Below are 56806 nucleotides of genomic sequence, written 5' to 3' on the forward strand. Positions count from 1 at the left end.
ACGATGACGGCGATGCGAAAGCCGACCGCCACACCGCCGTCGCGTGAGGCCAGCCATGCAAGGAAGCCGTCGGCGAACTCCTGCACCGTCAACTGCGAGCGCCCGGCGGCGATGACCGCGGACAGGTAGCCCCGCATGGCCTCGACATGCGCGGGGTCGCCACCCTTGGCTTCGAGGCTTGCGATCACGGCCGACGCCTTCTCGAAGATGCGATCGCGCTCCTCCACCAGCTCCAGCCGCTCCTGGCGCAGCGCTTCGGCCTCGGCGCCCTCGGCGGTGCGGACCTCGAGGCTCGTATCGATCACAGCCTGGGTGGCCGCCCGCGCCTCGTCCTGCCAGGCCGCGGCGAGCGGGGCCAGCTCATCGGCGGTGAGCGGGACGAGCCGCAGCTCCAGCTCGTCGAGTGCGATGGCCGGATCATCGAGGCCCGAGGGATAGGCCGGCGCCGCAGCCTGCGCGTCGGCGCCCGCCGCCGGCCCCGCGCTCTCGTCCTGGGCTAAGCCTACGCCGGCCCACAGGGCACCCAGCATGACCAAGACCCCGAGGCCGGCGCCGATCGGCGTGGCTTTACTTAGGACACAAGGCTGCATCATCTCCTCTCCCGGTTCGCGGAATGTTGCGCCGCAAGGCAACTCACGACCGTTAGGGCGAGTGTGCGCGGCGACTTCGGGGGCGCTACAGGAGCCGTCACCGGTGACGTGACCAATGGCGCCACCCAACCGGCGGGCGCGCACGCCGCCTGTCCGGTCATGGAGTGCGTGGACGGGGCGGCCGCATTGAAAGCGATCCGCCGACGAGGGGCAATGCACTCTGCGCCCAATTTGGGCGAGCCCACCGAGTCCCTGCACCCACAGACGGCCTCCGTTCGGGGCCTTGGGCGACATCGGACGGTCCTGGACCTGATGACCAAGACTGCGACCCGCCGACAGCGCGCACCGGCACCCGCTCCAGGTCCCCGCGAACGGCCGCCGCAGGGCGAGCCGCGGCTCGCCTGGGGCCTCATCATGCGCAGGCTGGATGCGGCGCAAGTCGTGTGCTCAGGATGTGCCGTTCGGAGGTCACGGTGACCGTGCGAGGTTGCGCCGCCCCAGGGCTGACCGCACCGCTAAACACACCGAGAGGCTGTATTCATCCGCGAGCCGTTGCCGATACGGCCCATTCTGGGCAGCCTGGACCTTGCCGCAGCCGAGGGGTGTCCCAAACCTTCCCGTAACGGTACGCTGGGGCGCCAAGCGCGCTGCGATCAAGCAATGGCGGGATGCTCCTGCCGCAACGCCAGGAGACCCGCATGGCCGAAACCCCGACGACCAGGCGCCCCCTCGGCGCCGTCTTCGTGCTCTCCGTGCTCATCTGCGGGGCCATCGGCCTGTGGGGCGTGCTGGCGCCGGACGCGCTCGCGGGCGCCGCGAACGCGCTGACCGGCTTCGCGCTGACGACGCTGGACTGGGTCTTCCTGATGCTCTGCACCAGCTTCGTGGTGCTGGGCGGCGCGCTGGCCCTCGGTCCCTACGGCAAGATCAAGCTCGGCGCCGACGACGACGAGCCCGAGTTTTCGACCGTGTCCTGGATTGCCATGCTGTTCGCAGGCGGCATGGGCGCGGGGCTGCTGTTCTGGGGGCCAGCGGAGCCCCTGTACCACTTCACCGACCCGCCGGGGCTCGAAGGCGGCACGCCGGAGGCGGCGCGTCTGTCCATGGTGCTCACCAACCTGCACTGGGGCCTGCACGCGTGGTCCATCTACGCCGTCTGCGCCCTGGTGATCGCCTATTTCATCTTCCGGCGTAATGCGCCCGGGCTCATTTCCACGCCTATTCGCTATGCCTTTCGCGGGCGGCTAGTCGGGCCGATCGCCACGGCAGCAGACACCCTGGGCGTGGTGGCCGTGATCCTGGGTCTCGCCGGCTCGCTCGCGATGGGTACGCTTCAGGTGCGCGCCGGCCTCGGCGAGGTGGCCGGCGTGCCCCAGGCGGACTGGGTCAGCATCGTCATCGTCTGCGTGCTGGCGGTGTGTTTTTTCATCTCCGCCAGCACCGGCCTCGGCCAGGGCATCAAGGTGCTCTCGAACATCAACATGGCCATCGCCGTGGCCATCATGCTGTTCGTGCTCTTCGTCGGCCCCACCCGGTTCATCCTGGAGACCTTCACCACCACCCTCGGCGACTATCTGAACAACCTGCCGGCCATGTCCTTCCGGCTCTATCCCTTCGAGGGCCTGACCGACTGGACCGCGGGCTGGACCCTGACTTATCTGATCTGGTGGCTCGCCTGGGGGCCCTTTGTGGGGGTGTTCATCGCGCGCATCAGCCGCGGGCGCACCATCCGCGAGTTCATGCTCGGCGTGGTGCTCATCCCGTCGCTGTTCTCCATGCTCTGGTTCGCCACCTTCGGCGGCGCCGGCTTCTTCGTGGAGCTGCAGGGCTCGGGCGGGCTGGCGGACCTGGTGTTCGACGACGTGGCCAAGGCGCTGTTCGCGCTGTTCGATTACTTCCCGCTGGCGCAGGTGCTGAGCTGGGCAGCGCTGCTGCTGATCTTCGTCTTCCTGGTCACCAGCGCCGACAGCGGCACCTTCGTGGTCAGCATGATGACCGGCAAGGGCACGCTGGACCCGTCCATCGGCCTCAAGCTCACCTGGGCGCTGATCATCCTGGCCATCACCATCGGCACCCTGCTCTCGGGCAGCGTGGAGGTGGCGAAGACGCTCGCCGTAAGCGGCGCTATCCCCTTCTCGTTGGTGCTGCTGTTGCAGATCGCGGCCTTCCTGCGCACCCTGCGCGATGAGGAAGGGGCCACGGCAACGGCCAGGCAAGTCCAGTCATGATGCCGCGCCTTCGGAATCGCCTTCGCCCCCTCGCCCTGCTCGCCGTCCTGGCCCTCGGCGGCTGCGGCGAGATCGACCGCCCGCTGGTGGTGGGCACCAAGGACTTCGCGGAGCAGCAGGTGACCGCCCAACTGCTGGCACAGACCCTGCGCGCCCACGACATCCCGGCGGAGGTGGACGACACCGCCCGCAACAGCCTGGGGGCCATCGGCGCCCTCTGGGTCGGCGAGATCGACATCTACGTGGACTACACCGGCTCCATTCTTGCGCTGGGCGGTCACCCGCCGGTGCACGAAGACCCCACGTCCTTCGTCGCCGCCGAGGAGGCGCTCGCACCCTTCGAGTTCAGCATCGGGCCGCTGCTCGGCTTCAGCAACGACTATGTGGTGCTGGCGCGGCCCGGCTCCCGGGCCGCCGCGGCGCCGGCACGCCTGAGCGCGCTGGCCGCTTCGGGCCAGGCACTGCGCATGGGCATGACCGAGGAGTTCCGGGCGCGGCCGGTGGACGGCTTCGAGCCACTGAGCCGCCGCTACGGGCTGCGCGCCGAGCCGGCCCTGCTGGTGCCGAGCTCGGCGGAGGGCAAGGACCGGCTCTACGCCAGCCTGCTCGACGGCGACATCGACCTCGCCGTGGGCTTCAGCACCGACCCTCAGATCGCCGAGTTCGGCCTGGTGCGCATCGACGACGACCGCGACTTCTTCCCGGCCTATGCCGCGGCCCCGATCACCCGCAAGGGACTGCTGGCGCGCCGCCCGGATCTCGCTCCGGCGCTGGCGAGCCTGGAGGACCGGGTGTCCACCGAGGCCATGCGCGAGATGCTGGCGGAGGTGACCACGCTCGGCGCGGACCCCTTCGCCGTGGTCGCCCGCTTCCTGGACCCGACCCTGCCGCCGGCCACCGACGGCACCCTGGCACGGCCCTTCGGCATCGCCGTGGGGCGGCTCGATGCCGTCGCCGGGCAGGCCGCGGACGTGGTGCTCGCGCTGCGCAAGGCCTTCCCCGGCCGGCGCATCGAGGTGCGCCGGGTCACAGACCCGCTCGCGCCCCTGCTGGCTGGGGATGTGCGCTATGCGCTGGTGACCGGGCCCGCGCTCTTCACCCTCGACACGGCCCGCGGGAAGCCCCAGCGCGGCGAGGCGGACGCCCTGGTGCCGGTGGGCTTCGATACGCTGCATCTGCTCACCCGGCCCGATGCCGACGGCGCGGTCTGGGGCCCCGAGGCACGCATCGGCGTCGGCCCCGCCGACGGCATCACCGCACGGACGGCCATCTTCGTCGAGTCCGGCGTCGAGCCCGCCCGCGCGGCCCTGGTGCCGACGGATGCCGAGGGCCTCGCCGCCTTCCGCGCCCAGGGGGTCCAAGTGCGCGACGGCGAGCTGGACGGCCTGCTCGTCATGGCCGAGACCGGCCATCCGCTCATCGGCGAGCTCTTGGCCGAGGGCCTGCGCCTCGCCGCCGTGGACAGCTGGGAGGTCCAGGGCAACCGCCTCGCCTTCCCCTTCCTGCAGCCGGTGACCATTCCCGCCGGCACCTACCCGGGGCAGTCCGCACCGCTCGCCAGCGTCGGCAGCCAGGTGGTGCTCGCCGCGGGCCGCTCGGACCCCACCGACGCCGTGGGCGTGGTGGGGCCCGGCTCCGCCGCCATCGGCCAGAACCTGCCCGTGGCCGCCGGCACCGTGGCACGCCTCCGCGACGCACTGGACGTCAGCGTGCGCCTGGACCCGAGCCTGCCGACCTCCATGATCGCCTTCGAGCCGCCGGCGGAGCGCCGCGAGGGCATCGGCCTGTCGCCGGCGGTGTCGCTGGTCAACCTGGGCGCCATCGTCGCACTCGTGCTGATCATCCGGCTCTATCTCGCGCCGCCGCGGACCCGGCCCGGCGCCCCGGAACAGGGGCGTTGACGCCGCCGGCGCCCGCCGCGAGCCGCAGCCGGCCGGGCGCGGCGGAGCACCACATGTGCAACCCCCAGGGTTGCCCGCCCACGCGATCCTCAGCCTCGCCGAGGGTGGCTTGCCGGCCCGTCGGCCCCGTGCTAGAACCTCGGAGAACACAGCGCAACACACGAGGTGCAACATGCCGAGAGGTACTGTGTCCGTCCGTTTGGACGAGACTACGCTGCAACGCTTGGCGGCCATTGCAAAAGCGACCGGCCGCTCCCGCGGTGCGCTGATGTCGCATGCCATCGAGCGCTATGCCGAGTCCGAGGCATGGCAGGTCGCGGCCATCCAGGAAGCGATGGATGAGCTCTCGCGTGGCGAGGCGGGACTGGTGGACCACGGCGATGTCGCTGCCGCACTGGACACCTGGGGCGGGCCGGACGAGATCGATCCTGCCGAATGAGAATCCGTTGGCATCGGCTCGCCCGGCGGGATCTGCGAGATCTTCGCGCCTACATCGCGCGGGACAATCCAACGGCCGCGGCGCGGATCGCGCAACGCATACGCATATCCATCGAACGCCTTGCCGACAATCCCAGCCTGGGCCGACCGGGTCGGGTCCTCGACACCCGCGAGCTCATGGTCACAGGCACCCCATACCTCGTCCCATACACAGTCTCCGACAACGAGATCGTGATACTGCGCGTTCTTCACGGCGCGCAGCAGTGGCCGCAACGTTGACGGCCCCGCCCATTCCGGGCACTGCGGACGTGCAGCATGCGAGCCGGGCGCTCAAGCTATGCGGTCGCCGGTGGACCCGGAATGTGATCGAGACGCCATCACAGCCGCAAACACCCAAGGGGACCGGACGGCGCGACGTGGCCCCGATCATCGGAGCGCCGACCGTCGTTGACCCTTCACCAAAGGGAACACCGCAATGCACCAGATCACGCGGCCGCTCTTCGGCGCCCTTTGCGTGCTGCTCGTCTGTGCGACACCCGCCGCCGCACAGACGGAAGCACCCTCTCAACCCGAGAGTCCGATCAGTGCCCCGCACAACCCGGCGACGGACAATGCCATCGCCAAGCGCCTGCGGACGATCCTTGACGAGCTGGACGGCTACGATGGCGTTGAGCTGACGGTCGAGTCGGGTGTCGTCACCCTCACCGGCGAGACGCGGGACAACACATCGCTTGCACGTCTCGCGCAGATCGTCACCCGGATCGACGGAGTTGCAGCCATCAATAACCGGCTGACCACCGCGACCGGGCTCGAAGAGCGGCTCCTGCCCTCACTCGACCGCTTCATACAGCGCGCCGCGCAGACGCTCGCTGCGCTGCCACTGATTGGCGTGGCGCTGGCCAGCCTGCTTGCCATCTATCTGCTCGGCCGGCTGACAGGGGCACTACCGATTTGGGCACGCATCGCACCCAACACCTTTATCGCCGGCATCTACCGGCAGCTCGTGCGGCTTGTCTTCCTGATTGCCGGGCTGGTTGTCGCGCTCGACATGCTCGACGCCACGGCGCTGCTCGGCTCGATCCTTGGCGCCGCGGGTGTCATCGGTCTCGCCATCGGCTTTGCCGTGCGGGATACGGTCGAGAACTTCATCGCGTCCATCATGCTGTCCATCCGCCAGCCATTCCGCCCCTTCGACCTGGTCGAGATCGAGGGGGATGTGGGCAAGGTCGTGCGCTTGACCTCGCGCGCCACGATTCTGCTCTCCCTCGACGGCAACATGATCCGCGTACCAAACGCGACCGTCTTCAAGTCGCGCATCGTCAACTTCACCAGCAACCCCGAGCGCCGCTTCACCTTCTCCATCGACATCGACCCGACTGCCGACATGGCCCGACTCCGCGACCGCGCACAGGAGCAGCTGGCTACCCTGCCTTTCGTGCTCGATGACCCCGCCAGCGACGTCTGGATCGACGAAAAGGATGGCAGTGATGTCGAGCTGTGTTTTGCCGCCTGGATCGACCAGACCGAAACCAGCTTCGCCCGCGCCCGCGGCGAGGCAATCCGCATCCTGCGCGCGATGGTGCAGGACGAGGGCGCCCTGCGCCCACCACCGATCAGCCGCGTCTACACTATGGACGATCCCCAGGCCGCCATGCATCGCAACCGCGTCGCCGCCCACGATCTTGCCCCCGAGTCCATCGCCGATCTCAGTATCACGGACACCGGCGCGCTGGACCGCCTGGCGCAGGCCGACCGGGAGAATGCCGATGCGCGTGATCTGCTCGGCCGCGGTCAAGCGCGGGAGTAAAGCGTCGCTGGCTCAGGATAGACAGTAAAGGTCAGCGTATTCACCGGCGCCACCGGCGTGGCCGCAAGCCGACCCAGGTCAGCAACGCCAGCGTCAGCATGCCGATCGAGACGACGAACATGCGGTCAATGCCGTGGGTAAACACACCGCGGGGGTCTCACATCGCACACCGCGATGTTACGTCTGAGACCTGATCCCCGCGGTCTTTTCATCCGAGGGATATTGGCGATGCTGTAAGCGGCGCCCAGCACCAGCATGGGCGGCACCAATGTCCAAGTACCGATGTCCGGGCCGAGCAAGCCCGCAAACAGCAACAGGGCCAGCGCGAGCAGCGCGGTTCCGCCGGCGTGGACTGAGCGACAAGAAAGCGGCCGGATGGCCGCTTTTTCGCTGGTGGACGATCCACTACACTGTCCGGCATCACGAGATTTCCGACCCAACAGCCTCGCCCACTGTGCCCCCAGCGCAGCCACGACATGAACATCTCTGCCGAACAGATCACCGCGCAGCTCCACGCCGCCGATCAAGGGCCGGTCTTCATCACCGACCAAGGCCGCGCGAGCTATGTGCTGCTGTCGATAGACGACTACCGCAGACTCTGCGGGACAGATCGCAATATTGCCGATCTACTCGCCATGCCCGGCGTCGAAGACATCGATTTCGAGCCGCCGCAGTTGCAAGACGTCGCCCGGGCAGCCGATCTGTCCTGATGTTTCTGCTCGACACCAACGTCGTGTCGGAGCTGCGCAAGGTCCGATCTGGCAAGGCCGATGCCGGCGTAGCGCGTTGGGCCGAGCCGGTCCAAACGAGCGACCTGTTCCTATCGGTCATCAGCCTTCAGGAACTGGCGATCGGCATCCTGCTCATCGAGCGGCGGGACGCGTCACAGGGGCGCCTCCTGCGGGCCTGGTTCGACCAGCATGAAGCCTCTGGGGATAGGTCTTGCAATCACGCATCTGAAGCCTCCTGCACCGCAGGTGCAGGTCTCACATCGCACACCACGACGTTTCGTGTGAGACCTGCCCCGGAAGTGTGCCGCATCGCACACCGCGATGTTACGTGTGAGACTTGACCCCCACGGTCTCCTTACGTGTGAGACTTCCCCCCCACGGTCTCCGGTCTCTGCTATCGCTCGCGATCATACACGCGCAGTGCTACTACGGTGCGCTCGCGCTCGAACCGTGCCCCCGCCTCGACCAGCGCGCGCCTGACGCATCGCGAAACGCTATTTTTCGAGGTTCCCTTTAAACTGTTGACGTACGCATCACCCTGAAACCATTGCCTATACTGCCCATGCAAAAGGACGATGCCCGTAATGAGAAGAAGCAGAGCGCTCGGCGTCGGCACTCCGGCGCTCCCAAAGACCGGCGTCTGCGAGCCGGTAAACCTGCCTGATTCTACAAAATAGAGTTCACTCACAAACCATTCAGCGTCGTCGGTTTCAATTCCAAGAATTCTAAACGCATTGATGCCGCCTACGCCAACACCGAATGCAGAGAGCCCAGTGGTAAAGTCAAACCAAACGCCGCCGGTCAAGTCAATACCTGTGTCGAATGCGCTCCCTACGTTATCGAAAAGCCATAGATCGTACAGTGTATCCTCAATAACTGGCAACTTAACTCCCATAAAGTTCGGGTCGCCGTCGCCCGTGCGAAAGTCGTACCCAACCGCTATCGGTGGATCCACACGCACCCCGGCCCCCTCTGCGACGTCGAAATCGAAGAGCTTCGCATTGGCGCCATCACTTGCGACATTATGAGGAAACTTAACGGTACCAACGGAATCTGGAGGTATGCGAGATATTCTCTCGGGATCCTGCGGAGCTGTGCCGTATACGAAGCCGCGCTCTCGCGCGAGATTTTCGTACTCTTTCAAAAACTCAAACGGGCTGTTCTTGGCTTTTGCCTGGACATCAGTTAAGTCTAGCACCAACTTTGAGATGTCATCGATATTCCTTACGTCGTCTGCGACCTCTATTATCGATTCGGCCTGTTTCGCCTCACTGGCAAAAGACTTGATCGCATCCCAAGCCACGTTTTCTACAGCAGTCCAGAAGTTCTTCGCAACGCTTTCCGATGGTTCGCCAGGGAACGCAGCATCGGCAAGCTCAGCTACGATGAATGCTGCGACGTCAATTTCGCGCTTCAAATTCCTGGCCGTCTCGATCTTAGACACCGGGATAACCGCGTTCGAATTAAGCGCACCAATGATTTCATTTCGCGCAAGCACGAAATCGTCAATAAACCCATCCATCATTAGGGCAAAGCCTTCTGCCATGCCAAGATACAACTGCGAAGTCAGCATGTGTTCGCTAGTCATAATGTTGAGGAGTTCTTGTCCCACAGACTCCGGCGACACAGTCCCACCACGCACCAAAGCAGCCAAGCTGGTATTTACTAGGCCCTGCAGGGCGGCGTTCGCATATGTTCCAAGGGCATTAGTGGCGACCTTCTCCGCAACGACGGTCTGGACTTCATACGGTGTTGCCTTCAAGACCTCATCGAGAGCCTTGGAGCTAGCGAGATACTGCGAGGAGACAGAAGCGTTTGCTTGTACTTCTGCTCCGCTCTTCAAGGCAAGGCCTGTTTGATCGATGGCATTCTGGTATCCAACCGGAACCGAAAACGTTCGCTGGTCACCATCAAACGAAACAAGAACTTCACTTCCTAGACCGATCCGCGGAGACATGTTTACCGCGAGTTCAAATGATTCCTCGGGTGATAGGGCGCGATTGTAGATACGCACGTCATCTATCAATGCATCTCCAGACCGATATGGAGAGTCGTAACCACCGCGGGCCGAACTGTACCTGTAAGCTCCTATTAGCATATCCCAGGATGGCTCGATAGGCGATAGAGAGCTTGCTGGCGACCGTTCTCTGAGGACACCATCGAGGTAGAGTAGCGATTCTGCGGCTGAGCGATCCCATACCGCAGTTACATTATGCCATTTAGAAAGATCTTTCACCGTGAAAGGGGCCGCTGTTCGGGTCATGGTGCTTTCAGTGTAAGCGCCGGCCTGAACGTTCCAGAAAATTTCCTCGGTTGCGTTGTTGATCCCCAAGTGTGCGCCTTCTCGAAAGTCTCCGCCTTGAATCACGAGTAGCGGAGTGAAATACGATGTGTCGCCGTCAGAGTTAGTAGAGGCATGCTCTGAGGAAAAAGTATCCAGTCGGAAGTTTGCGGAAAAGGTAAAGCTGTCCGTGTTGGGATAGTACCCGGAAGATATCTTGCCATAGTTCTGGTCCGTGGCACGTAAAACGAATCCGGACGCAGCGTTGTTCGGGACTGAATATCTGAGGTCTTGGTTTCCGTGTGAGACTGACCCGTTGCCATAAGTGGGACTGGGGCCTGCACCCGCAGCCTCTGGTGCCGAATTGTTGATTTGGCCTGCGTCGATAAATCCATAATCATCGAATGCGTATTGGTAAAGAAGGCCGTCAATCGGTATTGTCGCGGAGTAAGCCGATGGGGCACTCAAGGTAATGAAAAACGCAAGCGCATTAATAGGGAAAAGCTTGGTCATTGCCGTAAATGCCTCTTCGCTGATAGTCAAGTGTCGGGAAAGCTTAGCGCAGCACAGTCCAGCATTGCGCACCATGCTCGCGGACGGCAGATGGAGCACCCACTTTGGGAGCTTATTCCGGGACAGACCACGACTAATTCAACGGACGATCGCGACCAAGGCGACCCGCCAGCGCCAACGACGCTCCCCGGCTGCTCGCATCAGCCGCCGCTACCAAGACTATCCGCCGCATGCTGATCAGGCAACCCCCGAGGGTCAGCAGCGCGGGGCGGGGTTTCCGCGCGCGGGGCGGGGTCACGGGGCGCGGCAGGTCTCACACGTAACATCGTGGTGTGTGATGTGGGGCCTGTGATGTGAGACCCCCTTGATGACCCCCGTGACCTGAACCCCGTGACCCCCGGCTCCAGGACGGCGACGCCGACCTGCTCCCGCTCGACCGGATCCCCGACACGGCCGTCGGCGTCGGCCTGCTGCCCTACCCGCCCGGCATCCCCACCGTCATGCCTGGCGAGCGCCTGGGCGCCGCCGACGGATCCTGGATCAGCTAACTGCGCGCCCTGGTGGGCCTTCGGCCGGGCATTCCCGGGCTTCGAGAAGGTGGTCTAGGGGGCCGAGGTCGAGGATGGGCACTGCTATGCCTGGTGTCTGCGCTGATGACAGGGACGGGGACGGGCCGGGGTCACTGCCGTTGACTGAAGGACCGAACCTTGCGGGATACTCGCAGGCTTTAGCCGGCGCACCACAGAGAGCGCCGCCCCGGGGTGCGCAGGCTTTAGCCGGCGAGTGGCCTCTGCGCTGCCGGCTAGGCTTAAGTCAATAGCATGGACGGGCCAGAGTGTGGTCAATGCGCCGTCCTGACGTCGGTCTTGGCAAAGTCATTGCCCTTGAACAGGAGGGGTGCGCGCTCGCGGATCGCCAGCGCGTAGGAGAAGCAGTCTCCGAAGTTGAGGCCGGCCGGATGCCGCCACTTGCCGAAGCGGCGATAGGCGTCGGCGGCGGCATCGGCGAGGTCTGCGTCGAGCGGGACGGTCGCGACCTGCTCCATGGCGAGAAATTCCTTGGCGCGCTCGACGCCGATATCGCCGAGGTGGCTCTGCATCACCACCAAGAGCTCGGTACGATTGGGTGCACACAGACCAATGGCCGCTGCGGCCTTTAACCTGCCCAACAACGACGGCGCCTCGACCTCGCCCAGCAGGATGGCGGTCAGCGCACTGGTGTCGACGGCAAGATCAATCGAAGTGGCCATCGGCGTTGTAGCCGAGGATGGCATCATCGTCGCGACGCTCGATCAACGGCAGGGAACACACCTCTCGACGCAACCAGTCAAGCGTCGCATCCGGATCCGGCCTGGCGGACGCATCCGCCCGCCCATCCAAAGCGGCGCCAAGCCGGACGATGGCCTATTGGGTCATCGACAGACGATGCTCGGCCGCCGTCTCCTTGAGCCGCAGATAGAGGTCTTCGGGGACGTTTCGCAGGACCAACGTGGGCATTTCAGGCCTGTCGGGCATCATCAGCTGGCAAAACGCTGGCGCAGGAGTCCGGGCCAGGCAATAGGAGCAGGCGGCGCGATCGCCCAAGTGCCGTCGACCAGCGGATCAGCCGCAGCGGGCTCGACGATGCGGCCATGGCGATGATGACCAGCCTGGACCCCGCCGAGGTCGCCCAGCTCCCCAACGACCACTAAGCAGGCCCAAGCGCTATGTCAGGTGCGAGAAGGCTTGCGAACAGCAACAGGTCCAGCGCGCACAGCGCGGTTCCGCCGCTGATCAGCACCCGCGGCGCAAACCGGCTCGCGAACATCCCCACCGCGATGCTGAAAGGAAGACGACCGCGATCAGCGCGTTGGCCCCCCGGGACAACCGTGCAGAGCACGGCGGCAAGCACCATGCCACCAGTGCCCAGCAGCATGCAGCGCTTGCGGCCGTAGAGGTCGCCGGGCATCGCGCCGACGAGGATGAAGGCGTAAGCATCAGTGCCGAAATGCTCGTCATCAGGCCGATCTGGGCCTGGGTGGCGTCGAGCTCGTTCTGGATCGCCGGCACCAGCAGCGTCAGCATTCCCGAATGCAGGGCCACCGTCAGCACGGCGAGTACGCAGGCAAAGAGGACCCACCAGCGGCGGGGATCGCGCGCGCCAGTAGCATAGTTCGTCTGCGGTGTTGTGGACATTGGATGATCTCGCTTGTTGTGATCGACAGAAACCCCGGAACGGTTCAGCTCCGCGTGATCCAGGCCCCATCAGTACCTCGCTCACAGAAACGCGAAGCAGAGCCAAAGGATGCTGGTCGGCGCGAGAGCCGCCAAGAACAGGGCCTGCGGCGCCACGACGTCATCGAAGTGCTTCTTGAGCAACGATTGGCCCGCTGGATTGGGTGCGTTGGCAATCACGGTCAGGCCGCCGCCGGTGACAGCGCCCGCCACCACCGCGTACTTCAAGCTGTCGGTGAACCCAGGCACCAAGGTGCTGAGATAGGTGATCGCCGCGTTGTCGTTAAACGCCGAGAGCAGGGTCGCACCTAGCATCAGCGGAACCTCGCTCAGGCTCCCGAGGACGGGCGCAATCCACCAACCCTGTAAGCCGCCGTGGATGACCAACCCGGCCAGGAAGAACCCGACCAACAGCGGTGTTTGCAGATCGATGCGATTTTGATGCTGTGCGGTGACCTGCGCGAAGCCGAGAAAGAACAAAAGCCCGAGGCTGAACAGGGCGCCATGATGGGCGTTAATGATGGTCCAGGCCATGAAGAGGAGATGAACGAGCGTGATCCAGACGGGCACGGCATCTTCACGCTGGTCCCAATCGGGGTCGCGAAACTCGCTACGCTCCGCCTCGGACAGCAGCAAAGGTCGGAATCGGCGTTTTTGGTAGCGGGTGATCTCCTCGAAGCGCTTGTCGAGCGCTTCCTTAGGCGGTTGCTGGGGCGCAGATCGTAGAATTTCTGCGACAGCAGCAGTGCCGAGACCGTCATCGCCGCGGGCTCCGTGATGATCGAACCGAGCAGCGGGCCGACTGTCAGCACGATCATCCAAACGGCCGCCAGAGTGCCGCCGAGAAGGCGGCCGATGCGCGTCATGATCTGCTCGCCCAGCCTTAGGATCGGCCGGGTGGCGGCCAGCACCATCATGACGCCCACAAAGGCCGCCTCGGTCAGATCAACGCCATGATCGATATACTGCACCAGGGTTGCCCAGTCGTAGAACAGCGTGATTGCCAGCATCAGCGGAATGATTCAGAGCCCGAAAACGACCCCTACCTCGCCGAGAAAGTGGTAGACACCGGCCAACAGATCGCCGGTTGCTTCGCGCGCCTCACCGAGGCGGATTCTTTCCTGGTGTGCCTGGCGCCGGGCCTGACTCATGGCCGTAAACCGGCTCGCCATAAACGTGTGGATGACGGCGTACAGGAAGATGAGCGTGGCGCCCAGATTAAATGGCGCTTGCTTGGATCCGGTGGAGCAGTCGCGCTGAGATCCCGTCAAGCTCAGCATCCTGGTAGCTGTTCAAGGCCGGGCGAAAGGCCGTCTGTACCTCAGTAGGCATAGCGGACCAAGCCGAGCCGCTCCAGACGCCGAGCAGCAACAAGACAAGCGCAAGGCCGAAAACGCAGCGCGTGTTGATGGGGTTCATTCGTCTGCGTGTGGCTGATGTCGGTACCTGGGCTCGTTCAACTGTCGGCCGGGCGCTCGCGCCCGGGAGACAGCGAGTGATCGGGGCCTCGCAACATGCCTGCAATGGCCTATTTGGAGACGTGAAGTGAAAACGCGGTTTTCGCTTCGCTCCGTCTCTCGAACGCCAAGGCGCTTGAGACATAGCAGGACATCCTGTCGCGCAAAAGCAACTCGCTTTATTCGAGCTGCCCGTATCGGGCGTTATCGCCGCAGGGAGGCGCCAATCGATTGACGCTCCCCTGGAGCACCTCAAGTCGATCCGTAAGGCTATCCGCGTCGAGCGCAAAACGCACAGGCCGGGCGCCCAATTTGGGTGCAGGAATGCCAGTTCAGAGCCCGGCGTCGGCGCGCAGCCAGGCATCTGCGGCCGGCTCGGTCCATGGTTCATCAAGAAAGCGATCACGCCCATTTTGGGTGCCGAGTCGTTTGACCTGAGTCTACGCGGTTGTGATCATGCCTAAAGTTCCAAACCCCTACCCGAGAGCCACCATCGTACCTGTGGCGACGCCAAGCTCGCGCTGATCTGCGTGTAGGGCTGGGTCGGCAGTCCAAGGCGTCCTTCGTTCTGCAACGCTCCTGCAATGGTTCTGCAATAGTTCTGCAATGGCTCTGCAATGGTTCTGAAAAGGAGGGTCGTATGAATTTCCAGCTCAGCCTTCGCAAGCAATGGCCTTTCTGGGTCAGTGGTGTCTTCGTTGGTATCGCCGAGGTGATGCATTACGTTGCCTTCGGCAAGCCGATCCACCTCACGACCGGCCTGGTACAGATGACCTCCGCCTTGGAGCAGACGCTTGCACCGGGGCTGGATTGGTGGTCGCGCGCCTACCGGCCCGATGTTCATTGGGGCATCATCGGCATCGTCCTCGGCGCCTGGCTGGTGACCCGAATGGAGCGGGAGTCGCGCAGCTGGCGGCGGTATCCCCGAGCCAATCTGTGGCTGGCCTTCTGGGGTGGCCTGGTGTTCAGCCTGGGGACGCGATTGGCCGATGGCTGCACCACCCACCACTTCCTTGGCGGTATCTCGTCGATGTCGGTTGCATCCCTGATCTTTGTGGTGTCGATCCTGCCCGCCGGCTTCCTGACCTTCTACTGGATAACGAAGCTCGGCGTCGGCAACGCGTTCAAAGGGCAAGAGAACCGCGGGACCGCCCGGTACGGCTACGAGCACGGCGGTAAGATGTGGCTGGACGGGATTGCCTGGGACATGAGTAAAGACTACAAGCCGGGCAGGAATTGGCTGCAGATCGGGATCGTGGTGTTTGCGCTCCTATTCTTTGCCAACGCCATCGTCGGCTCCTTTCTGCACGACCCGCTTGAGGGTCAAGTGGGATGGCAGCACGCGATCGTCAACTTCGGCTGGGGTGCGGCCATTTGGCTCATCTTGGTCGGAATCGTCGCCGGGATCGGCATGGCAAAGACCGGCTTCGGCACAGAATGCGCCATGATGACCCCTGAGATTTCTATGGGATTAAAGCATGACCGGAAGCGCGGCTGCAGCCTGTTTGAGGGTCAGTGGCGGATCTCCGGGGCGACCCGGTATATGTTCGGGTCGATGTCGCCGTTCACCGCCATCTTCATCGAGTTCGTCATTCTCTGGGTGGCGATCATGATCGGCTGGCAGCTTTTCGGCAGGGAGCTGCCCTTTCAGAACACCGCCACTTGGGTCATGGTTCTGGGTGCCCTGATGCAGGGGTTCGGCTCAGTGGCAATGATCGGCTGCGAGATCCGAACCTACATGCGGCTCGGCCTCGGGTACGCCACCGCAATGGCCGCATTCCCTGGGTTCCTGTTGGGCTATCTCCCCTATACGCTGTTTGCGGAGTGGTGGGAGGATCTGGCCAGCGCGACCGTGATTACCGATGTCAAGTCTGTCCCCGAGCTCTTTGGCCAGGATCCCGCCACGCAATTGTTCGCGGCCCTGGTGTATGGCGCTCTGCTGTTCAGTCTTATCGTCTGGAGCGTCAGGAGAGGTATGCGTCTGACGGGAACTTCATTCAAAGCGCTGGCTACGACCCCGAATGACGAGCTCGCGATCGAGTTCTTCAAGCGAAACTTCCCCGAAGACGAGCGCTCCTACGCCGAGCATGTGAAGCAGCGAGATGTCGCCGTCTGAGGCGCGGCGACGCGATGGCTGGCACAGCGGTGCTTCGGCGGGTGGTGGACTGCAATGTGCTCGGCGACTGTCGGCGGCGGGGGTAAGACAACTCGCGTTGCAGATGGCCCCCGTTTCACCCCACCGTCAATGCGGTCGCGCTCCCGCCCGAAAGCTGTCCGCCCCGGAGGCTCCAGATGCCTAATCCAACCGATCAGCAGGCCCAGACGGCAACGGCCATTACCGAGCTGACCGCAGCCCTGCGGCACTTCGAGGCGCGCTATGAGGCCGCCCGTCGCGCCGAGCGAAGGCTGCGCGTCGGGCTCGTCGTCGCCGTTCTGGTGATGCTCGGCGGCGGCATATACCTCGCCCAGAGCGCCACAACGGACTTTGTGGCGCGGATCGCGCCGCCGAGGGTCGCGCAGACCGATCCCGAAGCCGCTCTGGCGCGACGCAATCGCCTGCTTGCGAATCTGGAGCCTGCCGAGCGCGCGCGGCTCGAGCAATTCGAAACGCAGGCGGCACTGGTGCGGGAATACGTGCAAGTGTCGCCCGACTTCGACAGCGGCGCGACTGTGGCCCTGGTGCTGTCCAGCATGAGCCGCTCCGTCGAAGTCATGCCGGCGCTGTACCGTGTCGTTGCAGCGATGGCAGACGACATCCGCGTCATGAACACCCGGCTGGCGGCGATGGACCGGAAGATGGACGCGCTGCCGGTACTGGCCACCGAAGTCCAGGGGATGCGCGGCCAGATGGCGATCATGGCCGCCGGCGTGGATTCGACCATGGGGCGCGCCGGACGCATGCTGCCCTGGAACTGGTGAACGATTCGGCGTCGGCGCAATCGGCGCTGCCCATTTTGGGCGACGTTGGCGAGCGACGTGCGGCCCAGACGCCCAGAATTCGAGGTTTTGACGCCACCCTTCTCAGCATGCCCCAGCATCCCATGACCGTCGACTCGCCCGAGCGGGTCTGCAGCCCTCCTCGCAGCACTGGCTGGCGGCGCAGGGTCACCGTCATGTCCCTGCTGGCTCTGGCGCTTGCCGGCTGCGAGGCGCCGACGCCGCCCCCAATCGAGCCCACCGAGGTCTCCCGCCCGGCTCAGATGCAGGTTGTGAGCGCGGCGGAGCTGAGCAGCGACCTGCGCTTCCCGGGCCGGGTGCGGGCGGTGCAGCGGGTGGAGCTGGCCTTCAACGTGCCGGGGCAGATCGTCGAGCTGCCGGTGGCCGAGGGTGAAGCGGTCAAGGCCGGCGCCCTGCTGGCGCGGCTGGACCCGGCCGCCTATCAGACGGCGCTGGACGTGGCGCAAGCGGAGCTGGATGCCGCCACCGCCGAGTACGAGCGGGTGCGCCGGCTCTGGGAGCGGAGCCAGGCGGTTGCACGGGCGGAGGTCGACCGCAAGCGCACCGCCATGGAGGTGGCGCGCTCGCGCTTCGCGGCGGCACAGAAGGATTTGGCCGATACCCGGCTCACGGCGCCCTTCGCCGGCATCGTCGCCCGGCGGCTTGCCGACAATTTCCAGAACGTGCAGGCCAAGGAGCCGGTGGTGAGCCTGCAGAATCCGGATGCCCTGGAGATCGTCATCCACGTGCCGGAACGTGTGGTGCGGGGCGAGCCGAGGCGCGCCGCGGGGTTTGCGGTGTTCGACGACCTGCCGGAGCGTCGCCTGCCGGTGACCCTCAAGTCCTTCGCCACCGAGGCGGACCCGCAGACCCAGACCTACGAGGTGGTGCTTGGCCTGACACCGCCGCCGGACCTGCGGGTGCTGCCGGGCATGGGCGTGGCGGTGCTGCCGGATACCGTCGCAGCCCTGACTGACGGCGAGGGCGAGGACGTTGCCGACGGCGCGGCACCCGTGCTCGTCCCCGTCGCCGCTGTCGTCGCCGCCGCGGACGGTACGCCGACGGTCTGGGTGGTGGACCCGGAAAGCGGCAAGGTCAGCCGCCGCACCATCGAGACCGGCGCCCTTCAGGGTGCGGACGTGACCGTGCTGAGCGGCCTCGCGCCCGGCGAGCGCATCGTCACCGCCGGCGTGCACAGCCTGCGCGAGGGCATGCGCGTGCACCCGCTCGCCGCCGAGCGTTGATTCGGTCCCGGCCACCATGAACCTCGCCGCCGCGACGCTCGACAAACGCACCATCGCCTGGCTCGGCTGCCTCCTGCTGCTCGTCGGCGGCTGGATCAGCTACCAACAGCTCGGCCGCTTCGAGGACCCGGAGTTCGTCATCCGCGAGGCGGTGATCACCACGCCCTATCCCGGCGCGCTCCCCACGCAGGTGGCCAAGGAGGTCACCGACGTCATCGAGGGCGCCATGCAGCAGCTCCAGGAGGTCAAGGAGATCGCCTCGGTCTCGGGCATGGGGTTGTCGCGGGTGAAGGTCGAAATCGACCTGCCCTTCGCGCGCAGCCGCGACCAGCTGGAGCAGGTCTGGGACAAGCTCCGGCGCAAGGTCGCGGACGCCGAACGGGAGCTGCCGCCCGGCGCCGGCCCGCCGATGGTCAACGACGACTTCGGCGATGTCTACGCGCTCTTCTTCGCCGTCACCGGCGACGGCTACTCGCTGGAGCAGGTCCGCGACTACGTGGAGGTGCTGGAGCGCGAGCTGGTGCTGGTGCCGGGCGTGGCCCGGGTCGCGACCCTGGGCGCGCCGCAGGACGCCATCTATGTCGAGATCGCCGCGTCCAGGGCCGCGCAGCTCGGCATCACCCGCGAGCAGATCGACGAGGCCCTGCGCCGGCAGAACCTGATCTCCGCGGCCGGCGACCTGACGGCGGGCCCGCAGCGCATCCGCATCGCGCCGACGGGCCACGTGGACTCGGTGGCGGCCATCGGCAACATCGTGCTCGGCGCCGGCGGCGGCGAGCAGGTGATCTTCCTGAAGGACGTGGCCGACATCAGCCGGGGCCTCGTCGAGCCGCCGCGGGTGCTGGTGCGCTACGACGGTCGGCCGGCCATCGGGCTCGGCGTGTCCAACGTCGCCGGCGGCAACGTGGTGGAAATGGGCGATGCGGTGCGCGCGCGGCTCGCGGCGCTGGAGTCCCAGCGGCCGGTGGGCATGGCGCTCAACGTCGTCTCCTACCAATCCGACTCGGTGCGGGCGGCGGTGGACGGCTTCGTCTGGAACCTGATCGCCGCCGTGGTCATCGTCGTCGGCGTGCTGGTGCTCTTCATGGGGCTGCGCAGCGCGCTGGTGGTCGGCATCGTGCTGGTGCTCACGGTGGCCGGGACGCTGATCGCGATGGTTCTCGACGGCATCGCCATGCAGCGCATTTCGCTGGGCGCGCTGATCATTGCGCTCGGCATGCTGGTGGACAACGCCATCGTCGTCACGGATGGGATTCTGGTTCGCCTGCAACGGGGCGAGAACCGGCGCCGGGCGGCCATCGACGTGGTCCAGGCGACACAGTGGCCGCTGCTGGGCGGCACGGCCGTCGGCATCCTCGCCTTCAGCGCCATTGGGCTCTCGCCGACGGACATGGGCGAGTACGCGGGCTCGCTGTTCTGGGTCATCCTGTACTCCATGCTGCTGAGCTGGGTGCTGGCGGTGAGTATCACGCCGTTGCTCTGCGTCGTCCTGCTCAAGGTTAAGCCGGCGACGGACGCCGACGGCGCCCGGCAGCCGGTACTGGACCGCTACCGGGCCGTGCTGCGCACGCTGCTGACGCATCGGCTCGGCACCGGGCTCGCGCTGCTGGCGCTGTTGGCGGCGGGAGTGGTCGGCTTCGGCTTTGTCACGCCCGGCTTCATGCCCGAGTCGGCGCGCCCGCAGTTCGTTGTCGACATCTACCTGCCCCAGGGCACGGACATCGCCGTCACGGCGGCGGAGCTCGCCGACATCGAGCAGACCGTCCGCGCCAAGCCCGGCGTCACCCATGCCACGAGCTTCATCGGCCAGGGCGGCCTGCGCTTCATGCTGACTTACTCACCGGAGGAGCCGAACAGCGCCTACGGGCAGCTCCTGGTGGACGTGGACGACTTCCGGCGCATCGACCCGCTGGTGGCGGAGCTTCAGGAGCGACTGACCGCCGCGCACCCGGACGCCGCCATCAAGGTCTGGAAATTCATGCTGGGGCGCGGCGGCGGCAAGAAGATCGAGGCCGCCTTCCGCGGGCCGGACCCGGCCGTGCTGCGCCGGCTCGCCGACGAGGCCAAGGCCATCATGGCCGCGGACCCGGGCGCGGTGGCGGTGCAGGACGACTGGCGCGAGAAGGTGCCCGTGCTGCGTCCGGACGTGGACCCGGTGGCCGCGCAGCGCGCGGGCGTCGATGTCACCCGGGTCAGCGCCGCGCTGAACCGCGCCTTCAGCGGCGAGCGCGTCGGCGACTACCGCGAGGGCGACACCCTGGTGCCCATCATCGCCCGGGCGCCCCAGGCGGAGCGGGACACCGCGGCGGCGCTGGACAACGTCCAGGTCTACAGCCCCACCGCCGGGCGCTATGTGCCGGTGGGCCAGTTGGTGACGGGCACCGAGCTGCAATGGGTGGACGCCATCATCCGCCGCGAGGACCGCTTCCCGACCATCAAGGCCCAGGCCGACCCGCAGCCCGGCGCGCTGTCCGGGCCGGTGCTGGAGCGCATCAAGCCCAAGGTCGAGGCCATCGCGCTGCCGCCCGGCTATGCGCTGGAATGGCACGGCGAGGACAAGGCCTCCCGCGAGGCCAATGCCGGGCTCGCGATCTCCGCCCCCTACGGCTTCGCGGCCATGGTCCTTGCGGTGGTGGTCATGTTCAACGCGGCGCGCCAGCCGCTGGTGATCTGGCTCACGGTGCCGCTCGCGATCGTCGGCGTGGCCATCGGGCTGCTCCTGTTCCAGGTGCCCTTCGAGTTCATGGCCATCCTGGGTTTCCTGAGCCTGATCGGCATGCTGGTGAAAAACGCCATCGTGCTCGTGGACCAGGCCGACGCCGAGCGCGGGGCCGGCAAGCCCGGCCTGGCACCGGTGCTGGACGCCGCCGCCAGCCGCGCCCGGCCGGTGGTGCTGGGGGCGCTGACCACTATCCTCGGCGTCGCGCCGCTCCTGTTCGACCCCTTCTTCAAGAGCATGGCGGTGACCATCATGTTCGGCCTCGCCTTCGCGACGCTGCTGACACTCATCGTCGTGCCCCTGCTCTATGCCGTGCTGTTCCGGATCCGAGACCATGCGCCTGCCTGACTGCCCCGCCGCAGCCCTGCCCTCCGCCGACCGGCCTTCCCGCTCTGCCGTGCGCACCGACACGCACCCGGTCGCGCCGTCGGCCAAGCCCGCCTTGCCGCGCCGGCCACGGGCCGCCGCGGTCGGGCTCGTGACGCTCGGCCTCGTGCTGCTCACCGGCTGCGCCGCAGCGCCGCAGCGCCTTGAGCCCCTGCCGGCGGCGCTGGCGGCCGACGCGAGCCTCCCCGGCATCGTCGGCGGGCGCTACTGGGGCGACGAGCGCCCGGCGGAGCTGGACGCCTGGCTCGCCCAGCCCGAGGCGACGCTGCGCGAGCGCTATGGCGGCGTCATGGGCCGCCCGCACAATTATCTGGTGATCTCCGGCGGTGGCGGCGACGGGGCCTACGGCGCCGGCCTGCTCACGGGCTGGACCGAGACGGGCACCCGGCCCGAATTCCAGATCGTCACCGGCATCAGCACCGGTGCGCTCATCGCCCCCTTCGCCTTCCTCGGCCCCGAGTACGACCCGGTGCTGCGCGAGGTCTACACCCAATTCTCCACGGACGACCTGATGGAGCCCCGCGGCCCGCTGGAGATCCTCCGCGGCGACGCCGTCTCCAGCACCCGCCCGCTGCGCCAGAAGATCGCTGAGTACCTGAATGACGACGTGCTCGCCAAGATCGCCGCCGAGGGCCGCAAGGGCCGCAGCCTGCTGGTGGGCACCACCAACCTGGACGCCGGCCGGCCGGTGGTCTGGGACATCACGCGCCTGGCCGCCAGCGACGCCCCGAACGCACCGGCGCTGATCCACGACGTGATCCTGGCCTCCGCGTCCATCCCGGGCGTCTTCCCGTCGGTGCTGATCGAAGTGGAGGCCGACGGGCGCCGCTATGACGAGCTGCATGTGGACGGCGGCGTCACTGCGCAGCTCTTCTTCTCGCCGGCCGGTGCAGACTGGCAGCGCATCGCCGAGCGCCTCGACGCCCGCGGCGAGCCGCGGCTCTATGTCATCCGCAACGCCAAGCTGCGCCCACGCTGGCAGACCGTGAAACCCCGGCTCGTGCCCATCATGAGCCGCAGCATCGACACACTGATCGGCACCCAGAGCATCGGCAACCTCGCCGAGCTCTACATCGTCGCCCGCGAGCAGGGCCTCGACTATCGGCTTGCCTACATCCCCCAGAGCTTCTACGCCGTCGCCGACGAGCCCTTCGACAGGGCGTACATGAACCAGCTGTTCCGGCTCGGCCGCGAGCGTGCACTCGCCGGCCAGGCCTGGGTGACCATCGATGAGGTCAACTGATCCCGCCGATTGACACTGCGCGACGCCGCGCAGGGATTGCGGAGGGGCTCATGCCGACTGTTACCGTTTCCGACAACTGTCAGGCGGTCATCCCCGCCGCCATCCGCCGCCGGCTCGGCGTGGTGCCGGGCAGCAGGCTGGACGTCGAGCTTGAAGGCGACAATCGTGGTGCCCGAGCTGCACTGACGGCGTCGTCAGGCCATCCCGACCCTGACACAATCAGGGCGGGAAGCCCTGGCTGCGCAGGACGCGCCCGCGCATGGACGGGGGCGTGACCGAAGCCAGCGCGTGCGGCGGACAAGCCCGATGACCCCGGAGGCGGTCCGGCCTGCTGCGCCGGATGCGGCGCATCAGCCCAAGGGCTCCACGCTCAAGGCGCGGGCCTGCGCTGCCGTCAGATGCCGCCACGGCAGCGGCAGCAGGCCCGGCACAAGCTCGCGATAGCGCCGATAGCGCTCACCGTGGAAGGCGATCAGCTTGCGCTCTTCCAGGCGACTGCCGACCACGAAGTAGCCCGTCAGCAGGACGGCCGAGGTGAGAAACGACGGGTCCATGTCGCGGGTCCAGATCAGCACCAGGCTCAGGCTGTACCACGGATGCCGGACCCAGCGATGCAGCGGCGAGATCGCGAAGCCCTCCCGGTCGGCGACCGCCCCGATCCGCTCCCGCCACTGCCTGAGGCCGAGAAAGGCCGCGCCGTCGTACCAACGCAGCGACCACAGCACCCCGGCGATGGCCGCGAGCGCCAGCCCGTTGGCGATCCAGGCGCCGACGCCGGTCCAGGCGATCAGCACCGGACCCGGTCCCGTCAGGGTGAGCCACAGCGGCGGCAGCACCAGAAGCACCGCCAGCGCATTGAAACCGAGCCGGTACAGCGGCATCCAGTCCGGACGCCGGGCCGCCGTCCAGCGCTTGACCGCCAGCGATGCCAGCAGCGAATGCAGCACGAAATAGCCGAGCCAGGCCGCGACCAGCAGCGCAAGATGGACCACCACAGAGGGCTCGTCGGTGCTCATGTGACTTCGGTCTCGTGACGGCTTCGGAACCCTCAGGGAAGCGCATGTCTGAGCTGAGTGCAAGCCGGCACCGAGCGCCGAGAGGTCGCAGCCGGCCTCGCCGGCAGCGGTACTGCACCATCCGACACTTGTCCCCCTGCCCATGATCAACGGCATCTCCACCTGGTCCGTCCGCCATCCCATCGGCGTCGTCATGCTGACGCTGGCGGTGATGGTGCTGGGCGGCTTCGCGCTCGGCAGCCTGAACCTGGATCTGCTGCCGCGCATCGTCTACCCAGACATCCGGGTGCGGGTGCTGGACCCGGGCGTGCCGGCCACGGTCATGGAGGACGAGGTGACACGCTTCCTGGAGGAGCAGCTCGCCGCCACCGAGGGCGCCGTCGCCATCCAGTCCGAGACCCGCGAGGGCCGCAGCGCCGTGGACCTGTCCTTCCGCTACGGCGAGGACATCGACCGGGCGCTGCGGGATGCCAGCAACCGGCTGGACCAGGCGCGGCGCTTTATGCCCGACACCATTGAGCCGCCGGTCATCTACAAGCGCGACCCCTCGCAGCGCCCGGTGGCCGAGTACGTCGTCAGCTCCAGCCTGCGCGACGCCGTGGAGCTGCGCGACTGGGTGGAGTACAGCCTGAGCCGCTCCCTGCTGACGCTGCCCGGCATCGCCGCCGCAGAGGTGGGCGGCGGCCTGGAGCGGGAGGTGGGCGTCATCGCCGACCAGTACCGGCTCGCGGGCGTCGGCCTGGACGTGCTGGACCTGCGCGACGCCCTGCAGGAGGCCAACCGCGACGTGCCCGCGGGCCGGCTCATGATGACCGACGGCGAGATCAGCGGGCGCATCGGCGGGCGTCTCGACAGCGCGGCACAGATCATCGACCTGCCGCTGCCCCTGGCCGGCGGTGGCATGGACGCGATGCCGAGCGGCGACAGCGCCGGGGCCGGCAACGGCAGCCGCGCACCACCCGGCCTGTTGCGGGTGGGCGATGTGGCGCGGGTCACCGACGGTGCCGCGGCGGAGCGCCTGCGCATTCGGCTGAACGACGCGCCGGGCATCAAGCTCTCCATCGAGAAGCAGCCGCTGGCGAACACGGTCACCGTCGTCAACACCGTGGACGAGGCGCTGGCGACCCTGGAGGCGCAGGACCGCATCCCGCCGGACATCAGCGTGCGCAAGGTGGATGATCAGGCCCGCTATGTGCGGCAGAGCCTGCGCAACGCCGCCCAGGCGGCGCTCACCGGCGCCGGGCTCGCGATGCTGGTGGTGTATCTGTTTCTGGGCAGCCTGCGGCGCACGCTCATCATCGGCAGCGCCATGCCCATCGCCGTGCTGGTGACCTTCGTCCTGATGGCCGGGCTCGGGCTCGACCTGAACATCATGACCCTGGGCGGTCTGGCGCTCGGCATCGGGATGCTGGTGGACAGCACCATCGTCATGCTGGAGAACATCCAGCGCCACCAGCGTCTCGGCGAGGCGCCCGTCCCCGCCGCCGTCAACGCCGCGCGGGAGGTCACCAGCGCGATTGTCGCCTCCACCTCCACCAACCTCGCCGCGGTGCTGCCCTTCCTGTTCATCGGCGGGCTGGTGGGGCTCCTGTTCCGGGAGCTGATCTTCACCATCTCCGCGGCCATCCTCGCCTCGCTGGTGGTGGCCCTGACCCTGGTGCCGGCGCTGGCCGGGCGGGTGCCGGCGACGCGCGAGGGCCTGTTCCGGCGCGGCGTCGACCGCGGCATCGGGGCGCTGCAGTCGGGCTACGCCTGGCTGCTGCGCCGGCTGCTGCCGCTGCGCTGGCTGGTGGTGGCGGGGTTCGGCGTCTGGCTCGCGCTGACGGTGCCCGGCTTCTTCGGCGGCGAGCAGCAGTTCCTGCCGGAGCTGGACGAGGGCGACGTGCAGATCGCGCTCTGGGCGGACGAGGGCATCAATGTGGAGCGCATGGACCGGATGGTCCGCCGGGTGGAGGCCATGGTCGCCGCACAGCCCGAGGTGGATGCGGTGTTCACCACCGTCGGCGGCTGGGTGTTCGGGCGCTCGGCCTGGGAGAACCCGAACCGCGCCGGTATCCAGGTGCTGCTCCAGCCCGCCGCCGAGCGCGACGGGCTCACGTCGGACGCCTTCATCGACCGCATGAAGCGGCTGGTGAAGGCCGAGGGCATACCGGGTCTGCGCACCTATTTCTACACCTCCGGCGTGCGCGGCATCCGCTACAACCGCGGCGACGACGATGTGAGCCTGCGCATCAAGGGGCCGGAGCTCGACCGGCTCATCGCGCTCGCCGACCTGGCGGTGGAGCGGCTCCAGGACGTGCCGAGCCTGAGCAACATCCAGCACTCCAACGAGGACGTGGCCCGGGAGCTCTCGGTGCGCCTGGACCGCCGCCGCGCCGCGAGCTACGGACTGGACGTGGAGGACGTGGGCGCCGTGCTGCGCTTCGCGCTGGAAGGCCAGACCGTCACGCGGCTCATCGACGGCGACCGCAGCATCGACGTGCGCCTGCGCCTGGAGCGCGCCGACGTGGGCACGCCGGGGGACCTGGAGTCCATCATCCTGTTCAGCAGCACCGAGCCCAGGCGGCCCATTCGCCTGGGCGACATTGCCGAGGTGGACCTGCTGCCGCAACCGGCAGAGATCATGCGCGATCGCCAGCAGCGCGTGGTGGAGATCTCCGCCTCCGTCGCTGGAGATGCGACCCTGGAGGGCGCCATCGGCGATGCGCTGGCGGCGCTCGATGACCTGCCCCTGCCGCGCGGCTACACGCTGTACGAGGCGGGCGCACTGGAGACGCTGCAGGAGGGTCGCGATCTCGGCCGCATCCTGCTGGCGCTGGCGCTGTTCCTGGTGCTGGTGGTGATGGCGGTGCAGTACGAATCCCTGCGCAACCCACTGATCATCCTGCTGTCGGTGCCCTTCGCGCTCATCGGCGTGGTGCTGGGGCTCGGGCAGACGGGCACGGCGGTGTCCATGCCGGTGTGGCTCGGCGTCATCATGCTCGCCGGCATCGTGGTGAACAATGCCATCGTGCTGGTGGAGTTCATCGAGCTGCAGCGGCGCGACGGCCTGGCCATGACGGCGGCCATCGTCAGCGCAGCGCGGCTGCGGCTGCGGCCCATCCTGATGACCACGCTCACCACCGTCTTCGGCATGCTGCCGCTGGCGCTCGCCGTGGGCGAAGGCTCGGAAATGCTGCAGCCGCTCGCCATCGTCATCGTCTGGGGACTCGGCTTCTCGCTGCTGGTATCCCTGCTGCTGGTGCCGATGATCTATCGGATTCTGGGGCGGCGTGGAGATCCTGCGGCTGAGGTCTCCTCAGCCGGCGCGCCCGCAGGCGTGCCAGGCACCTGATCCACCGGGGCATGTCGGGCCGGACGCTCGGCGACTGCCGCGCCAGGACTGCCCGTTGCGGCGTTGCGCGAAATCTCGACCCGCTCCGATCGCACAGCGGCGCTATTGCCGCGGCGCAGGCGGCTTGGCGCGAATTCCGGCGGCGTCACGCACGAAGTTCGGAAAGTCCGGATTGGTCCATCCATCCGGCGCCAGCTTCTCCGGCGGCGGGCGCAGCCGGGCGGTGTAGTCCAGCACGGCGGACTGCTCGGCGGCGCTGAAGCCCAGGATCTCCTCACTCATCTTGGAGTCCGCGTTGCGCCGCGCGCCGCTGCGGATCTGCTCGAACTGGCGCACCAGGTAGGCATAATGCTGGCCCGCCAGCGCCGGGATGTGCTTGCGCACGTCACCCTCGCCGTCGGGACCATGGCAGTCCACGCAGTGGTCCTGATACAGCTGCGCCCCGAGCGCCAGGTCCGTGCCGGGCCCGAGGCCGTTGTGCGGCGTCATGGGCAGCTGCGCCACATAGGCGGCCACATCGGCCATCTCCTGCGTGCCACCGAGAATACTCGGCACCGAGAAGGGGTACATGAGCGGGTTGTCGCGGTTGCCGGCGCGGAAGTCCGCCAGCTGCTTGATGATGACCGTGCGCAGCTGCCCCGCGATCTGGGGATAGGTGCCGTCCTCGCTGCCCCAGGCCTCGGGCAGGTGGCACACGGCGCAGGTGAGGTAGGCCTCCCGGCCGTTGTCCAGGTCCGGCTCCAGGGCCATGACGGCGTCGTATTCCGCCTGCGCCTGCGCCACCGCTGCCGCATCGGCGGGCGGGGCCTGTTCGGGCGCGGGTTGTGCGGACACCGCCGACAGCGCCAGCACCAGCGTCGACGCCAGCACGGCGGCGGCGAGCGGCGCCGGTACCGCGCGGGCTCCGCGCTGGGTCAGGGCTGTGTGGGCGCCGCCATCCGCTGCCGTGGGCCGCGGCGAGCGCCCGCTGCCGGTCACGCCGGCAGGGAAGCCGCGGCGAGCAACGCGACACCCTGCGCTGGGCCATGCTGCGCTGGGCCTGATGATCATGCTGTCCTCCGGTGGCAGATGCGGCCCGCCTCTGCGGCGCGGGTCCGTGGGTCTGTGTGCAAGTATCGCATTCGCCCCGGGAGCTGTCTGCGGCGGGCACGGCCGCGCGCCCTGGGGACGGTCTGCACTGACAGCCGCGCCCGCGACGGGGTAACATCCCGACACACAGGGGAAAGCCGCATCCGCCTGACGGGCCAACAGGGGTGTCCGGCCCGGCCCCGAAGGCCGCATGGGCGCATCAGAGCGCCGGTCAGCGGCGGGCAACCAGGGCGCAGCACCGATGCGCGCCGCAACGCCCTTACGAACCCACAGGCCCAGTGGAGCACGCGCACCAGGAACCGGCGATGAACGACTTCCGCAACCCAGACTGGCAGGGCCGCGGCCCGAGCGACACCATCGGCCGTGCCAACGGCAGCCCGCCGCCCCTCGGCGAAGGCCCGCGGCGGCTGGACGGCATGGCAGAGCCCGTGTACGGGCGCATGCGCCCGCGCGTCAGCCGTCAACGCAGCTCCAGCAGCAGCCGGCGCAAGATCCGGCGCCTGCGCGTCCTGGCGCTGGTGCTGGCGGCGGGGCTGGTGTCAAGCATCGTGTTCTCGGTGGTGCTCTACTTCCACACCCAGCGCATCCGCGGCAGCGAGGCCCAGCTGACGGTGGCCCAGAAACAGTTGGAGCAGGAGCTCGCGAAGGCGCGCGAGCGCATCACCGAGCTCAACAACGATCTGCGCATCCTGCTCGCGAACCGCATCCCGGGCATCGATGAGCTGGTGCTCAACCGGCAGATCGAGCTGAACGACCAGTACGTGAAGAACATTACCTTCGTCGAATCCGGCCTCGGCGATGAGCGCACCGTGGAGTTCAGCGCCGTGCTGCACAACGGGCGCACGGGCCCGATCCTGCCCAGGGTCACCATTGTGCTCTTCGACGAGGCCGGCCTTCAGACCGGCATCGCCCGGCTCGACAAGAGCCAGACCATCACCCCCGCGGACATTCCAGAACTTCAGCCGGGCGAGACCCGGACCTACTCCGCGCAGATCGACCTCGCGCGTCAGGAACCGTCCAAGTATTTCGTCGTCGAGGTGCGCTGAGCCCGCCGCTCACAGCCGGCCCCCCACTGCCGGTCCCCCACCGCGGGGCCTCCACCGCCGGCCCCCACCGCCGGCCCCTAACGAAGCTGAATCGGCGCACGTCAGGTCCCTGCAAACGCTGTCCCCGCGCATCGGCCTCGTCGCGGAGGCCGATCAATCGCCGCGACCAATCCACCATCGGCAGGACGTCGGTCGTCGCCCGACGTTCGGCCCGTTGGTCTGCCCGGCGCGCAGCCGCGCACCCACCGGCCGACAGCCCTGCCGCCGCATCCATCCACAGCACATGCCGCTGACCACGCGCCCCGGCGGCCGGTGAGGCTTGAGTTATCCACAGGCATTGCACAGCCCATCAACGGCTTCACCACGGGTTTGAGCACAATATCTTGTGGTTGACAGGCCCATCTGAACATATATATTCCTGACGGCATCGCTGGGATCTCAGGCCGTGGACGCCGCCCACTGGCGTGGCGCCACCCGCCCTGCGGCAGGCCCCGTGCAGGGCGTCTCGCCGCGCGCCACGGCCGCCGAGCCCCCGGCAACCTCCCAATGCAGACAGCCCGGAACCAGCCAGAGGAGCACCGCCATGGCCGCCGCAATGCGCGTCGAGAATCCCACGCCCGAACAGCCCGACCAGGCCGCAGCGGCGGCGACGGCACAAGATCCCGCACAGCAGCCGGCGACCACCGCGGATCTTGGCGCCCATCAGCCGGGCCGGGTGCAGGTAATCCGCCGCAACGGCAAGGTCACGCACTTCGACCCGAACAAGATCAAGGTCGCCATGACCAAGGCCTTCCTCGCCGTGGAAGGCGGCAGCGCAGCGGCCTCCTCGCGCATTCACGATCGGGTGGAGAGCCTGACCGAGCAGGTGGTGAGCGCGCTCACCCGCCGGCTGCCGGGCGGCGGCACCGTGCACATCGAGGACATCCAGGACCAGGTGGAGCTGGCGCTGATGCGCGCCGGCGAGCACAAAGTTGCCCGCGACTATGTGCTCTACCGCGACGCCCGCGCCCGCGAGCGCGCCGAGAAGAGCGCCGCCCAGACCGCTGCAGCAGGCGCTGCCGCAGACAAGGGCATCCACGTCACCCTCGCCGACGGCACGACCCGCCCGCTGGACACCGGGCGCCTGGCGCGGCTGGTGGAAGAAGCCGCCCGCGGGCTCGACGGCGTGGATGCCGAGGCCATCCTCAAAGACAGCCTGCGCAACCTCTTCGACGGCGTGAAGGAGGCCGATGTCGGCCAGGCGCTGGTGATGTCCGCCCGCGCCATGATCGAGCGCGAGCCCGCCTACAGCCAGGCGGCGGCGCGGCTGTTGCTGGACATCATGCGTCGCGAGGCGCTCGGGTTTCTGGATATGGCCGTGGGCGTCGAGACCCAGGCGGACATGGGCGAGCGCTATGCCGATTACTTCGCCGCCTACGTGCAGCGCGCCGGCGACCTGGAGCTGCTGGACAAGCAGCTGGCGCGCTTCGATCTCAAGCGACTTGGCGCGGCGCTGAAGCCGGAGCGGGACCTCCAGTTCACCTACCTCGGGCTCCAGACCCTCTACGACCGCTACTTCATCCACACCGACCGCGGCATCCGCTTCGAGCTGCCGCAGGCGTTTTTCATGCGCGTGGCCATGGGGCTGGCCATCAACGAGATCGACCGCGAGGAGCGCGCCATCGAGTTCTACGAGCTGCTGTCCAGCTTCGATTTCATGAGCAGCACACCGACGCTGTTCAACTCCGGCACGCTGCGGCCGCAGCTCAGCTCCTGCTATCTCACCACGGTGCCGGACGACCTCGACGGCATCTACGGCGCCGTCAAGGACAACGCGCTGCTCAGCAAATTCGCCGGCGGCCTCGGCAACGACTGGACCCGGGTGCGCGGCATGGGCGCCCACATCAAGGGCACCAACGGCAAGTCCCAGGGTGTCGTGCCCTTCCTGAAGGTGGCCAACGATACGGCGGTGGCGGTGAACCAGTGCTTCGCGCCGGACACCACGGTGTTCACCGCCGACGGCCCCAAGCCCATCGCCGAGGTCAAGCGCGGCGACCTGGTGCTGGGACAGCGCGGGCGCTGGCGCGAGGTCACCGAGCACTTCGTCTACGACCAGAAGGACGCGCCCATGGTGCGGGTGCGGGTCAAGCACGCCGTGAACGACCTCCGGGTCACCGCCGGGCATCCGTTCTGGGCCATCAAGGGCGTGCCACAGGAGCAATCCATCGAGCGCACGCTGAAGCAGATCGAGCACGGCCGCTTCAAGCCGGACTGGGTTGAGGCCGGCGAGCTTGGCCGCGGCGACTATGTGGCGCAGGTGATCCCGGGCGAAGTCGTTCCGGTGGATGGCTTCACCGAGGCCGACGCCCGCTTCTACGGCATCCTGCTGGGCGACGGCCATCTGACCCGCGGCTATGAATTCGGCATCTCCGGCAACCCATCTGTCGACGGCGGCCACCTGGACTTCGTGCGCGCCTACCTCACCGAGCGCGGTATCCACTTCTGGGAAACCGGACGGGGTGATTCCTACATCCAGGTCAAATGGTCCGTCGGCAAGGGCCTCGCGCGCTGCGCCACCACCGGCCAGTGGGTCGGGCAGGACCAGGCCGCCCTGCCCTTCACGGAAGACGACCTCTACGACGCCGCCCGCAACAAGCGCATCGCCCGGCGCTTCAGCCACCTACCGCACAACCAGGCGCTGGCGCTGGTCCAGGGTCTGCTGGAGACCGATGGCGGCGTGAGCAGAGGCAAGGAGATCTACTTCACCAGCACCTCCACGCCGCTGGCCGAGGGCCTGCGCTACCAGCTGTTGCGCTTAGGCGTTCCCTGCGCCGGCCAGTACCGCGAGCGCGACAACGCCCACGTCGGCAGCCGCTCGGACGGCAGCGTCGTCTCCTTCACCGGCACTACCCGGGCCTTTGATCTTCGCATCCCCGCAGTGCCGCTCATCGCGGACCTGGTCGGCGTGCCGGGGCTCACCAAGCAGAACTGGTTCCGACTCGGCAACTGGGTCTTCACCCGTATCAAGGCCGTCGAGGCCATCGCACCGCTGACCGAGGTGCACGACCTGAAGGTGGAGGGCGACGAGAGCTACATGACCGCCGCCGCGCTGGTGCACAACGGCGGCAAGCGCAAGGGCGCCGTCTGCGCCTATCTGGAAACCTGGCACGTGGACATCGAGGAGTTCCTGGACCTGCGCAAGAACACCGGCGACGACCGCCGCCGCTGCCACGACATGAACACCGCCAACTGGGTGCCGGACCTGTTCATGAAGCGCGTGGCCGAGGACGCCGAATGGTCCCTGTTCAGTCCGGACGAGACCCCGGACCTGCACGACCTCATGGGCCAGGACTTCGAGCGCGCCTACACCGCCTATGAGGAGCGCGGGCAGCGCGGCGACCTGCGCGTCTACAAGCGCATCAAGGCCGTGGACCTGTGGCGCAAGATGCTGGCCATGCTGTTCGAGACCGGCCACCCCTGGATCACCTTCAAGGACCCCTGCAACCTGCGCTACACCAACCAGCACGTGGGCCAGGTGCACAGCTCCAACCTCTGCACCGAGATCACGCTGCACACCAACGACCAGGAGATCGCCGTCTGCAACCTCGGCTCCGTCAACCTGGCCAACCACGTGGGCAGCAACGGCCTCGATACCGCCAAGCTCAAGAAGACCGTCGGCACCGCCATGCGCATGCTCGACAACGTCATCGACTACAACTTCTACAACGTCCCGCAGGCACGCAAGTCCAACCTGCGCCACCGGCCCGTGGGGCTCGGCATCATGGGCTTCCAGGACGCCCTCTATAAGCTCGGCATCGCCTACGCCAGCCACGAGGCCGTGCAGTTCGCCGACCAGAGCATGGAGATCCTGAGCTGGCACGCCATCAGCGCCAGCACGGACCTTGCCGAGGAACGCGGGCGCTACCAGAGCTTCAGCGGCAGCCTCTGGAGCCAGGGCATCCTCCCCATCGACAGCGTCCGGCTGCTGGCGGAAGGCCGCGGCGGCTACCTGGAAATGGACACCGGCACCACGCTGGACTGGGAGGCGCTGCGCGAGCGGGTGACCACCGTCGGCATGCGCAACAGCAACTGCATGGCCATCGCCCCCACCGCCACCATCAGCAACATCTGCGGCGTCAGCCAGTCCATCGAGCCGACCTATCAGAACTTGTTCGTCAAATCCAACCTCTCCGGCGAGTTCACCGTGGTCAACCCCTACCTGGTGGCGGACCTGAAGGAGCGCGGCCTCTGGGACAGCGTTATGGTCAACGACCTCAAGTACTACGACGGCAGCGTCCAGCAGATCGACCGCATTCCCGATGACCTGAAGCAGACCTACGCCACGGCGTTCGAGATCGACCCCCGCTGGCTGGTGGAGGCCGGCAGCCGCCGCCAGAAATGGCTCGACCAGGCCCAGAGCCTGAACCTCTACATGAGCGAGCCCAGCGGCAAAAAGCTCGACAACCTGTACAAGCTCGCCTGGGTGCGCGGCCTGAAGACCACCTATTACCTGCGCTCCATGGGCGCCACCCACGTCGAGAAATCCACCATGGACGACGCCAGCAAGGCTAACCGCCTGTCCGCGGTCGGCGGCAACTACGTCTCCCTCGGCAAGGGCAAGTCCAACGGCAAAGGCAACGGCGCCGCGGAGCCAGCCGCCTGCTCGGTGCTCGATCCGGAGTGTGATAGCTGTCAGTGAGGAGGCAGGTACGGAGTACGCGGGCGCAGGCTTGACTGGCAGCCCCACCTGGGGGCGCCGACTTCCAGTCGGCGACTCCCGCGCCACCGACAAACACCGCATCCACACCAAACGACGACCCCAATGGACACCAACGCACCGACCTACACCGAGCCGCTCGGCGACCTGGAGACCGTCCCGGACTTCCTCCCGCCGCCTGAGGCCCTCATCCCAAAGGCGCCGGAGACCGATCCACGACCGACCACACCACCCGATGCCCCCAATGCTTGAGTACAAAGCCTATCTCGGAACCCTAGAACCAGAAGACGGCAGCTTCGTCGGCAGGGCCATCGGTCTGCGCGACGTGATCACCTTCGACGGCGAGAGCTACGCCGAAGTCCAGCAGGCTTTCCGCGACAGCGTCGACGACTACCTCGCCTTCTGCGCAGAGCCCGGTGAGCCTTGCGCACGAAAGGCGCGCCCGACCAAATGGCTGTGGCATGCGCCAATAATAGGGTTCAATTTCGCGTGTTTCGTAGTTGCTCCTTGCTCTTGCAGCACCTGAAAAAGGAGGAAACAAGGGCTCAGACCGAATATTCCGATTAAGCAAGTTTAGTGGAGTCGAATATGCCGACGATCTCCATGTTCTACGGCATCATCATACGCATGTACTACGCACCGGCGGAGCACCCACCGCCGCACTTCCATGCATACTACGGCGAGCACAAGGCGCGCATCGACATCAAGACCTGCGAGATCATAGACGGCGACTTGCCGAAGAAGCAGACCAAACTCGTGCTGGCGTGGGCAGAGTTGCACCAGGACGATCTGCTCGCAGACTGGGCGCTCGTCATGAACGGCGAGGAACCCCACAAGATTCAGCCGCTCGTCTGAGCGGGAGATGGTCGATGTATCCTGCGGTGACAAGCGTAGACGTCAACGAAGACTTTACCCTCTCGCTCGGCTTTTCCACCGGGGCTAGCGGGACCCTGGACATGAAGCCGTACCTGGATTTCGGCGTCTTTCGGAGATTGCGCGACCTCGACGCCTTTCGTACCGCGCATGTTGCCTTCGATACCGTTGCATGGGAGGGCGGTATCGATTTGGACCCGGAGTTCGTCTATCGAAAGTGTAAGTGCGCCTAGAGCAGCAAGGGGGCAATCGGGGACAGACCACCTTTTTCGGGCAATCGGGGACAGACCACCTTTTTCCAACACGAGTGACCGTCCGGCCGGCAGTTTGGGCGTCGTTATCTCAGTGATGCCGGGCGGACGGAATATTTTGGAAATACGAAATGCACGAAATACGCGAAAAGGACGGCTCCGGCAAGGCTACGCGATTTTTCGCGCCTTTCGCGTGTTTCGTAGTTTGAACAAACGATGCGGTCAAGTCTTGCCGTTTGCCTCGCATGAACGATAGCGCCCAGCAGAACCTGCCTTTTACCTCACATGAATGGGAACGCCCAGTGAGTCTGCCAACCCGACGCCAAACTCCGGCGCAAAGTAGCAACGGGGCGGTCGAAGCCATGACCAAGGCCATCGTGGTCGACCAAGCAACAACATAGACACCGCAAGCAACAACACAGACACCGCAAGCACCAGCGCCATGCCCAAAGACTTCAACGACGACCCGCACCTCGACGTCTGCCAGAACATCGAAGTCGGCCTGCGTGAGCAGTACGACCGCTTACCGGGCCTCATTGACACCCAGTGCATGTTCGCCCTCGACAGCGCCAAGGTCGCAATCAAACAGCAGTTCGGCTACGCCAGGAACGAACGCGTCAACGTCCTTCCGGGTACCGAAGGCATCATCGACTGGTGCGTCGCCATCGGCCAGGCGCGTATCGGCGACGCGAGCAACCTGACCCTCAAGGAGGACGTGGCCTGTCTGGAGAAGATCAAAAGGTCAGTGAAACGGCATTCCGAGGCGGGGCCGCGCGGCTACTATGCGTTCATTCGGCACTATGTCTGAAGGTCTCGGCGAAGCGAGCAAGCAGGGAAATTTCGGTTCGCCCGAAACAGCGCGACCGCACTGAAAGCACGTCCAGTGTCTACCAGCCAGGCAGCCAGCGATGACCCAACACTCCGTCAAAGTCCCCAAGTCCATGCAGGACCGCTTTGCCGCCATCACGGAGCTGACCGATGCCATCTGCGCAGAGCATCTGAACAACGAGTACGCGGACCTGATCCGGGCCGCAGCAGCAGCGATGAGCCGCAAGCGCCCATCGCCCCTTGCGAAAGGTGCGATCCGTAGCTGGGCGGCGGCGCTGACGCACGCGGTCGGCATGACCAACTTTCTGCAGGATCGGGATCAGACGCCGCATCTGTCGGCCTCGGCACTGTACTCAGCCTTCGGCGTGAGCCAGAGCAACACTTTGGCCAAGTCCAAGCAGATTCGGGATGCGCTCGGCATGACACCGATGCACCCGGACTGGTGCCTGCCGTCCATGCTCGCCGACAACCCGATGGTGTGGATGTTGCAGTGGGATGGATTCATGGTCGATGCACGGCAGTTGCCCAGGGAGCAACAGGAGCAGTTGGTACAGGCCGGGGTGATCCCGTTCGTGCATCCCGATGCGCAGGACGCGGCGGATCTTGCCGTTGCAGCGCGACGAGTAGCGGAGAGATTTGGAGCAGACCACGATGCGCGATTTACCGGACTCGCTCGCTGATCGACACCGCCCCCTTGGCGTCGCTGCTGCCGCATTGCACCCGCTCGCTTGAGCAACCACCGAGACCCGTAGCCATGCCCGCAGAACGACCAAAGCAGATCTATCAGCTGAAGATCACGCTCAAGGGCGCGAAGCCGCCCATCTGGCGGCGTGTGCTGCTGCCGAGCGACCTGACACTGGACGTACTGCACGAGGTCATCCAGATCGCCATGGGCTGGACGAGCTCGCATCTGCATCAGTTCGTGGCAGGCGGGCGTTTTTATGGTGTCCCGGATGACGACTTCGACTTCGAGGTTCAGGACGAGGCAGAGGTCAGGCTTGGAGATGTGCTGCGCAAAGAGAAGGAGGCGATGGTCTACGAGTACGACTTCGGCGACGGCTGGGAGCATCAGGTTCTGCTGGAGAAGCTGCTGCCCTTCGATGACGCCCAAGCCCTGCCGATCTGCGTCAAGGGCAGGCGCGCCTGCCCGCCTGAGGATTGCGGCGGCATCTATGGGTATGCGGATCTCCTGAGAATCCTGGCCGACCCGGCTGATCCTCAGCACCAGGACGTTCTCGAGTGGGTCGGAGGGCCGCTCGATCCGGAGGCGTTCGACATCGACGACACCAACCTGGCGCTTGCCGCCCTGGGCGTGACTGGGCAGCGCCGATGAGGCGCAGCCTAACCCGGCCGAGCTTACCCGAGTGCTGCCGAGGGTCGGGTTACGTTGTCGCTGACCCGACTTACGAGGCGTCACGGGGCGGTCGATACAGTCGCGTTTCGGGCCGAGCGGCCGCCACTGGAGACGCCGGGGGTTCTGGCGCTGCCGACTCCGCCTCAGTCACGAGTCACCTGGGCTGCCACATCCACTGGCCCCAACAGCACGGTCTTGAGCAATGCCGATCCCACACGCCGCAATCCAAGCTCACCAGCCAGGCAAGGCCGAATCCACATGATCCAGATCCCCCAATACCTTGAAGTCTACATCGCGACGCTCAATGCGGAGCTGGATCGGTTCTGGTCCCGCTTCAACGTCTACGTCATCATCCAGGTGGTGGCGGTGTTGGCGCTGATGCTGGCGTTCGATAAGGTCCAGATCCACCCGGATACGGCGCGGGCCGCCAACATGGTGCTGTTTCTCTGGTCGCTGACCGGCGCGGTGATCGTCTGGCGGTCCATCGAGATCCAGCAGCGGCTGGTGACGGCCATCGTGGCGGCGGAGACGAGCCTGCCGGATGACGTGGGGCTGTTTCGCGAGGCGCTTCAGGCAACCAATCCGGCGCAGCTGTTCATCCTGCGGGCGTGCTTTTCGTTCTCGCTGGTGTGCTCGGTGTTCTGGGGCGGAATGATTTTTCTCGGACCCTATCATTCATAGAGCGGCATCACAGCGGATGGACATGCGCGGCAGGTTTCTCTTATGAACGAGCTCATCAAGCCTCTTGCGGAGATCATTGCCGTGTCGGTGGAAGGCGTGGGCATCGCCATCATCGGCCTGGTGAGCTTCTTGGTGCTGGGACTCTTCGTCGTGCAGTTGCTGCGGCGGCGGGACGTACCGGCGACCTATGGCCAGGTCCGACAGCTTCTGGGCCGGGGCATTTTGCTGGGGCTGGAGTTCCTGGTGGCGGCGGACATCATCCACACGGTGGCGGTGGAGCTGACCTTCGAGACCGTCGGCGTGCTGGCGATCATCGTGCTGATCCGGACCTTCCTCAGCTTCACGCTGGAGCTGGAATTGACCGGCCGCTGGCCCTGGCAAAAGCAGGGGTGAATACCATGACAGACCATCAGCATCGAAGGGGCGCGCGACAGCCGCTGGCGGGCGTGATCGCCCTCATGGCGCTCGCGGCGGGCGTTGCTGAGGCCGCGAGCTTCGACTGCACCAAGGCATCGACACGCATCGAAACGCTCATTTGCGCCGATGCGCAGCTGAGCGGTCTCGACGCCGAGCTGGCCGACCTCTATCGCGCAGCCCGCCGGAGCACCGACGACCCCGAGCGGCTCACCTCGGCGCAACGGGCCTGGCTCAAGCGGCGGGACCGCTGCACAGACAGCGACTGCGTCGCAGATCTGTACCGCCAGCGCATCGCCGAGCTCGGCGGCGACGCCGGCGGCGACGGCGATACGCCCATGGGCGCGCCGCGCACCGAGCGCTCGGCCGAGGCGGTGCGCATCACCCAGCAGGGCGCGCAGTTCGAGATCGAGGCCGCCTATCCGCGACTTGACGACGGCGCGGCAGCGGCCGCCGCCGAGCGGGTGCTGGCGGATGTCGTCGCCGCGGAGATCGAGGCCTTCCGCGACATGTACCGGGAGCTGCTCGCCGCCGGGGCCGGTCATCAGGGGCCGGCCTGGCAGCTCGCCATCGACTATGACCAGGTCTTCACCGCGCCCCGGTTCTGGGCCGTCGGCCTGCGCAGCTACAGCTACACCGGCGGTGCCCACGGCGGCACTCATCACCTGCCGGTGGTGATCCGCCGCGATACAGGCGCCCAAGTGCCGGTGGAGGGCCTGTTCCGCGCCGGCAGCAACTGGCGGGCACCGGTGGCCGACTACTGCTACAACACCCTGGCCGCCCGCGAGCCCTTCAGCCCAGGCGACGACTGGCTGCGCGACGGGACGGCCCCCACGCCGGAGAACTACCGCAAGCTGCTGCCGCTCGCCGATGGCCTGCGGGTGATCTTCGAGCAGTACCAGGTGGGCCCCTACGCCATCGGTATGCATGAGGTGGCCGTGCCCTATGCCGAGCTCGACGGCCTGCTGAATCCAGCGCTGTTCCCAGGCGGGCGGCCCTGACACATGCAACGGAGCCCCAGATGCCGTCCATCGACATCCTGCCCTGGTGGGACTGGCCCGACTTCGCCCGCGTTGCGCTGGTGCTTGCGGCGGTGGCGGCGGCGGGTGCGCTCGGCACCCTGCTGCTGCGCGCCGCGAAGCGCCCTGCTGGGCCACCGGTGCGCCCGCCGGGCCGCCCCCGGCTGCCCAGGCATATGCGCCCGCCGCGTGAGGGGCAATCCATGAGCGGTGGACCGGCGGAGCACGAGGAGTTCCCCACCCGCGCGCCGGACCCGGTGCTGCGGCTGCTGCATCGCATCCTGCGGCTTGCCACCTATGTGCTGGCCATCGCCATGGTGGTGGTCATCCTGGAGGGTGTGGTGAGTGTCATCCACACCCTGTACATGAGCATGTCCCGGCCGCCCTATTTCATGGTGCCGAATATCGTGCAGACCTTCGGCGTCTTCCTGGCGGTGCTCATCGCCTACGAGATCTTCGCCAACATCACCCTCTACCTGCGCACCGATGTCTTCCCGGTGAAGCTGGTGGTGGCCACGGCGGTGATGGCCATCGCCCGGAAGGTCATCATCCTGGACATGGAGGACTACACGGCCCTGGATCTGGTGGGGATCGGCGCCATTGTGCTGGCGCTCGGCATCGCCTATTGGCTCATTTCCCGCGTGGATGCAGACAGCGGCACGGCACGCTGGCGCAGCGACAGAGAAGAGGACTCATGAGCGGGCGGATCAGAATGCAGCCTCACGGCCGGCGGCGCCTGCGGGAGACGGCGGGCGCCCCGGCTCTGACCCTTACCCTGAACCTGAACCTGACCTTGTCCATACCCTTGGCGCTGGCGGACGATGCAGCCCTGCCGGACCAGGGTCAGGACAAGGAAGCGACCCGGCACAGCGCCACAACCACGACCCACAACACACCGACCCGGAGGAGATCCGATGCTGAACTGGGACGACCCCCTCGCCAACGTCACCACCCGCCCGCGCACCGCGCCCCGGCCGCTGCCGGCGGGTGAGGCCGCCTTCGGCGACAGCGCCGCGGATGCCGCCGGCGATGACGACTTCGAGCTCGGCAGCGCCGCCGAGCGGCAGACCGAGACCGCGCCCGAGACCCCAACGGCACCCGCCGCCCGCCCGGGCCACGGCCTGCTGGGTAACGACGCGCTCATGCGCACCGCAGGCGCCGCGCCCGTGGTGGACCCGAACCCGCTGCCCGCCCAGCGCTCTCTGCTGAACGAGGCGCCGGCAGCGCAGCCCGGCAGCGCGCCGCCGGCGGGCGCCGACTACGACACCAGCGCCCAGGGCGGCGCCACCGGGTTGGAGACCCTGGAGATGGGCGCCGGGCGCCTGCGCGTTGACGACAAGCGCATCATCAACTGCAACGCGGACCTGAACCAGCTGGTGCCCTTCAAGTACGACTGGGCCTGGCAGAAGTACCTCGACGGCTGCGCCAACCACTGGATGCCGCAGGAAATCAACATGAACGCGGACATCGCGCTGTGGAAGGACCCGCAGGGCCTCACCGAGGACGAGCGCACCATCATCAAGCGCAACCTGGGCTTCTTCTCCACCGCCGACTCCCTGGTGGCGAACAACCTGGTGCTGGCCGTCTACCGCCACATCACCAACCCCGAGTGCCGCCAGTACCTGCTGCGCCAGGCCTTCGAGGAGGCCCTGCACACCCACGCCTATCAGTACGTCGTCGAGAGCCTGGGCCTCGACGAGGGCGAGATCTTCAACATGTACCGGGAGGTGCCGGCGGTGGCGCGCAAGGCGGAGTGGGCCCTGCCCTACACCCAGTACCTCGCGGACCCGCACTTCCACACCGGCACGCCCGAGAACGACCAGCGCCTGCTGCGGGAGCTGGTGGCCTTCTACGTGATCTTCGAAGGCATCTTCTTCTACGTCGGCTTCGTGCAGGTGCTCTCCATGGGCCGGCGCAACAAGATGACCGGCACCGCCGAGCAGTTCCAGTACATCCTGCGCGATGAGTCCATGCACATGAACTTCGGCATCGATGTCATCAACCAGATCAAGATCGAGAACCCGCACCTGTGGACCGAGGCGTTCAAACAGGAGCTGGTGACCATGATCCGTGACGCCGTGGCGCTGGAGGCCCAGTACGCCCACGAGACCATGCCCCGCGGCGTGCTCGGCCTGAACGCCCCCATGTTCGAGGAGTACCTCCAGTTCATCGCCAACCGCCGCTGCGCGCAGATCGGCCTGCCGGAGCAGTACCCCGGGGTCACCAACCCCTTCCCCTGGATGTCCGAGGTGCTGGACCTGAAGAAGGAGAAGAACTTCTTCGAGACCCGGGTCACCGAGTACCAGACGGGCGGGGCCTTAAGCTGGGATTGAGGCGCTGGGCCTAAGGCGCCGGGATTGAGCCCTTGGGATTGAATGGGAGCTGCCGGCTCGCCAGCCGGCGCCGGGCGGCTCAGGCAGCGGCGCAGTGCGCGCCGCCGCCTCTCTGGTGCCGCACCGCGGAAGTCGCGAGGCCGCCCGCGCCGGGTACGCCGCCTTCAGTCGGCACCCTGGGGCGGGCGGACTTCAGTCCGCCGACAGCAGTGGGACGACGGGCGCCGTGGCGAACAGGGCGCAGGGCGACGCGTGCGGCCGGTCATGTGGCGGTCGGGTGGAGACACCCACCGCTCGCTCGCCTCGCCCCCGGTGGATGCGCTTCGCTTATTCAACCTACCTGCACGCCTGCACGCCTGCACGCCTGCACGCCTGCCGAGGAGGCTAACCCACCTCCTCAACGCCGGAGTCCACCGACGCTGACGCCTCACCAGCCTCCTGTCGCGTGCGCACCAGCTCGCCAGCGGGGAAGCCCTTGTCGGCAAACTCCGCGAGCCAGCGCTGCACCTGCTCCTCCGGCGGTCGCGGGTCGCGGGCGAGGATCCAGCCGCGCTTGCGCGTGGGCTGGCCCACCAGCGCGTAGTCGTAGTCGGCGCCGACGCCGATGATCCAATAGTCGTCCCAGAGCACGTGCACGCCGTAGAGGGTGCGGAAGCTGATTTCGAGCCGCGCATTGGTGCCGCGGTCCACCACCCGCGCGACGCCCTTGGCGGTGCCCACGCTGCCGTCCTGGTGGGTGCAGCGGTTGGTGACATAGACCATGCCGTCATCGCCCAGCACATAGTCGGCGGTGACGTCCTTGACGCAGCGGCGTTGGGTGAAATACGGCAGGCGCGCGATCTCGTACCAGCGGCCCATGTAGCGACGCAGGTCCACGTGGGCTGTGGTGGCGGGCGCCGTGAGGTGCACCTTGGGCTTGCGCAGCCGGGTGCTGACGATGACCTGCGCCTCGCCCTCGTCAGCAGCCGCCTTGTCCTTGGGCGCCGCATAAATCTCTTCAGCCCAGGCATCGATCTCGCCGGCGGCGCGCCGCCGGCGGCGGCCTGTGGCGCGGCCGCCGGCTCCGGGCGGCTGCGGCTGTCCCGGCCCCTTGCCGGATCCATCGTTCTTCATTGCAGTGTTCGGTCTCTTGAGGAAAGCCGCCGGCGGCGCCGCGGGCAGTATGCCGGCGGTGCAGTCGAAAGCCGGGATTCAGTGCCGCAACCCGGGCCATCGGGCCGGCGGCAAAATCCAGCATTGTAAGGTGTCGCACCCTGAGCAAGCCATGCATGCACGCGGGTTTGGCCTGGGTGGTCCGGCCCCGTCCCATTGGCGTTCAGTTATACTGAGGGGCTTGTTCCGCTGTGACGCGGTCGTGCGCAAACGGCCGGCGCCGCCTATCCCAGCCAGTTGCGCCCGACAGCGCGCCTCATACTCATGCGCCCAGAAACCGACGATCTCCGCATCCGCGAAATCAAGCAGGTCATCGCGCCCAGGGACCTGCACGCCGAGTTCCCGATCACGGACACCGCCGCGGAGACCGTGTTCCACGCCCGCAGCGAAATCCAGCGTATCCTCCACGGCGACGACGACCGCCTGCTGGTGGTGGTGGGTCCGTGCTCCGTGCACGACCCGGAGGCGGCCATGGACTACGCCCGCCGCCTGGTGGAAGTGCGCCGGGCACTGGTGGACCGGCTGATGATCGTGATGCGGGTCTACTTCGAGAAGCCGCGCAGCACCGTCGGCTGGAAGGGGCTCATCAATGACCCGAACCTGGACGGCAGCTTCGAGATCAACAAGGGCCTGGGGCTCGCGCGCAGGCTGCTCCTGGACCTGAACGAGCTGGGCATCCCCGCCGGCACGGAGTTCCTGGACCTGATCAGCCCCCAGTACATCGCAGACCTGGTGAGCTGGGGCGCCATCGGGGCGCGCACCACCGAGAGCCAGGGCCACCGCGAGCTCGCCTCCGGGCTGTCCTGTCCGGTGGGCTTCAAGAACGCCACCGACGGCAGCGTGAAGGTGGCCATCGACGCCATCCACGCCGCCGCCCGGCCGCATGTGTTCATGTCCCTCACCAAGGACGGCCAGTCGGCCATCTTCAGCACCCGCGGCAACCTGGACACGCATATCATTCTGCGCGGCGGGAGCCGCCCCAACTACGACACTGAGAGCGTCAACATCGCCGCCGAGGCCATCGAAGAGGCGGGCCTGCGGCCGAAGATCATGATCGACTTCAGCCACGCCAACAGCCGCAAGCAGCACGCCAAGCAGCTGCGCGTCTGCGAGGACGTGGCCGGACAGATCGCCCGCGGCGACCACCGCATCATCGGCGCCATGATCGAAAGCCACCTGGTGGCCGGCCGCCAGGACCTGAAGCCCGACGTGGCGCTGCACTACGGCCAGAGCATCACCGACGCCTGCATCGGCTGGGACGACACGGTGCCCATGCTGGAGGAGCTCGCCGACGCCGCCGCCCGCCGCCGCGAGCCGAAGCGCCCGCGCTGACCCCAGCGGTGCCGACCGGCCTGCTCTGGCCGGCCGGCTCAAGCACCTTGAGGAAACGCCGGCTGCGGCACGCAGAACGCCGACGCCTTGCGCCCGGCGTCAGTGCCTGGGCGCCGACAAGCCCGCGGGCGAGCGCTGCCGCCACCTTGCATCAGGGGTGGTCGGTCTTACACTCCCGCCAAGGGCACAGCTGAGCGGGCGATACGACCCGCCGGAGTCGGACGCAGATGTGGAAGGCATCAGGCTGGGTGGACGGGCGGGAATCCTTCGCCACCGTCTCGGAGATGGTCAAAGGCCGCAAATGGCGCCTCACGGGCCACATCGGCGGGCGCGAGTCCTTCGCCGAGATCACCCGCATCAATCAGAAGGAGTGGCGGGTCACAGGCAGCGTCGGCGGCTACCACTCACACGGTGCCGTCACCCGCACCGGCAAAGGGGACTGGCGCGTCTGGGGCCGCTTCTGCGGGCATGAGGCCATCCTCGCACTCACCACAATCTGCGACGGCCAGTACCAGCTGACGAGTCAGACCGGCGGCGGCAGCCAGACGAACGTGACGGTGCGACGGCAATAGGCACAACGCAGCGCGGCGCAGCCGTTGCAGGCGCCCGGCGTGCCGAGCGCGCCTGCCCTGCCGATCAGGCCTTGGACGCCCGCAGCTGCGCGATCTGCGCCTGGATCGGGTCCATGACGGGCTTCAGCTTGCGCCGCATCAGGCTGCCCAGGGTGGTGGGGTCGCTCAGCACTGGTCGGATCACACCATAGCCCACGCCTGAGAGGATGCGCATGGCCATGATGTCGTCGCGTGCCTCGGGGCAGCGCGCCAGCACCTCTGCCACGGCCTCGGGCGCGCCATCTGCGTCGGCGAAGGACCGTGCCTCCGCCTCCAGGTCGGGCCAGGGCTGCTTGGGGTCGCCGTCAGGGCGAAGCGCTGCGAAATACGCCCGCAGGCAGTCGAAGGCGGCGGTGACCACGTCCTGGTTCGGCGGCTTGTCCAGCACCGTGGCCACCGTCTTGAGATAGGTTTGACCTGGGCCGGAGACGGCGCGCAGCAGCAGACCCGCCGCGGGGTTGCCGGCGGCATGCAGGGGCTCCAGCTGCGCGGTGCGGGTTTGGTGGTCCTCCCGCGGTGCAAGCGGCTGCGGCAGGGCGTCCGGCAGGGCCTGCAGGAAGCCCACCAGATAGGCCTGCCTGCGCCCGGATTTGGACCAGAGGTCGTCGATCTTCGCCGCATCCAGCAGCCCGGGCTTCAGGATCAGCCGCACCGAGTCCGTCTGTTTGTCCGACTCCGTCTCGAACGGCAGATAGTCGAGGACGTACTCGGCGAGCACCGGCCCCATGGCGCTTGCGACGATGTTCGGATTCTCCAGCATGCGCCTCGCGTTGTCGGCGTCCTCCATGGCCCACCAGGCGCGCCGGGCCAGCTCCTCGGTGAGGCCGGGCGAGCCCACGGCGGCGACGACGGCCTCAGGCTCCCCGAGCATCAGCAGCTGCTCCAGGCTCTCGTCGCGCATCTGGCCCATGCGGGTCCAGCGCTTGAGATACACCGGGTAACCGCCCGGCGAGCCCAGGATGTGGCCGGAGATCAGCTCTTTGACGGCACGCAGGTACTGCTCCGGACGGCCGGTGGGCTTCAGCTCCACCTTGGCCTCGCCCTTGTCCGACAGCCCGTAGACGATGAGCTTGGACTCGTCGATGCGGATCGCCTTGGGCTTGTTGGCGAGCAGCACGTTGAGCCGGAAATTGTCTTCGCTGGCGAGCTCCATGGGAGGGGCTGAGTGCTGGGGGCTGAGTGCCGGGGGGCTGGGGGGGCTGGGGGGGCTGCGGAACGGGGCCTGAGCGATGCATGATGCGTTTGCACTACATCGCGCTGCCGGGCGCGAAGCCGTCCGTCGCGCCGCGCTCAGCAGCGTCCAGCCAATCAAGAATCGGAAGGCGGCTTGTAGTGCGGGTCCTTCGGGTTAAGGAAGATGAAGTGCAACTTGCCGGGCTCGACTTCGGCATAGTCCATGGTGGCCTGATCGAGCAGCGGTACGTCTTCCGGTGACATCACCAGGTCGATGCCTTCGCTCTGGAAGCGAATATCGTCCTCCTGGATGGAATCCTCGAAGCCCATGCGGTACTCGATGGCACCATCCGGCTTCTGCTCGGCGGCGAGGCGCAGGGACATACCCTCGGCATTGCCCTGCTTGGCCGCTTTCAGGACTTGTTCGGCCGCAGCCGGCGTCAACTTGAACATGCCTCTCCTTCCCACTGCTGTCTGCTCGGCCGGCGTGTGCACGCCGACTACATCATTGCAAGATCATAACGCGCCGGCCCCGGCGGCGTCGCCCCCGCAGACCCCTGTCGATGCATGCCCGCGTCGAGCCCTGGGCTTCGGGGCCGATGCGTCAGATTTGGGCGCGGATATGTGCCAAAAACCGGCCCGTCCAGCCCACCCCGCCCACGTCGCGCAGGTGTGCATAGTTCGCAAGCGAGTTGCCCCAGACGATGCCGTCGTGGTGGCCATCCACGCCCTGCCCGCGCAGGACGCGGTAGCCGTAGATCCAGTCCGGGTCAGGCGTCACCACCGCGGAGTGATGGAACTCGTGGGCATGGATGGACGCAGCGTCGCCCTGCCCGGGGCGCTGCGGCCAGGGAAAGGCAGCGGTCTCCGCCAGCTGCACATAGCCGCGGCCCTGGGGGCGCTCATGCATGGCCACGTCGGCGCGCAGCACGCCACACATGTGGCAGCTGCGGCCCTGCCAGTGCAGCCGCTCCATCAGGTAAATGAGCCCGCCGCACTCTGCATAGGCGGGCTTACCCGACCGAATGAAGTCCGCCACTGCTTGGCGCATGTGCATGTTCGCCTCCAGCTCCCGCATGCGCATCTCCGGAAAGCCGCCGCCGATGAAGAGCGCATCCACGTCGGGCAGGTCCGCATCCGTCACCGGGCTGAAGGAGATGAGCTCGGCGCCGGCGCTGCTGAATGCGGCGAGGTCATCGGGATAGTAGAAGCCGAAGGCATCGTCGCGGGCAATGCCGATACGCACCGGCTGGCCTGCGGGCACGATCGGCGCCGGCGGCGCGGCTGCCGGCGGCCTTGGCGCGGAGGCGGCGATCCGCTCCACGGCGGCCAGATCCACGTGCTTCACGATGAGGTCGGCGATGCGATCCACGGTGGTGTCAGCGGCCGCCGCCTCGTTACTCGGCATGAGGCCGAGATGGCGCTCTTCGATACCGATCTCCGCAAGCCGCGGCACCGCGCCGATGACGGGCAGGTCCGTGTAATGCTCGACAACCCGGCGCAGGTTGGCCTCGTGCCGCCCGCTGCCGACCTTGTTGAGAATGATGCCGGCGATGCTCAATGCTGGATCGAACGCGAGGTAGCCGAGCAGCAGGGGCGCGATACCCCGCGTCATGCCCTGCACGTCCACCACCAGCAGCACGGGTGCCTGGATGAGCTTCGCAAGCTCAGCGTTGCTGTAGGCGCCGTGCAGGTCGATGCTGTCGAACAGGCCGACATTGCCCTCGATGAAGCCGAGGTCTGCGTCGGCCAGCGCGCGTGCGAAGGATGCCCGGATCTCGTCCGCGGGCGTGGTGTGATAGTCCAGGTTCAGACAGGACCGGCCTGCGGCGGTGGACAGCCACAGCGGGTCGATGTAGTCCGGCCCTTTCTTGAAGGGCTGCACCCGTTGCCCGCGCCTGCGCAGCGCCCGCGTCAGCCCAATGCTCAGCGTCGTCTTACCGGAGGACTTGCGGGTGGCGGCGAGGTAGATATGCGCCATGTCGCGGGTAAGCCGGTGTCACGCGCTGCTGTAGGAGGCGGTAGACCTGCGCCGCCGCGGGTCCGGCGCCACGCTGCGCCGGCCCGCGGCCTGGCCTGCGGCTGCTCAAACGGCCTCGGCCAGCCCGTCCATCTCCTTGTCGGACAGCGACTCCGGCAGGAATTGCAGCACCCGGATGCCGACGGACACGATGAGCATGGCCACGCCAACGCCGCCGATGCCGAGCAGCAGCTCGGGCAGCGTCGGCGTGTAGGGCGCGACGGCGCCGCCCACATCACCGGGCGCGCCGAAGGCCAGCACGGTCTTGCCCGGGAACATCTCCAGCGGAAAGGCCTGGCTGCCGATGATCACGACGTACATGGCAGCAAGCCCGCCCGCGATGACCAGCGCACAAGCGGTGGCGATCCAGTTACGGTCTTTGCCGAGCCGGGGGTGATAGATGATCCCGAGCGGCAGCAGCCCACCCACCAGCACCCAGCCGCCCCAGAACATGAGCGTGTAAATGCCGCCGTTCGCCAACAGAAAGGCCTCGAAATCCGTGTTCTTGGCGCCGTAGAGGTTGGTCAGGTGGTAGACAATGGTGAAATACAGCACCGCGCCCACGAACAGCCCGAGCAGGTCCTTGAGGCGCTTCAGAATCTTGGGTCCGATGGGACGGCCGTCCCACTCGAAGCTTGTCATCAGCACGAGCATGTAGATGGCAAGGCCATAAGCGAAGGACATGACCACGAACATGGGCGCCAGCACCGCGGTATCGTACGCCGTACGGCCAACGAGGAAGCCGAAGATGGAGCCCGTGCCGGTGGTGAGCGCGAGCCGCCACAGGAAGGCGAACACGCCCACCGGACGCTGAAGGTAATTGCCCTTGCGCTCCGCCATGGTCCAGAGGTAACCGATGGTGATGGCCAGGAAACCCGTGTAGAGGAAGATGTTCCAGGCGAAGATGGAGCTGAAGTTGTAGGTGGTCATGGCCACGACCAGCCGATCCGGACGCCCCAGGTCGAGCACCAGCACCAGCAGCCCCCCCACCAGCAGGCCGGCAGCGAGCAGCCCGGACAATCGTCCCAACGGCTTGTAGGCCGGCTTGTTGAAGACCGTGCCGATGGACGCGACGTTGAGCGCGCCTGACGCGGCGACGATCAGGAACACGGCGAACACGTGCGGCAGCCCCCAGACCACGGAATTGGTCATGCCTGTGACCCAATGACCTTCGTGCTCCATGTACAGCGCGGAGGCCCCGCCGATGGCGATAATGGCGGCAAGCACGGCGAGCAAACCCCAGTATCGCTCGGGTTGTATCAGCCATTCACGGTAGACGATTCTCTTGCTCATCGGTCGGTCTCGATGATGAACCCGCGGCGGCAGGCGCCGCGGTCAGCCGCGCTTGCGCGCGGCTTGGGGTGGGTCAGATGCCGGCGTAGCGCACGCCGGTGTTGAGCTCCAGGTCCTCGCGGATCTGCCGGCTCGGCTGCTTGGCCATCGCCTGGCGCACGGCGCTGGTGGGGTCCTTGAGGTCGCCGAAGACGATGGCGTGATGGCCCTCGGCCGCACAGGCGTCAGCGCACGCGGTGGATGCGCTGCCTTCATCCAGGCGGTGTGCACAGAGGTTGCAGCTCTCGACGCAGCCCATGCCGCGCGGGGCGCGCGTGAGCTTCTGATCCACCTGCTCGTGAATGAAGGAACGGGCCTTGTACGGACAGGCCATCATGCAGTAGCGACACCCAATGCAGGTGTGCCGGTCCACCATGACGATGCCATCGGCCCGCTTGAACGACGCCCCGGTCGGGCAGACATCCACGCACGGCGGGTGCTCGCAGTGCTGACACATCAGCGGCAGATTGGTGACGTGCCCGCTGGTCTTGTCCTGCAATTTGACCTTGCGGATCCAGACCGCGCGCTGATTCTGCCACTTCGCCTCGTTGCTGCCGTGCGGCTCGGCCTGAAGGTTGAGGCCGTTCTCCTGGTCACAGGCGTCCACGCAGGCGGTGCAGCCCTCGGCACATTTGGCGGTATCGACGAACATGCCCCAGCGGTGACGGTCGCTCACCGGCTCGGTGCGCGGGGCTGCCGCCGCATCGTCCGCAGCCGTGTAGCCCAGGGCGCCCACAGCCAGGGCACCCACGCCGCCCGCACTGCCGGCAACGGCGCCGGCGGCGGCGCCCATGAAGCGGCGGCGGTCTTGGTTGACTTGTCGATCGGGTTCTCGGCTCATTGTGCTCTGCTCCCCGCAGCGGCGGCGTCCGCCTGCTCTTCGACACCGGGCAGCAGCTCGCCGTGATCCACTGCCATCACCTGGTTCCAGGCTTCACCCTCGGGGATGGTGGCGTGACAGTCGAAGCAGTTCAGCTTCACCGCCGTATAGTTGTGGCACGCGGCACAGAACTGGCCTTTGTCGTTGATGGCGACGGGCTTATGATCGGCGTCGTAGCCGACATGGCATCCGACACAGCCCGAGAGGCTGTGCTTGGTGGAGCGAATGCCGCCGTAGACCGTGGTGTCGCGCTGGTGGCGGATGACCTCCATGTGGTTGCGGCGCATGTATTCTGTCGGCTCGACGCAGTTTTCGAGCTGCGCGGCCCTGGAGCTGTCGACAACGAAATCGCCGACGCCGGTGGCCTGTGCCATGCCAGCCAGGCCCAGGCAAACCAGGGCCAGCAGCCACTGCACGGCCGCGGCGGGACGCACGCCGGACTTGGACTGGTTGTGATTCATCGCATTACTGATCGCAGTACTGCGGCCCCCGCGGGCGCGTGGTCCTTTGGGGGCCGCCGTTGCCTTGGGCCTATTCGCCCAGGCCCATTTTGATGTAGCCCGTGGGGCAGACGTCGGCGCAGATGTGGCAGCCGATGCACTTGGCGTAGTCGGTGTCCACATAACGACCGGTGGTCTTCTGGTCCTTGTTGACCCGGAAGACCGCATCCTGCGGGCAGAAGATGACGCAGTTGTCGCACTCGAAGCACATGCCACAGCTCATGCAGCGCTTGGCCTCGGTGACGGCGTCCTCCTCGCTGTAGCCGATGACGCGCTCCCTGAAGTGGCCCAGGACCTCCTCGGCACTCGGCACTTCTTCCTTACGCTTCACGCGCGGCGTGAAGGGGAAGTGACCGAGGTAGAGCTCGTCGTGCGGGATGACCTCCGCGCTGGAGCGGTCTTCGTAGTTGTGGATGGCGTAGTTGGCGTCGGAGGTGCCGCGCAGATCCCCGGACGCATCCACCTGGAACTGGTCGGGCGCCAGGTGGGCCTCGGTCATCTTCTCCAGCAGGTTGAAGTGGTGGACATCCACCTTCGGGCGCTTCTTGTGCTCTTCCTGCTTCAGGTACTCGTCGATGGACTCCACCGCGATCCAGGCCTGGCCGATGGCCGTGGTCAGGAGGTGCGGCCGGATGATGTCGCCGGCGACGAAATGCCCGGGCTTGTCCGGCACCTGGTAGAACTTGTCCGAGTTCATCAGGCCACGGCCGTTGTCCAGGGCCTCAAGGCCGGTCATGTCACCGCCCTGGCCGATGGCAGCGACCACGAGGTCGGCCTCGAGCACCCGCTCGGTGCCCTCCACCGGCGTCGGGCGACCGTCCTTCATCTCACAGTCCGCCACCTTGAGACCGACGGCGCGGCCTTGGTCGTTCTTGATGACCTCCACCGGCATGACGCCGTCGAGGACGGTCACACCCTCGTGCAGCGCGTCATGTACCTCATGCTCGGCGGCGGTCATCTTGTCGCGCGTGAAGAGCGAAGTCAGGGTCACCTCGGCGCCTTCGGCGGCGGCGGTCATGGCCGTATCGTGGGCCACATAGCCGTCGTGGATGACGGTCTCGGGCAGGTCACTCTTGCCGGTCTTGGTGATGTGTCCGAGGCGACGGGCCACGGACACCACGTCGATGGAGGTGTCACCACCGCCGACGCAGACCACCTTCTCGGCGGTGACCTTCATCCGGCCCTCGTTGAATGCCTTCAGGAAGGCGACACCGGAGACGCAGTTGGGGGTGCCTTCCCAGCCCGGCACCGGCAGCCCACGGCCGGACTGACAGCCGATGGCCCAGAGCACGGCGTCGTAATTCTGCTCCAGCTCCTCGACCGTGATGTCCACACCGACGCGGCTGTTCAGCTTCACCTCGATCTTGCCCATGTCGAGGATGCGGTTGATCTCGGCATCCAGGGCGTCGCGCGGCACGCGGTAACCGGGAATGCCGTAGCGGAACATGCCGCCGAGGTCGCCGTTGGCCTCGAAGATGGTGGCCGCATGCCCCTTGCGGCGCAGCTGGTAGGCCGCGGCAAGGCCGGCGGGGCCGCCGCCGATGATGGCGATGTTCTTCCCCGTGTCGTGCTCAGCGGGATAGAACTTGAAGCCCTGCTCGGTCGCGTTGTCGCCGATGAACTGCTCGACGGCATTGATGCCGACGTAGTCTTCCACCTCGTTGCGGTTGCAGCCGTCCTGGCACGGCGCCGGGCAGACGCGGCCCATCATGGACGGGAAGGGGTTGGCGTCGGTGGAGCGGCGGAAGGCATACTCCTGCCAGGTCATGCCCTCCGGCGGCTGCTCCAGCCCGCGCACGATCTGCAGCCAGCCCCGGATGTCCTCGCCCGACGGACAGCTGCCCTGGCAGGGGGGCGTCTTGTGCACGTAGGTCGGACACTTGTGGGAGGTATCCTGGACGAAGATCTGTTCGGTGAGGTCATCCCAGACGTTGTCGCCGTCCTCGAACCGACGCCAGGAAAGCTTGTTCATTTCGTCGCTGGAAGTTGCCATGGATAACGCTCCTTACGCTGCGAGCAAGGTGTCTCGCTGATCGATGCGGCCGGGCCGAAACGATGTCGGCCGAGCCGTTGTATTCGTGGCTCCGGTTGCAGCCGGAGTCTGTACCTGTGCGCTTCTCGCCGAAGCCCGTGCGTGTCCGGCCCCGGCCGCGTCGAGGCCCGACGGCATCAGGCAGCCTCGTCGGCCACCTCCTCCTCGTCCTCGTCGGTGTTCTGCCCGGTCAGGATCAGTGCATTGGACACGAGCTGATGCACGCTCACGATCTGGTCCATGTCCATGCCGTAGTAGGGCAGCACCTTGGTGAACTGGCTCTTGCAGATGGCGCAGATGGCGGCCATGTGCGTCACGCCCTTCTCCTGCATGACGTTGTTCAGCGCCTCGACGCGCGGCTGCGCCCCCTTGACGCGGATCTCCATCAGATCGTCGGTCAGCAGGCCGCCACCGCCGCCGCAGCAGAAGGTGCGATCGCGGATGGTGTCCTCGTCCATGTCGTAGAAGTTGTTGCAGGTGGCGCGGATGATGGCGCGGGGGATATCGAACTGACCACCGGGACGATCACCCATGCGCGACGCCCGCGAGACGTTGCACGAGTCGTGGTAGGTCAGCACCATATCGTCGTTCTGGCTCTTGTCGAACCGAAGCTTGCCCTGCTGGATCAGGTCATAGGTGAATTCGCAGATGTGCTGCGGGATCGGATAACGCTGATCGAGGAAGTCCCAGGGTCCGGCCAGGGTGTTCAGGAAGCTGTAGGCGACGCGCCAGGCGTGGCCGCATTCGCCGAAGACGATGCGCTTGACGCCGAGCTTGATGGCCGCCTCGCGGATGCGCAGTGCCACCCGGCGCATGTTCTCGTAGGAGCCGATGAACATGCCGAAGTTGGCGGCCTCCGAGGCATGGCTGCTCAGCGTCCAGGACACGCCGGCCTCGTGGAACACCTTGCCGTAGCCGATGAGCCCGTCCACGTGCGGCTCGGCGAAGAAGTCCGCCGAGGGCGTGATGAGCAGGATTTCGGCGCCCTCCTGGTCGAGCGGATACTTCACCTCGACGCCGGTGTCGTCGTAGACGTCCTCTTCCAGCCCCTCGAGGGTGTCCTCCAGCGCCGGCCCGGGCAGGCCAAGGTTGTTGCCGATCTTGTAGACCTTGCCGATAATCTCGTTACAGTACTTCTGGCCGACCCCGATGTGGTCCATGATCTCCCGGGCGGCCATGGAGATCTCTGCCGTGTCGATGCCGTAGGGGCAAAACACCGAGCAGCGTCGGCACTGGGAGCACTGGTGGAAGTAGCTGTACCAGTCGTTCAGCACTTCCTCGGTGAAATCCTCGGCGCCGACGAGCTTCGGAAAATACTTGCCGGCCAGCGTGAAGTAGCGCCGATAGACCTTGCGCATCAGGTCCTGCCGCCCGACCGGCATGTTCTTGGGATCGTGCGTGCCCAGGTAGTAATGACACTTGTCGGTGCAGGAGCCGCACTTGACGCAGGAGTCGAGGTACACCCGCAGGCCGCGATAACGCCCGAGCAGCTCGCCCATCTTGTCGATGGCCTTCTCCTGCCAGTCGTCCACCAGCGTGCCGGGATAGCCCAGGGGCGCCTGGAACTCTTCCTTCGACTTGAACGGGGACGAGTGGGCCATGACGCCCGGCTCGATCTCCGGGATCTCCGGGTACTGTTTCAGGACGGGAACTTCGAAGTCGGCCTTGGCCATGGTGTCAGTCTCTCCGAAAGCTGTATCTGGCGCCCTTGTGGCGTACCCCGGGGCGCACCTGCTTCGTGAGGCCCCGGATCAGCAGCGTTGGTTCCAGGGGACCATCCGGTGTCGCCCGCGGTCTCCGCTCGCTCGGTCGGCGCTCGCCGAGACCTGAATCTGTATGCAGCTGTTGCCGCTGCGGCTTACTGGGACTGCTCCAGCCGTCGCGCCCAGCCGGCGACGTGCCGGCGCTCCCGGGGGTTGTCCACCTGGTTGCGCGAGGGACTGAAAAAGAGCCCCGGCATGTGCAGCAGCTTGCTGTAGGGGAAGATGATCATCAGTGCGGCCACCAGCAGCAGGTGCAGCAGCAGCAGCGGGTCTGCGGGAAGCAGCATGATCTGGCCGACGTAAAGCCCCTGGAAGAACTCCTTCACGCGGATCACGTCGGTGTGAGCCAGGAACTGCATCGCGAGCCCCGACAGGCCGATGGTGATCAGCAGCGCCAGGATCAGGTGGTCGGACAGGGAGGTGATGTAGCGCACCCGGTCCACCAGGAAGCGTCGCGCCCACAAGCCGGCCAGCCCCACCACCATGGCGATGCCGCCATAGATGCCGAACGGCTGGATGAACTGGATCGGCGCCCAAACGGGCTCGATGAAATACCGCAGGTGGCGCAGCGTCACCAGGAACAGGCCGAAGTGGAACATCCAGCCGAAGATCCAGATCCACTTGTTGCCGCGGAAGAGACTCTCGAAGAAGACCACCTCGCGCGTCAGCCGGAAGACGACGCCGGCACGTGTCGTCGGTGCGGGCGTGGTGGGGATCTTGAGCGGCGCCGGTGCCCGCGCGTACTGGACGACCTTGGCCGCCAGCCCGGCCACCAACACGAACGCCGCAAAGTAGAACACATAGGCGTAGATGGTGGAGATGAAGGACATGACGACGTTGCCTCAGTAATGATCTCGTTATACGCGTCCAGGCAGCAGGTACCGGCTGCGGAGGCTCACCGGCACTGCTGTCTGGGCTCCGTCGCCGCGGCGGGCGGCATTGCAGCCCCCGCGCGCGGCGACAGTCATCACGGCGGCCGCCGGCGGCTGACGGCGCCGCCGGCAGCGGCCCCGACCTGGGTGCGTCAGACGCAGCCGGTCGGCTTCGGCAGGCCGGCGTAGCGGCACGCCTGTTTGGCCGGACCGTAGGGGAACAGGCCGTAGAGATACTTGCTGTTGCCCTTGTCCTTGCCGAACTTCTTGCCGACGGCCTTGGTCAGCACGCGCACCGCCGGCGCGATCTGGTATTCCTCGTAGTACTCGCGCAAGTAGTTGATGATGTCCCAGTGCTCGTCGGTGAGCTCCAGGTCGTCTTCTTTGGACATCACCTCGGCGACGCCGGGCTCCCAGTCGTTGATGTTGGCGAGGTAGCCCTCTTCGTCGGTCTCGAAGGACTTACCGTTGACTTCGATAGGCATGTTGATGCTCCTGGTTGGAGGTTGATTGAGTTACAGCCAGGCCTGGACCTTATCGTTCTCCGCGGCCAAATCCACGAAGCCCGCATAGTCCACGACGCTGATGCCCTCGATGACGCGATCTTCGGACAGCCCGCGCGCCATCAGATCCGGCCCCAGCACGAACAGCTTGACGGAATCGAGCGCGCCTTTCACGCGCTCTTCGACAGCCGTGCCCTTTGTGGCCGCGTAGACGCCGTCCTCGAGCAGCAGCACACTGGCGCCGCCGCCGACGTGGGCAAGGCAGGCGTCCAGGGACGGCTTCTCGAAGGGCGATTTGTTGACAGTGTGAAGCGTGCTCATGGTTTTCCTCGCTGGGGGTTTCCCCGCTGGGCCTCCCCGCCGGGTGCTCGTCGTTGGGTCGGGCGGGTCAGAAGCTGAAGACGACGTCGGCGTCATCCATGATGGCCGTCATCTCCTCCCTGGAGACGAGCCGGATGGAGTCCTTCTCGGCCCAGTCGTCGTCTTCATCCTCCCAGACCAGGTGCTGAAGATCGTCCAGCGTCAGGCCCCGCTCGTCCAGGGATTCCTTCTCGACGAAGATCTTCTTGACCTCGTAGTCGCCGAGGGCCGCATAGGTGGGCGAGAAATTTTTCATGCCGACGCCCGTGGTGTCCTGCCCCTTGGTGAGCTGGTAGACACCGTCGTCCATGAACGCGAGGCTCACGTCCTGATCGAACGCGGCGCCGATGAGCACGACCTCCAGGGACTCCCAGGCGTAGATGGTCCCGTACGGCGCCTTGCGGTTGAGATAGAGAAATTTCTTGATGGTTTCCGACATGTCGTTCCCCTCTCGGGCAGTCGTGGGCTCGGTGCCGGGTCAGTCGCCGAAGACGACCAGCCGATCCGATTGAATGGCCGCCTCGACCAGCTGGCCGAGCCCGGAGATGCGAAAACGCGGATGGATATTGGTCGCATCCTTGCCGTTACGCTGCATCTCACCTTCGTCCACCATGCCGCGGCGCTGTGCGGCGGCGACGCAGACCACCATGTCC

The 56806-nt window shown here is 66.7% G+C and carries 51 protein-coding genes and 2 pseudogenes (1 of these 53 cut by a window edge); 31 read left to right on the forward strand and 22 right to left on the reverse strand.

Annotated elements, in window-relative coordinates:
- On the reverse strand, positions 1-590 hold a 590-nt coding region (locus tag QZ607_RS00970), incomplete at its 3' end, for a hypothetical protein (protein ID WP_295878599.1).
- A 698-nt stretch (positions 591-1288) separates the two neighbouring features.
- On the opposite strand from QZ607_RS00970, the gene QZ607_RS00975 reads away from it, so the two are divergent.
- From QZ607_RS00975 to QZ607_RS01005, 7 genes are all read left to right on the forward strand, one after another.
- Positions 1289-2818, forward strand: coding sequence for a BCCT family transporter (locus tag QZ607_RS00975; RefSeq protein WP_295878601.1), 1530 nt, complete (start codon positions 1289-1291; stop codon positions 2816-2818).
- Entirely contained in the window at positions 2818-4719 is a 1902-nt protein-coding gene (locus tag QZ607_RS00980) for a glycine betaine ABC transporter substrate-binding protein (RefSeq protein ID WP_295878602.1), read from the forward strand. Before QZ607_RS00975 ends, QZ607_RS00980 begins: the two co-directional genes overlap by 1 nt.
- A gap of 172 nt (positions 4720-4891) precedes the next feature.
- On the forward strand, positions 4892-5158 hold the full coding sequence (locus tag QZ607_RS00985; RefSeq protein ID WP_295878603.1) for a CopG family ribbon-helix-helix protein: 267 nt from the start codon (positions 4892-4894) through the stop codon (positions 5156-5158).
- Complete coding sequence (locus QZ607_RS00990; protein WP_295878605.1) at positions 5155-5436, forward strand: type II toxin-antitoxin system RelE/ParE family toxin; 282 nt, start codon at positions 5155-5157, stop codon at positions 5434-5436. Before QZ607_RS00985 ends, QZ607_RS00990 begins: the two co-directional genes overlap by 4 nt.
- Positions 5437-5632: 196 nt before the next feature.
- Complete coding sequence (locus QZ607_RS00995) at positions 5633-6964, forward strand: mechanosensitive ion channel family protein (RefSeq protein WP_295878608.1); 1332 nt, start codon at positions 5633-5635, stop codon at positions 6962-6964.
- 476 nt (positions 6965-7440) lie between these two features.
- Positions 7441-7674, forward strand: coding sequence for a type II toxin-antitoxin system Phd/YefM family antitoxin (locus tag QZ607_RS01000; protein WP_295878610.1), 234 nt, complete (start codon positions 7441-7443; stop codon positions 7672-7674).
- The gene (locus QZ607_RS01005; protein ID WP_295878612.1) at positions 7674-8036 is read left to right on the forward strand and encodes a hypothetical protein; all 363 of its coding nucleotides are present in this window, start codon (positions 7674-7676) and stop codon (positions 8034-8036) included. The genes QZ607_RS01000 and QZ607_RS01005 overlap by 1 nt, the downstream gene beginning before the upstream one ends.
- A gap of 53 nt (positions 8037-8089) precedes the next feature.
- Here the strand turns inward: QZ607_RS01005 and QZ607_RS01010 are convergent, their stop codons facing one another.
- Entirely contained in the window at positions 8090-10489 is a 2400-nt protein-coding gene (locus QZ607_RS01010; RefSeq protein WP_295878614.1) for a LamG domain-containing protein, read from the reverse strand.
- Between the two features lie 410 nt (positions 10490-10899).
- On the opposite strand from QZ607_RS01010, the pseudogene QZ607_RS25785 reads away from it, so the two are divergent.
- Positions 10900-11037 (forward strand): annotated as a pseudogene (locus QZ607_RS25785) (hypothetical protein); the annotation flags it as partial.
- A 293-nt stretch (positions 11038-11330) separates the two neighbouring features.
- Here the strand turns inward: QZ607_RS25785 and QZ607_RS01015 are convergent.
- From QZ607_RS01015 to QZ607_RS01030, 4 genes and pseudogenes are all read right to left on the reverse strand, one after another.
- Complete coding sequence (locus QZ607_RS01015) at positions 11331-11738, reverse strand: type II toxin-antitoxin system VapC family toxin (RefSeq protein ID WP_295878615.1); 408 nt, start codon at positions 11736-11738, stop codon at positions 11331-11333.
- Between the two features lie 437 nt (positions 11739-12175).
- Complete coding sequence (locus QZ607_RS01020) at positions 12176-12436, reverse strand: hypothetical protein (protein ID WP_295878617.1); 261 nt, start codon at positions 12434-12436, stop codon at positions 12176-12178.
- A 308-nt stretch (positions 12437-12744) separates the two neighbouring features.
- Positions 12745-13524: a putative Na+/H+ antiporter gene (locus tag QZ607_RS01025; protein ID WP_367268136.1), complete on the reverse strand. Its 780-nt coding sequence runs from the start codon at positions 13522-13524 to the stop codon at positions 12745-12747.
- Positions 13458-13982: pseudogene (locus QZ607_RS01030) on the reverse strand (putative Na+/H+ antiporter); the annotation flags it as partial. The pseudogene QZ607_RS01030 and the gene QZ607_RS01025, both read right to left, overlap by 67 nt.
- An 817-nt stretch (positions 13983-14799) precedes the next feature.
- Here QZ607_RS01030 and QZ607_RS01035 point away from each other — a divergent pair.
- From QZ607_RS01035 to QZ607_RS01060, 6 genes are all read left to right on the forward strand, one after another.
- Positions 14800-16275 carry a YeeE/YedE thiosulfate transporter family protein gene (locus QZ607_RS01035; protein ID WP_295878621.1) on the forward strand — a complete coding sequence of 492 codons (1476 nt, stop codon included), beginning with the start codon at positions 14800-14802 and terminating at the stop codon, positions 16273-16275.
- Positions 16276-16451: 176 nt separating this feature from the next.
- A complete protein-coding gene (locus tag QZ607_RS01040; protein ID WP_295878623.1) occupies positions 16452-17078 on the forward strand; it encodes a hypothetical protein in 627 nt (208 codons plus the stop codon).
- A 194-nt stretch (positions 17079-17272) separates the two neighbouring features.
- Entirely contained in the window at positions 17273-18340 is a 1068-nt protein-coding gene (locus tag QZ607_RS01045; protein ID WP_295878625.1) for an efflux RND transporter periplasmic adaptor subunit, read from the forward strand.
- 16 nt (positions 18341-18356) lie between these two features.
- The gene (locus tag QZ607_RS01050; protein WP_295878628.1) at positions 18357-21407 is read left to right on the forward strand and encodes an efflux RND transporter permease subunit; all 3051 of its coding nucleotides are present in this window, start codon (positions 18357-18359) and stop codon (positions 21405-21407) included.
- Positions 21394-22689, forward strand: coding sequence for a patatin-like phospholipase family protein (locus QZ607_RS01055; protein ID WP_295878630.1), 1296 nt, complete (start codon positions 21394-21396; stop codon positions 22687-22689). Before QZ607_RS01050 ends, QZ607_RS01055 begins: the two co-directional genes overlap by 14 nt.
- A 50-nt stretch (positions 22690-22739) precedes the next feature.
- Positions 22740-22964 carry an AbrB/MazE/SpoVT family DNA-binding domain-containing protein gene (locus QZ607_RS01060; RefSeq protein ID WP_295878632.1) on the forward strand — a complete coding sequence of 75 codons (225 nt, stop codon included), beginning with the start codon at positions 22740-22742 and terminating at the stop codon, positions 22962-22964.
- Between the two features lie 75 nt (positions 22965-23039).
- Here QZ607_RS01060 and QZ607_RS01065 read toward each other — a convergent pair whose 3' ends face one another.
- Positions 23040-23705, reverse strand: a complete 666-nt coding sequence (locus tag QZ607_RS01065; RefSeq protein ID WP_295878634.1) for a hypothetical protein — start codon at positions 23703-23705, stop codon at positions 23040-23042.
- Positions 23706-23847: 142 nt separating this feature from the next.
- Between QZ607_RS01065 and QZ607_RS01070 the strand changes: the two genes are divergently transcribed.
- A complete protein-coding gene (locus QZ607_RS01070; protein ID WP_295878636.1) occupies positions 23848-27039 on the forward strand; it encodes an efflux RND transporter permease subunit in 3192 nt (1063 codons plus the stop codon).
- A gap of 102 nt (positions 27040-27141) precedes the next feature.
- Here QZ607_RS01070 and QZ607_RS01075 read toward each other — a convergent pair whose 3' ends face one another.
- Positions 27142-28089 carry a c-type cytochrome gene (locus QZ607_RS01075; protein WP_295878638.1) on the reverse strand — a complete coding sequence of 316 codons (948 nt, stop codon included), beginning with the start codon at positions 28087-28089 and terminating at the stop codon, positions 27142-27144.
- Positions 28090-28433: 344 nt separating this feature from the next.
- On the opposite strand from QZ607_RS01075, the gene QZ607_RS01080 reads away from it, so the two are divergent.
- The 14 genes from QZ607_RS01080 to QZ607_RS01145 all read left to right on the forward strand — a co-directional run bounded on the left by QZ607_RS01080 (position 28434) and on the right by QZ607_RS01145 (position 41623).
- Positions 28434-29174, forward strand: a complete 741-nt coding sequence (locus QZ607_RS01080; protein WP_295878639.1) for a hypothetical protein — start codon at positions 28434-28436, stop codon at positions 29172-29174.
- 583 nt (positions 29175-29757) lie between these two features.
- Positions 29758-33852: a ribonucleoside-diphosphate reductase subunit alpha gene (locus QZ607_RS01085; RefSeq protein WP_295878641.1), complete on the forward strand. Its 4095-nt coding sequence runs from the start codon at positions 29758-29760 to the stop codon at positions 33850-33852.
- Positions 33853-33975: 123 nt separating this feature from the next.
- The gene (locus QZ607_RS01090) at positions 33976-34122 is read left to right on the forward strand and encodes a hypothetical protein (protein ID WP_295878642.1); all 147 of its coding nucleotides are present in this window, start codon (positions 33976-33978) and stop codon (positions 34120-34122) included.
- Positions 34115-34396 (forward strand): hypothetical protein, encoded by a 282-nt coding sequence (locus tag QZ607_RS01095; protein WP_295878643.1) that lies wholly within the window; start codon positions 34115-34117, stop codon positions 34394-34396. Before QZ607_RS01090 ends, QZ607_RS01095 begins: the two co-directional genes overlap by 8 nt.
- 62 nt (positions 34397-34458) lie before the next feature.
- Positions 34459-34725 (forward strand): DUF4160 domain-containing protein, encoded by a 267-nt coding sequence (locus QZ607_RS01100; RefSeq protein WP_295878645.1) that lies wholly within the window; start codon positions 34459-34461, stop codon positions 34723-34725.
- A gap of 14 nt (positions 34726-34739) precedes the next feature.
- Entirely contained in the window at positions 34740-34976 is a 237-nt protein-coding gene (locus QZ607_RS01105) for a DUF2442 domain-containing protein (RefSeq protein WP_295878646.1), read from the forward strand.
- A gap of 460 nt (positions 34977-35436) precedes the next feature.
- Positions 35437-35802, forward strand: a complete 366-nt coding sequence (locus tag QZ607_RS01110) for a hypothetical protein (protein ID WP_295878648.1) — start codon at positions 35437-35439, stop codon at positions 35800-35802.
- Positions 35803-35902: 100 nt separating this feature from the next.
- Positions 35903-36502: a DUF6398 domain-containing protein gene (locus QZ607_RS01115; protein WP_295878650.1), complete on the forward strand. Its 600-nt coding sequence runs from the start codon at positions 35903-35905 to the stop codon at positions 36500-36502.
- Positions 36503-36576: 74 nt separating this feature from the next.
- A complete protein-coding gene (locus QZ607_RS01120) occupies positions 36577-37155 on the forward strand; it encodes a plasmid pRiA4b ORF-3 family protein (protein WP_295878652.1) in 579 nt (192 codons plus the stop codon).
- 279 nt (positions 37156-37434) lie between these two features.
- Positions 37435-37857: a hypothetical protein gene (locus QZ607_RS01125; RefSeq protein ID WP_295878654.1), complete on the forward strand. Its 423-nt coding sequence runs from the start codon at positions 37435-37437 to the stop codon at positions 37855-37857.
- Between the two features lie 42 nt (positions 37858-37899).
- Positions 37900-38250, forward strand: a complete 351-nt coding sequence (locus QZ607_RS01130; RefSeq protein WP_295878656.1) for a DUF1622 domain-containing protein — start codon at positions 37900-37902, stop codon at positions 38248-38250.
- Positions 38251-38255: 5 nt separating this feature from the next.
- Positions 38256-39272, forward strand: a complete 1017-nt coding sequence (locus QZ607_RS01135; protein ID WP_295878658.1) for a lysozyme inhibitor LprI family protein — start codon at positions 38256-38258, stop codon at positions 39270-39272.
- 20 nt (positions 39273-39292) lie between these two features.
- Positions 39293-39988: a phosphate-starvation-inducible PsiE family protein gene (locus QZ607_RS01140; protein ID WP_295878660.1), complete on the forward strand. Its 696-nt coding sequence runs from the start codon at positions 39293-39295 to the stop codon at positions 39986-39988.
- A gap of 216 nt (positions 39989-40204) precedes the next feature.
- Positions 40205-41623, forward strand: a complete 1419-nt coding sequence (locus tag QZ607_RS01145) for a ribonucleotide-diphosphate reductase subunit beta (protein ID WP_295878662.1) — start codon at positions 40205-40207, stop codon at positions 41621-41623.
- Between the two features lie 384 nt (positions 41624-42007).
- Here QZ607_RS01145 and QZ607_RS01150 read toward each other — a convergent pair whose 3' ends face one another.
- Entirely contained in the window at positions 42008-42736 is a 729-nt protein-coding gene (locus QZ607_RS01150; RefSeq protein ID WP_295878664.1) for a lipocalin family protein, read from the reverse strand.
- A gap of 303 nt (positions 42737-43039) precedes the next feature.
- Here QZ607_RS01150 and QZ607_RS01155 point away from each other — a divergent pair, with 303 nt between their 5' ends.
- The gene (locus QZ607_RS01155) at positions 43040-44107 is read left to right on the forward strand and encodes a 3-deoxy-7-phosphoheptulonate synthase (RefSeq protein WP_295878666.1); all 1068 of its coding nucleotides are present in this window, start codon (positions 43040-43042) and stop codon (positions 44105-44107) included.
- 227 nt (positions 44108-44334) lie between these two features.
- Complete coding sequence (locus QZ607_RS01160; RefSeq protein WP_295878668.1) at positions 44335-44679, forward strand: hypothetical protein; 345 nt, start codon at positions 44335-44337, stop codon at positions 44677-44679.
- 64 nt (positions 44680-44743) lie between these two features.
- On the opposite strand, the gene QZ607_RS01165 is transcribed toward QZ607_RS01160, so the two are convergent.
- From QZ607_RS01165 to tusD, 13 genes are all read right to left on the reverse strand, one after another.
- On the reverse strand, positions 44744-45871 hold the full coding sequence (locus QZ607_RS01165; RefSeq protein WP_295878669.1) for a sulfur reduction protein DsrS: 1128 nt from the start codon (positions 45869-45871) through the stop codon (positions 44744-44746).
- 155 nt (positions 45872-46026) lie between these two features.
- A complete protein-coding gene (locus tag QZ607_RS01170) occupies positions 46027-46344 on the reverse strand; it encodes an iron-sulfur cluster assembly accessory protein (protein ID WP_295878671.1) in 318 nt (105 codons plus the stop codon).
- A 151-nt stretch (positions 46345-46495) separates the two neighbouring features.
- Positions 46496-47872 (reverse strand): cobyrinate a,c-diamide synthase, encoded by a 1377-nt coding sequence (locus QZ607_RS01175; protein ID WP_295878674.1) that lies wholly within the window; start codon positions 47870-47872, stop codon positions 46496-46498.
- Between the two features lie 105 nt (positions 47873-47977).
- Positions 47978-49204, reverse strand: a complete 1227-nt coding sequence (nrfD, locus tag QZ607_RS01180) for an NrfD/PsrC family molybdoenzyme membrane anchor subunit (protein ID WP_295878676.1) — start codon at positions 49202-49204, stop codon at positions 47978-47980.
- A gap of 73 nt (positions 49205-49277) precedes the next feature.
- Complete coding sequence (gene dsrO, locus QZ607_RS01185) at positions 49278-50084, reverse strand: sulfate reduction electron transfer complex DsrMKJOP subunit DsrO (protein ID WP_295878679.1); 807 nt, start codon at positions 50082-50084, stop codon at positions 49278-49280.
- A complete protein-coding gene (locus tag QZ607_RS01190) occupies positions 50081-50584 on the reverse strand; it encodes a sulfur reduction protein DsrJ (RefSeq protein WP_295878682.1) in 504 nt (167 codons plus the stop codon). Before QZ607_RS01190 ends, dsrO begins: the two co-directional genes overlap by 4 nt.
- Before the next feature lie 70 nt (positions 50585-50654).
- Positions 50655-52616 carry an NAD(P)-binding protein gene (locus tag QZ607_RS01195; protein ID WP_295878684.1) on the reverse strand — a complete coding sequence of 654 codons (1962 nt, stop codon included), beginning with the start codon at positions 52614-52616 and terminating at the stop codon, positions 50655-50657.
- Between the two features lie 176 nt (positions 52617-52792).
- On the reverse strand, positions 52793-54328 hold the full coding sequence (dsrK, locus tag QZ607_RS01200; RefSeq protein ID WP_295878686.1) for a sulfate reduction electron transfer complex DsrMKJOP subunit DsrK: 1536 nt from the start codon (positions 54326-54328) through the stop codon (positions 52793-52795).
- A gap of 185 nt (positions 54329-54513) precedes the next feature.
- Positions 54514-55248, reverse strand: a complete 735-nt coding sequence (locus tag QZ607_RS01205) for a respiratory nitrate reductase subunit gamma (RefSeq protein ID WP_295878688.1) — start codon at positions 55246-55248, stop codon at positions 54514-54516.
- A gap of 194 nt (positions 55249-55442) precedes the next feature.
- Entirely contained in the window at positions 55443-55775 is a 333-nt protein-coding gene (locus QZ607_RS01210; protein ID WP_295878690.1) for a TusE/DsrC/DsvC family sulfur relay protein, read from the reverse strand.
- 30 nt (positions 55776-55805) lie between these two features.
- Positions 55806-56114: a sulfurtransferase complex subunit TusB gene (gene tusB, locus QZ607_RS01215; protein ID WP_295878692.1), complete on the reverse strand. Its 309-nt coding sequence runs from the start codon at positions 56112-56114 to the stop codon at positions 55806-55808.
- Between the two features lie 67 nt (positions 56115-56181).
- Positions 56182-56592 carry a sulfurtransferase complex subunit TusC gene (gene tusC / locus QZ607_RS01220; RefSeq protein ID WP_295878694.1) on the reverse strand — a complete coding sequence of 137 codons (411 nt, stop codon included), beginning with the start codon at positions 56590-56592 and terminating at the stop codon, positions 56182-56184.
- 39 nt (positions 56593-56631) lie between these two features.
- Positions 56632-56806: the 3' portion of a sulfurtransferase complex subunit TusD gene (gene tusD, locus QZ607_RS01225; RefSeq protein WP_295878696.1), read on the reverse strand. The gene runs 218 nt beyond the window's last position; only the last 175 of its 393 coding nucleotides appear in the window; its start codon lies beyond the right edge, outside the window; the stop codon is at positions 56632-56634.

It is taken from the genome of uncultured Thiohalocapsa sp. (genome assembly GCF_913063425.1).
Classification (GTDB): Bacteria; Pseudomonadota; Gammaproteobacteria; order Chromatiales; family Chromatiaceae; genus Thiohalocapsa.

Coding starts and splice junctions, on each gene's coding strand:
- QZ607_RS01125 (WP_295878654.1), top strand. CDS start 37,435: ATGATCCAGATCCCCCAATACCTTGAAGTCTACATCGCGACGCTCAAT.
- nrfD (WP_295878676.1), bottom strand. CDS start 49,204: ATGAGCAAGAGAATCGTCTACCGTGAATGGCTGATACAACCCGAGCGA.
- QZ607_RS01195 (WP_295878684.1), bottom strand. CDS start 52,616: ATGGCAACTTCCAGCGACGAAATGAACAAGCTTTCCTGGCGTCGGTTC.
- QZ607_RS01130 (WP_295878656.1), top strand. CDS start 37,900: ATGAACGAGCTCATCAAGCCTCTTGCGGAGATCATTGCCGTGTCGGTG.
- QZ607_RS01075 (WP_295878638.1), bottom strand. CDS start 28,089: ATGATCATCAGGCCCAGCGCAGCATGGCCCAGCGCAGGGTGTCGCGTT.
- QZ607_RS01090 (WP_295878642.1), top strand. CDS start 33,976: ATGGACACCAACGCACCGACCTACACCGAGCCGCTCGGCGACCTGGAG.
- QZ607_RS01115 (WP_295878650.1), top strand. CDS start 35,903: ATGACCCAACACTCCGTCAAAGTCCCCAAGTCCATGCAGGACCGCTTT.
- QZ607_RS00995 (WP_295878608.1), top strand. CDS start 5,633: ATGCACCAGATCACGCGGCCGCTCTTCGGCGCCCTTTGCGTGCTGCTC.
- QZ607_RS00975 (WP_295878601.1), top strand. CDS start 1,289: ATGGCCGAAACCCCGACGACCAGGCGCCCCCTCGGCGCCGTCTTCGTG.
- QZ607_RS01175 (WP_295878674.1), bottom strand. CDS start 47,872: ATGGCGCATATCTACCTCGCCGCCACCCGCAAGTCCTCCGGTAAGACG.
- QZ607_RS01150 (WP_295878664.1), bottom strand. CDS start 42,736: ATGAAGAACGATGGATCCGGCAAGGGGCCGGGACAGCCGCAGCCGCCC.
- QZ607_RS01080 (WP_295878639.1), top strand. CDS start 28,434: ATGAACGACTTCCGCAACCCAGACTGGCAGGGCCGCGGCCCGAGCGAC.
- QZ607_RS01070 (WP_295878636.1), top strand. CDS start 23,848: ATGATCAACGGCATCTCCACCTGGTCCGTCCGCCATCCCATCGGCGTC.
- QZ607_RS01055 (WP_295878630.1), top strand. CDS start 21,394: ATGCGCCTGCCTGACTGCCCCGCCGCAGCCCTGCCCTCCGCCGACCGG.
- QZ607_RS01170 (WP_295878671.1), bottom strand. CDS start 46,344: ATGTTCAAGTTGACGCCGGCTGCGGCCGAACAAGTCCTGAAAGCGGCC.
- QZ607_RS01010 (WP_295878614.1), bottom strand. CDS start 10,489: ATGACCAAGCTTTTCCCTATTAATGCGCTTGCGTTTTTCATTACCTTG.
- QZ607_RS01015 (WP_295878615.1), bottom strand. CDS start 11,738: ATGGCCACTTCGATTGATCTTGCCGTCGACACCAGTGCGCTGACCGCC.
- QZ607_RS01085 (WP_295878641.1), top strand. CDS start 29,758: ATGGCCGCCGCAATGCGCGTCGAGAATCCCACGCCCGAACAGCCCGAC.
- QZ607_RS01210 (WP_295878690.1), bottom strand. CDS start 55,775: ATGCCTATCGAAGTCAACGGTAAGTCCTTCGAGACCGACGAAGAGGGC.
- QZ607_RS01155 (WP_295878666.1), top strand. CDS start 43,040: ATGCGCCCAGAAACCGACGATCTCCGCATCCGCGAAATCAAGCAGGTC.
- QZ607_RS00990 (WP_295878605.1), top strand. CDS start 5,155: ATGAGAATCCGTTGGCATCGGCTCGCCCGGCGGGATCTGCGAGATCTT.
- QZ607_RS00980 (WP_295878602.1), top strand. CDS start 2,818: ATGCCGCGCCTTCGGAATCGCCTTCGCCCCCTCGCCCTGCTCGCCGTC.
- QZ607_RS01020 (WP_295878617.1), bottom strand. CDS start 12,436: ATGCCCGGCGACCTCTACGGCCGCAAGCGCTGCATGCTGCTGGGCACT.
- QZ607_RS01205 (WP_295878688.1), bottom strand. CDS start 55,248: ATGTCCTTCATCTCCACCATCTACGCCTATGTGTTCTACTTTGCGGCG.
- QZ607_RS01165 (WP_295878669.1), bottom strand. CDS start 45,871: ATGGAGCTCGCCAGCGAAGACAATTTCCGGCTCAACGTGCTGCTCGCC.
- QZ607_RS01120 (WP_295878652.1), top strand. CDS start 36,577: ATGCCCGCAGAACGACCAAAGCAGATCTATCAGCTGAAGATCACGCTC.
- QZ607_RS01145 (WP_295878662.1), top strand. CDS start 40,205: ATGCTGAACTGGGACGACCCCCTCGCCAACGTCACCACCCGCCCGCGC.
- dsrO (WP_295878679.1), bottom strand. CDS start 50,084: ATGAGCCGAGAACCCGATCGACAAGTCAACCAAGACCGCCGCCGCTTC.
- QZ607_RS01060 (WP_295878632.1), top strand. CDS start 22,740: ATGCCGACTGTTACCGTTTCCGACAACTGTCAGGCGGTCATCCCCGCC.
- QZ607_RS01040 (WP_295878623.1), top strand. CDS start 16,452: ATGCCTAATCCAACCGATCAGCAGGCCCAGACGGCAACGGCCATTACC.
- QZ607_RS01045 (WP_295878625.1), top strand. CDS start 17,273: ATGTCCCTGCTGGCTCTGGCGCTTGCCGGCTGCGAGGCGCCGACGCCG.
- QZ607_RS01065 (WP_295878634.1), bottom strand. CDS start 23,705: ATGAGCACCGACGAGCCCTCTGTGGTGGTCCATCTTGCGCTGCTGGTC.
- QZ607_RS01190 (WP_295878682.1), bottom strand. CDS start 50,584: ATGAATCACAACCAGTCCAAGTCCGGCGTGCGTCCCGCCGCGGCCGTG.
- QZ607_RS01110 (WP_295878648.1), top strand. CDS start 35,437: ATGCCCAAAGACTTCAACGACGACCCGCACCTCGACGTCTGCCAGAAC.
- QZ607_RS01005 (WP_295878612.1), top strand. CDS start 7,674: ATGTTTCTGCTCGACACCAACGTCGTGTCGGAGCTGCGCAAGGTCCGA.
- QZ607_RS01140 (WP_295878660.1), top strand. CDS start 39,293: ATGCCGTCCATCGACATCCTGCCCTGGTGGGACTGGCCCGACTTCGCC.
- QZ607_RS01095 (WP_295878643.1), top strand. CDS start 34,115: ATGCTTGAGTACAAAGCCTATCTCGGAACCCTAGAACCAGAAGACGGC.
- QZ607_RS01135 (WP_295878658.1), top strand. CDS start 38,256: ATGACAGACCATCAGCATCGAAGGGGCGCGCGACAGCCGCTGGCGGGC.
- dsrK (WP_295878686.1), bottom strand. CDS start 54,328: ATGGCCAAGGCCGACTTCGAAGTTCCCGTCCTGAAACAGTACCCGGAG.
- QZ607_RS01100 (WP_295878645.1), top strand. CDS start 34,459: ATGCCGACGATCTCCATGTTCTACGGCATCATCATACGCATGTACTAC.
- QZ607_RS01050 (WP_295878628.1), top strand. CDS start 18,357: ATGAACCTCGCCGCCGCGACGCTCGACAAACGCACCATCGCCTGGCTC.
- QZ607_RS01160 (WP_295878668.1), top strand. CDS start 44,335: ATGTGGAAGGCATCAGGCTGGGTGGACGGGCGGGAATCCTTCGCCACC.
- tusB (WP_295878692.1), bottom strand. CDS start 56,114: ATGAGCACGCTTCACACTGTCAACAAATCGCCCTTCGAGAAGCCGTCC.
- QZ607_RS01035 (WP_295878621.1), top strand. CDS start 14,800: ATGAATTTCCAGCTCAGCCTTCGCAAGCAATGGCCTTTCTGGGTCAGT.
- QZ607_RS00985 (WP_295878603.1), top strand. CDS start 4,892: ATGCCGAGAGGTACTGTGTCCGTCCGTTTGGACGAGACTACGCTGCAA.
- tusC (WP_295878694.1), bottom strand. CDS start 56,592: ATGTCGGAAACCATCAAGAAATTTCTCTATCTCAACCGCAAGGCGCCG.
- QZ607_RS01000 (WP_295878610.1), top strand. CDS start 7,441: ATGAACATCTCTGCCGAACAGATCACCGCGCAGCTCCACGCCGCCGAT.
- QZ607_RS01105 (WP_295878646.1), top strand. CDS start 34,740: ATGTATCCTGCGGTGACAAGCGTAGACGTCAACGAAGACTTTACCCTC.